Annotated in this window: 48 protein-coding genes (1 of these 48 cut by a window edge); 25 read left to right on the plus strand and 23 right to left on the minus strand. The window is 35.1% G+C overall.

What is annotated here, in order from left to right:
* From LUA90_RS08055 to LUA90_RS08080, 6 genes are all read left to right on the plus strand, one after another.
* Positions 1 to 653 carry the 3' end of an outer membrane beta-barrel family protein gene (locus LUA90_RS08055; RefSeq protein ID WP_231459074.1) on the plus strand. Its footprint begins 1,798 nt before the window's first position, so 653 of the gene's 2,451 nt are visible here — the last part of the coding sequence; the start codon falls outside the window, past its left edge; its stop codon occupies positions 651 to 653.
* 19 nt (positions 654 to 672) lie between these two features.
* Entirely contained in the window at positions 673 to 942 is a 270-nt protein-coding gene (locus LUA90_RS08060; protein WP_231459075.1) for a hypothetical protein, read from the plus strand.
* A 249-nt stretch (positions 943 to 1,191) separates the two neighbouring features.
* Complete coding sequence (locus tag LUA90_RS08065) at positions 1,192 to 1,848, plus strand: GDSL-type esterase/lipase family protein (protein ID WP_231459076.1); 657 nt, start codon at positions 1,192 to 1,194, stop codon at positions 1,846 to 1,848.
* Positions 1,849 to 1,961: 113 nt separating this feature from the next.
* Positions 1,962 to 4,289 (plus strand): TonB-dependent receptor, encoded by a 2,328-nt coding sequence (locus LUA90_RS08070; protein ID WP_231490695.1) that lies wholly within the window; start codon positions 1,962 to 1,964, stop codon positions 4,287 to 4,289.
* A 4-nt stretch (positions 4,290 to 4,293) separates the two neighbouring features.
* Positions 4,294 to 5,085: a DUF4249 domain-containing protein gene (locus tag LUA90_RS08075; protein ID WP_231459078.1), complete on the plus strand. Its 792-nt coding sequence runs from the start codon at positions 4,294 to 4,296 to the stop codon at positions 5,083 to 5,085.
* 41 nt (positions 5,086 to 5,126) lie between these two features.
* Positions 5,127 to 6,086 carry a D-glycerate dehydrogenase gene (locus tag LUA90_RS08080; RefSeq protein WP_231459079.1) on the plus strand — a complete coding sequence of 320 codons (960 nt, stop codon included), beginning with the start codon at positions 5,127 to 5,129 and terminating at the stop codon, positions 6,084 to 6,086.
* A gap of 116 nt (positions 6,087 to 6,202) precedes the next feature.
* On the opposite strand, the gene LUA90_RS08085 is transcribed toward LUA90_RS08080, so the two are convergent.
* The 6 genes from LUA90_RS08085 to mutL form a co-directional block, all read right to left on the minus strand.
* Positions 6,203 to 8,932 carry a carboxypeptidase regulatory-like domain-containing protein gene (locus tag LUA90_RS08085; protein WP_231490696.1) on the minus strand — a complete coding sequence of 910 codons (2,730 nt, stop codon included), beginning with the start codon at positions 8,930 to 8,932 and terminating at the stop codon, positions 6,203 to 6,205.
* Between the two features lie 140 nt (positions 8,933 to 9,072).
* Positions 9,073 to 9,705 carry a nitroreductase family protein gene (locus tag LUA90_RS08090; RefSeq protein WP_231459081.1) on the minus strand — a complete coding sequence of 211 codons (633 nt, stop codon included), beginning with the start codon at positions 9,703 to 9,705 and terminating at the stop codon, positions 9,073 to 9,075.
* 124 nt (positions 9,706 to 9,829) lie between these two features.
* Positions 9,830 to 10,954 carry an endonuclease/exonuclease/phosphatase family protein gene (locus LUA90_RS08095; protein ID WP_231459082.1) on the minus strand — a complete coding sequence of 375 codons (1,125 nt, stop codon included), beginning with the start codon at positions 10,952 to 10,954 and terminating at the stop codon, positions 9,830 to 9,832.
* Positions 10,954 to 11,808 carry a rhomboid family intramembrane serine protease gene (locus LUA90_RS08100; RefSeq protein WP_231459083.1) on the minus strand — a complete coding sequence of 285 codons (855 nt, stop codon included), beginning with the start codon at positions 11,806 to 11,808 and terminating at the stop codon, positions 10,954 to 10,956. Before LUA90_RS08100 ends, LUA90_RS08095 begins: the two co-directional genes overlap by 1 nt.
* Positions 11,801 to 12,499, minus strand: a complete 699-nt coding sequence (locus tag LUA90_RS08105; RefSeq protein ID WP_231490697.1) for a rhomboid family intramembrane serine protease — start codon at positions 12,497 to 12,499, stop codon at positions 11,801 to 11,803. Before LUA90_RS08105 ends, LUA90_RS08100 begins: the two co-directional genes overlap by 8 nt.
* 91 nt (positions 12,500 to 12,590) lie before the next feature.
* Entirely contained in the window at positions 12,591 to 14,426 is a 1,836-nt protein-coding gene (gene mutL / locus LUA90_RS08110) for a DNA mismatch repair endonuclease MutL (RefSeq protein WP_231459085.1), read from the minus strand.
* Positions 14,427 to 15,036: 610 nt separating this feature from the next.
* On the opposite strand from mutL, the gene LUA90_RS08115 reads away from it, so the two are divergent.
* Both LUA90_RS08115 and LUA90_RS08120 read left to right on the plus strand, forming a co-directional pair.
* Positions 15,037 to 16,671, plus strand: coding sequence for an amidohydrolase (locus LUA90_RS08115; RefSeq protein WP_231459086.1), 1,635 nt, complete (start codon positions 15,037 to 15,039; stop codon positions 16,669 to 16,671).
* Positions 16,658 to 18,475: a serine hydrolase gene (locus LUA90_RS08120; RefSeq protein WP_231459087.1), complete on the plus strand. Its 1,818-nt coding sequence runs from the start codon at positions 16,658 to 16,660 to the stop codon at positions 18,473 to 18,475. Before LUA90_RS08115 ends, LUA90_RS08120 begins: the two co-directional genes overlap by 14 nt.
* Before the next feature lie 87 nt (positions 18,476 to 18,562).
* On the opposite strand, the gene LUA90_RS08125 is transcribed toward LUA90_RS08120, so the two are convergent.
* The 4 genes from LUA90_RS08125 to LUA90_RS08140 all read right to left on the minus strand — a co-directional run bounded on the left by LUA90_RS08125 (position 18,563) and on the right by LUA90_RS08140 (position 21,714).
* Entirely contained in the window at positions 18,563 to 19,162 is a 600-nt protein-coding gene (locus LUA90_RS08125; protein WP_231459088.1) for a lipopolysaccharide assembly protein LapB, read from the minus strand.
* Positions 19,163 to 19,215: 53 nt separating this feature from the next.
* The gene (locus LUA90_RS08130; protein WP_231490698.1) at positions 19,216 to 19,935 is read right to left on the minus strand and encodes a sterol desaturase family protein; all 720 of its coding nucleotides are present in this window, start codon (positions 19,933 to 19,935) and stop codon (positions 19,216 to 19,218) included.
* 67 nt (positions 19,936 to 20,002) lie between these two features.
* On the minus strand, positions 20,003 to 20,599 hold the full coding sequence (locus LUA90_RS08135; protein WP_231459090.1) for a Crp/Fnr family transcriptional regulator: 597 nt from the start codon (positions 20,597 to 20,599) through the stop codon (positions 20,003 to 20,005).
* A 152-nt stretch (positions 20,600 to 20,751) separates the two neighbouring features.
* The gene (locus LUA90_RS08140) at positions 20,752 to 21,714 is read right to left on the minus strand and encodes an isopenicillin N synthase family oxygenase (protein WP_231459091.1); all 963 of its coding nucleotides are present in this window, start codon (positions 21,712 to 21,714) and stop codon (positions 20,752 to 20,754) included.
* A 243-nt stretch (positions 21,715 to 21,957) separates the two neighbouring features.
* Between LUA90_RS08140 and msrA the strand changes: the two genes are divergently transcribed.
* The 5 genes from msrA (at position 21,958) to LUA90_RS08165 (ending at position 27,531) form a co-directional block, all read left to right on the plus strand.
* Entirely contained in the window at positions 21,958 to 22,557 is a 600-nt protein-coding gene (gene msrA, locus LUA90_RS08145; RefSeq protein WP_231459092.1) for a peptide-methionine (S)-S-oxide reductase MsrA, read from the plus strand.
* 466 nt (positions 22,558 to 23,023) lie between these two features.
* Positions 23,024 to 24,484 carry a cysteine--tRNA ligase gene (gene cysS / locus LUA90_RS08150; protein WP_231490699.1) on the plus strand — a complete coding sequence of 487 codons (1,461 nt, stop codon included), beginning with the start codon at positions 23,024 to 23,026 and terminating at the stop codon, positions 24,482 to 24,484.
* Positions 24,485 to 24,534: 50 nt separating this feature from the next.
* A complete protein-coding gene (locus tag LUA90_RS08155; protein ID WP_231459094.1) occupies positions 24,535 to 25,518 on the plus strand; it encodes a M28 family peptidase in 984 nt (327 codons plus the stop codon).
* Between the two features lie 170 nt (positions 25,519 to 25,688).
* Positions 25,689 to 26,549 (plus strand): nuclear transport factor 2 family protein, encoded by an 861-nt coding sequence (locus LUA90_RS08160; protein ID WP_231490700.1) that lies wholly within the window; start codon positions 25,689 to 25,691, stop codon positions 26,547 to 26,549.
* Positions 26,550 to 26,646: 97 nt separating this feature from the next.
* Positions 26,647 to 27,531 (plus strand): glycerophosphodiester phosphodiesterase family protein, encoded by an 885-nt coding sequence (locus LUA90_RS08165; protein ID WP_231490701.1) that lies wholly within the window; start codon positions 26,647 to 26,649, stop codon positions 27,529 to 27,531.
* Positions 27,532 to 27,736: 205 nt separating this feature from the next.
* Here LUA90_RS08165 and LUA90_RS08170 read toward each other — a convergent pair whose 3' ends face one another.
* From LUA90_RS08170 to LUA90_RS08185, 4 genes are all read right to left on the minus strand, one after another.
* Positions 27,737 to 27,934, minus strand: coding sequence for a hypothetical protein (locus tag LUA90_RS08170; protein WP_231459097.1), 198 nt, complete (start codon positions 27,932 to 27,934; stop codon positions 27,737 to 27,739).
* Between the two features lie 199 nt (positions 27,935 to 28,133).
* Positions 28,134 to 29,096 (minus strand): MoxR family ATPase, encoded by a 963-nt coding sequence (locus tag LUA90_RS08175; RefSeq protein WP_231459098.1) that lies wholly within the window; start codon positions 29,094 to 29,096, stop codon positions 28,134 to 28,136.
* Positions 29,097 to 29,101: 5 nt separating this feature from the next.
* Positions 29,102 to 30,469 (minus strand): peptidylprolyl isomerase, encoded by a 1,368-nt coding sequence (locus LUA90_RS08180; protein WP_231459099.1) that lies wholly within the window; start codon positions 30,467 to 30,469, stop codon positions 29,102 to 29,104.
* 61 nt (positions 30,470 to 30,530) lie between these two features.
* Positions 30,531 to 31,118, minus strand: coding sequence for a hypothetical protein (locus LUA90_RS08185; RefSeq protein WP_231459100.1), 588 nt, complete (start codon positions 31,116 to 31,118; stop codon positions 30,531 to 30,533).
* Between the two features lie 104 nt (positions 31,119 to 31,222).
* On the opposite strand from LUA90_RS08185, the gene LUA90_RS08190 reads away from it, so the two are divergent.
* Entirely contained in the window at positions 31,223 to 31,879 is a 657-nt protein-coding gene (locus LUA90_RS08190) for a hypothetical protein (RefSeq protein WP_231459101.1), read from the plus strand.
* 12 nt (positions 31,880 to 31,891) lie between these two features.
* Positions 31,892 to 32,464 (plus strand): non-canonical purine NTP diphosphatase, encoded by a 573-nt coding sequence (locus LUA90_RS08195; RefSeq protein WP_231459102.1) that lies wholly within the window; start codon positions 31,892 to 31,894, stop codon positions 32,462 to 32,464.
* Position 32,465: 1 nt separating this feature from the next.
* On the opposite strand, the gene LUA90_RS08200 is transcribed toward LUA90_RS08195, so the two are convergent.
* Positions 32,466 to 34,715, minus strand: a complete 2,250-nt coding sequence (locus LUA90_RS08200) for an OstA-like protein (protein ID WP_231459103.1) — start codon at positions 34,713 to 34,715, stop codon at positions 32,466 to 32,468.
* A gap of 64 nt (positions 34,716 to 34,779) precedes the next feature.
* Here LUA90_RS08200 and tilS point away from each other — a divergent pair, with 64 nt between their 5' ends.
* The 5 genes from tilS (at position 34,780) to LUA90_RS08225 (ending at position 39,247) form a co-directional block, all read left to right on the plus strand.
* Positions 34,780 to 36,111, plus strand: a complete 1,332-nt coding sequence (gene tilS / locus LUA90_RS08205) for a tRNA lysidine(34) synthetase TilS (protein WP_231459104.1) — start codon at positions 34,780 to 34,782, stop codon at positions 36,109 to 36,111.
* 1 nt (position 36,112) lies between these two features.
* Positions 36,113 to 36,598 carry a hypothetical protein gene (locus LUA90_RS08210; RefSeq protein WP_231459105.1) on the plus strand — a complete coding sequence of 162 codons (486 nt, stop codon included), beginning with the start codon at positions 36,113 to 36,115 and terminating at the stop codon, positions 36,596 to 36,598.
* Positions 36,599 to 36,740: 142 nt separating this feature from the next.
* Complete coding sequence (locus LUA90_RS08215; protein ID WP_231459106.1) at positions 36,741 to 37,205, plus strand: hypothetical protein; 465 nt, start codon at positions 36,741 to 36,743, stop codon at positions 37,203 to 37,205.
* A gap of 79 nt (positions 37,206 to 37,284) precedes the next feature.
* Positions 37,285 to 37,635, plus strand: coding sequence for a GxxExxY protein (locus LUA90_RS08220; RefSeq protein WP_255717629.1), 351 nt, complete (start codon positions 37,285 to 37,287; stop codon positions 37,633 to 37,635).
* A gap of 115 nt (positions 37,636 to 37,750) precedes the next feature.
* Positions 37,751 to 39,247 (plus strand): NAD(P)H-hydrate dehydratase, encoded by a 1,497-nt coding sequence (locus LUA90_RS08225; protein ID WP_231459108.1) that lies wholly within the window; start codon positions 37,751 to 37,753, stop codon positions 39,245 to 39,247.
* Positions 39,248 to 39,321: 74 nt separating this feature from the next.
* On the opposite strand, the gene LUA90_RS08230 is transcribed toward LUA90_RS08225, so the two are convergent.
* The 3 genes from LUA90_RS08230 to lipA all read right to left on the minus strand — a co-directional run bounded on the left by LUA90_RS08230 (position 39,322) and on the right by lipA (position 41,747).
* Complete coding sequence (locus tag LUA90_RS08230; RefSeq protein WP_231459109.1) at positions 39,322 to 40,173, minus strand: anti-sigma factor domain-containing protein; 852 nt, start codon at positions 40,171 to 40,173, stop codon at positions 39,322 to 39,324.
* Between the two features lie 2 nt (positions 40,174 to 40,175).
* A complete protein-coding gene (locus tag LUA90_RS08235; protein WP_231459110.1) occupies positions 40,176 to 40,727 on the minus strand; it encodes an RNA polymerase sigma factor in 552 nt (183 codons plus the stop codon).
* Between the two features lie 126 nt (positions 40,728 to 40,853).
* Positions 40,854 to 41,747, minus strand: coding sequence for a lipoyl synthase (gene lipA, locus LUA90_RS08240; RefSeq protein WP_231459111.1), 894 nt, complete (start codon positions 41,745 to 41,747; stop codon positions 40,854 to 40,856).
* A 472-nt stretch (positions 41,748 to 42,219) separates the two neighbouring features.
* Between lipA and LUA90_RS08245 the strand changes: the two genes are divergently transcribed.
* Positions 42,220 to 43,722 (plus strand): malate:quinone oxidoreductase, encoded by a 1,503-nt coding sequence (locus LUA90_RS08245; RefSeq protein WP_231459112.1) that lies wholly within the window; start codon positions 42,220 to 42,222, stop codon positions 43,720 to 43,722.
* A gap of 147 nt (positions 43,723 to 43,869) precedes the next feature.
* Here LUA90_RS08245 and ytxJ read toward each other — a convergent pair whose 3' ends face one another.
* The 3 genes from ytxJ to ribH all read right to left on the minus strand — a co-directional run bounded on the left by ytxJ (position 43,870) and on the right by ribH (position 44,940).
* Positions 43,870 to 44,202, minus strand: a complete 333-nt coding sequence (gene ytxJ / locus LUA90_RS08250) for a bacillithiol system redox-active protein YtxJ (protein WP_231459113.1) — start codon at positions 44,200 to 44,202, stop codon at positions 43,870 to 43,872.
* Between the two features lie 83 nt (positions 44,203 to 44,285).
* The gene (locus LUA90_RS19475) at positions 44,286 to 44,408 is read right to left on the minus strand and encodes a hypothetical protein (RefSeq protein WP_255713363.1); all 123 of its coding nucleotides are present in this window, start codon (positions 44,406 to 44,408) and stop codon (positions 44,286 to 44,288) included.
* A gap of 40 nt (positions 44,409 to 44,448) precedes the next feature.
* Entirely contained in the window at positions 44,449 to 44,940 is a 492-nt protein-coding gene (gene ribH / locus LUA90_RS08255; RefSeq protein ID WP_231459114.1) for a 6,7-dimethyl-8-ribityllumazine synthase, read from the minus strand.
* Positions 44,941 to 45,169: 229 nt separating this feature from the next.
* Here ribH and LUA90_RS08260 point away from each other — a divergent pair, with 229 nt between their 5' ends.
* Complete coding sequence (locus LUA90_RS08260) at positions 45,170 to 51,568, plus strand: alpha-2-macroglobulin (protein ID WP_231490703.1); 6,399 nt, start codon at positions 45,170 to 45,172, stop codon at positions 51,566 to 51,568.
* Here LUA90_RS08260 and LUA90_RS08265 read toward each other — a convergent pair whose 3' ends face one another.
* Together LUA90_RS08265 and LUA90_RS08270 are read right to left on the minus strand one after the other, a co-directional pair.
* Entirely contained in the window at positions 51,569 to 52,240 is a 672-nt protein-coding gene (locus LUA90_RS08265; protein ID WP_231459116.1) for a LytTR family DNA-binding domain-containing protein, read from the minus strand. It lies immediately after the preceding gene.
* 466 nt (positions 52,241 to 52,706) lie between these two features.
* A complete protein-coding gene (locus LUA90_RS08270; RefSeq protein ID WP_231459118.1) occupies positions 52,707 to 54,212 on the minus strand; it encodes a sensor histidine kinase in 1,506 nt (501 codons plus the stop codon).
* Between the two features lie 205 nt (positions 54,213 to 54,417).
* Here LUA90_RS08270 and LUA90_RS08275 point away from each other — a divergent pair, with 205 nt between their 5' ends.
* From LUA90_RS08275 to LUA90_RS08285, 3 genes are all read left to right on the plus strand, one after another.
* Positions 54,418 to 54,765, plus strand: a complete 348-nt coding sequence (locus LUA90_RS08275; protein ID WP_231459120.1) for a Spx/MgsR family RNA polymerase-binding regulatory protein — start codon at positions 54,418 to 54,420, stop codon at positions 54,763 to 54,765.
* 68 nt (positions 54,766 to 54,833) lie between these two features.
* Positions 54,834 to 55,583: a carboxypeptidase-like regulatory domain-containing protein gene (locus tag LUA90_RS08280; RefSeq protein ID WP_231459121.1), complete on the plus strand. Its 750-nt coding sequence runs from the start codon at positions 54,834 to 54,836 to the stop codon at positions 55,581 to 55,583.
* 96 nt (positions 55,584 to 55,679) lie between these two features.
* Entirely contained in the window at positions 55,680 to 57,665 is a 1,986-nt protein-coding gene (locus LUA90_RS08285; RefSeq protein WP_231459123.1) for a M1 family metallopeptidase, read from the plus strand.
* Positions 57,666 to 57,671: the final 6 nt, after the last annotated feature.

A 57,671-nucleotide genomic window follows, 5' to 3' on the forward strand; every position in this document is an offset into this window, starting at 1 on the left:
ATTTTGAAGTTTCTTACAGTTTTAAGCAGTTATCGTTTTCTTTAAATTATGCTGATACGAGAGACATGATAACGCAGATTAGTCAGCAGGATGAAGTAACGAGAATAGTAAATGTTATCCGTCAGAACTTAGGTAGAGCGCAAAACTATTCTGCAGGAGTATATTTTCCTTTAAAGGTGGTTAAATGGTGGAATATGCAAAATAATGCAAGTGTTTACTATAATAAGTTTGAAGATGGAAATTTAGAAGGCGCACCCTTTCTATCCTCAAAAGTTGCTTACAACTTTAATACAAATCAACAATTTACATTGCCAAATAACTTCAGTGCCGAAATTAGCTTTTGGTATAGTTCGCCAAGGGTTTCTGGTGTAGAGCAAACCACAATTGCTCAGTATGCTTTAAATGCAGGTATCCAGAAAACATTGATGAATAAAAAATTGAAGTTGAGGTTAAATATGGATGATATTTTTGCAACCAATAGATGGGAAGGAAAGTTGGATTATCAAAACGTAAACCTTCGCGTTTCTAATAGATATACTAGCAGAAGAGCAAATTTTAGTCTGAGCTATAACTTCGGCAACCAGAATGTTAAATCGGTTAGAAATAGAAATACCGCAACTGATGACATTAAAGGTAGAGCTGGAGGCAACTAATTTTAAAATAATTACAGATATGAAAACATTAATTTATAGCCTTAGTTGCCTTTTAATAGTGCTAACCTTTGGCTGCAGAAATCATAACTCGAAGTTGAATTTAAAAACGAGCGATACAAACACAGAATTTAGTTACGAAGCGCTTTATCCGGAAAGTAAAACGGATAAGCTCGAAGCTTATCTTCAGAAGGAAATTAATAATGATTTGCCTTTAGACCAATTGGTAGATGCAACGGTTAGCCTAACCTCAGGCGCTAAATTCCATTTAAAAGCCAGTGAGGGAAGTTGAAGATTGGATTTAACAAAGTAGATAGTACGCCTGAAAGTTATATAAAAGTGAAAAAGTTTACTGAGGGTATTGGTGAAATTTTGAAGGATTAGTATGGTATGCTCGTCATTGCGAGGCACAGCCTGCCCCGACAATTAGGCCACATTTTTTGGTAACGAGCATTTTCAGCAACGCTTAAATTACAAGGCAAACTTGATAAATACAATTGGATTTTCAACCTTGCAGGTTCAAAACTAAAACCTGTATTGCATGAAAAAGTACTTCATTTTAATAATCTTTGCTCAAATAGTTTTCTTTACCTCTTTTGCGCAAAATAAACCACCATTTTGGGATGATGTACAAACCATAAAAAAGTACGACCAAATGTTTAAACCACCGGTAAATCCGGTACTGTTTGTTGGAAGTTCTTCAATTAGAAAATGGGATGATTTAACGCAGGTTTTTGCAAAATATAATGCGTTGAACAGAGGCATTGGTGGGGCGGTTGTTAATGATATTACTCGTTATCTTAATGATATTGTTTTCCCTTACAATCCTCGCCAGATTATAATTTATGTTGGCGAAAACGATATTGTAAACGATAATGTTACCGCTGATACGGTTCTAAACAGAACCGTTAATCTTTACAAAGCCATTAGAGCTAAATTGCCAAACGTACCAATTGCTTACATTTCTATAAAACCTAGTCCGAGTAGAGATAAATTTCGTGATAAAGCTATTGGTGCAAACGCATTAATTAAAAATTTTTTAGCAAGCGAAAAAAATACAGCATATATAGACATTTTTCCATCGATGCTAAAAGATGGTAAAGGCAGAACGGAGTTGTACGTGAGCGATATGCTGCACATGAATGCCGATGGTTACGCCATTTGGAGGAAAGCGGTAAAACCTTATCTCAAAAAGTAATCGAGATAATTTGGGCAAAATTAAAAGATTATTAATTTCAATAATAATCAACATCAACTAAAGGCGCTTGTATTTCGTACATTTGGAATTCCTTCTTTATTGAAATTTCCGGTATGCGTATAAAACTTTATTTGCTGTTTTCCCTTTTCATATTCGTTAATCAGTTTGCTTTTGCACAGCGTAAATTCAACATTAGTGGTACAATTCGCGATGCTGCAACCGGCGAAACCTTAATTGGTGCAACTGTAAAATTAAGTGGCAAAACCACCGCCGGAACTTTAACAAATAATTATGGTTATTTTGCATTAACCCAGCCCGAGGGCGAATATGAGGTAATTATCAGCTACGCTGGATACCAATCTATTTTAAAAACCATTAGTTTAACAAAGGATACAAAGCTTAATGAGGAACTTAAATCTGCAAATGATTTAGCCGAAGTAACCGTTAGTGCTGCTAACCGTAAAAATGAAAATGTAAAAAGCGCACAAATGGGGCTTGAAAGAATTGATATGAAATCACTCAATTCTATTCCGGTTTTATTGGGCGAAAAAGATGTTTTAAAAACGATTCAACTGTTGCCTGGTGTAAAATCTGGCGGCGAAGGTAACACAGGCTTTTATGTACGCGGGGGTGCGGCAGACCAAAATCTTATCATATTAGATGAAGCAGTTGTGTACAATTCATCGCATTTATTGGGTTTCTTTTCAACCTTTAATGCCGATGCAATTAAGGATGTGAGTTTATATAAAGGCGGAATGCCTGCCCAATATGGCGGTCGTTTATCATCAGTTTTGGATGTTAAAATGGATGATGGTAATAACAAAGAATTTAAATTTCAGGGCGGCATTGGCTTAATTGCTTCGAGGTTAAAAGCCGAGGGTCCAATAGTAAAAGATAAAGGCTCATTTATGGTAAGTTTTCGTAGAACTTATATCGATTTATTTTTAAGGGCTTCTCCCGATTCGGCAATTAATGGAAGTACCTTGAACTTTTACGACATCAATGCCAAAGCCAATTATAAAATAGACGATAAAAATACAATTTACCTATCGGGATATTTTGGAAAGGACAATATTGGCGTTAAAGATTTGTTCGAAAATAATTGGGGTAACGTAACCACAACCTTAAGGCTTAATCACATCTTTAGCGATAGGCTATTTTCCAATACATCTTTAATTTATAACAATTATAACTACACCGTTCGCTTGCTTAATGATGTAACTAATTTTAAGGCAACGTCTTTGGTTCGCGATTTTAACTTTAAACAGGATTTTCAATATTTTAGCAATAAGCATTTGCTGCGGTTTGGTTTAAATGCTACGCATCATCGTATTTCACCCATTGATATCGAAAGCACAGCAGCTCAATCGCAGGTAAACTCTTTAAAACAAGAGAAACGTTACGGTTTAGAAACTGCCCTGTATGTTTCTGATGAATGGGCAGTTAGTGAAAAATTAAATTTTTTATATGGACTTCGCCTGGCGGCTTTTTCATTACTTGGACCGGGTAATTTTAGCAATTACGATACAAAAGGAAATATTTTAAATACGGAAAATATTGCCAGCGGAAAATTTTATAAGAACTACCTTAATTTAGAGCCAAGGTTTTCGTTAAGCTATCTTTTTAATGATGAAAATTCGGTGAAGGCATCATACAACCGCAACACTCAAAACATTCATATTTTAACCAATGCAACCTCAAGTTCGCCAACCGACCAATACGTTCTAAGCAGCAATAATATTAAACCAGAAATTGCCGACCAGTTTTCGATGGGTTATTTTAAAAATTTTGAAGAAAATAATTACGAATTCTCTGGCGAAATTTATTATAAATGGATGCAAAACCAGATTGATTATAAAAACGCTGCACAACTTTTAGCCAATTCAAATATAGAATCTGAACTCTTATACGGCACTGGCCGAGCTTACGGCTTAGAATTATTTTTTAAAAAGAAATTCGGGAAGCTAAACGGATGGGTAGGTTATACCTTATCTCGTACTGAAAGAAAATTTGCTGAATTAAATAACGGTAATTATTTCCCTGCAAGGCAGGATAGAACCCACGATGTTTCTTTGGTTGGTATTTACAACATGAACAAGCGATGGACATTCTCTTCGAGTTTTATTTACAGCACCGGAAATGCAGTTACTTTCCCGGCAGGAAAATATACAGTTAATGGCCAAACGGTTTATTATTATACAGAACGAAATGCCGGCAGAATGCCTTACAACATGCGTTTAGATGTAAGCGCAACCTTGGAAGGCAAAAAAACCGGACGTTTCCAATCGAGCTGGAATTTTGGAATTTATAATGTGTTGGCACGAAAAAATCCATATTCAATTGAATTTATTAACGATCCAAACAATCCGGGTAGAACAGTTGCAGAGCAAACTTCACTATTTGGTTTAATCCCGTCGGTAACCTGGAACTTTAAATTTTAAGAAAATGAAAAATATTATTCTATACATTTTTCTTGGTTTGATTTTTACATCATGTAAGAAGATTATTGATGTTGATACAAATAATGCGGCACCTCAGATTGTGATTGAAGGAAATATTTCTAATCGATTGATAGCACAGCAGATTCGCATTAGTAAAACGGTTGGTTATGATGATTTAAGTAATTATCCCGCTGTGCGTGGGGCTAAAGTTACTGTGAATGATAGTCGCGGAAATACTTACAATTTTACTGAGAGTTTGCCTGGTTTATATGTTTTTGCCATGCGTGGTATACCCGGCATAACTTACACGCTACAGGTTGATGTAGATGGCAAGAGCTATTCGGCAATTTCAAAAATGCCGGCAGTTGTACCGTTGGATTCTATCGGTGTGGTAAAAAACACATTTTTTGGTAATGAGAACATAAATGTTGCGGCTTATGTTAGCGACCCGGTTAATGTAGAAAATTTTTATAGGTTTAATCTTTACGTTAATGATAACCTATCGGATAGAATTTATGTAAATAATGATAGATTAACAAATGGCAATAAACTGCGTTTGCAGCTATTTTACGATGGTCCAAATGATGAGGATTTAAAAAAAGGTGATAAGGTTGCTGTTGATATGGAATGTATCGATTCTAACATTTTTGATTATTGGTACGCATTGAATCAGCAAACCGGTCGTGGCCCAAACCAAGGAACTACGCCTGCAAACCCAACATCTAACCTATCAAATGGAGCGCTGGGTTATTTTAGTGCACATACTTATCAAAGGCTGGCGATTACTGTGCCATAATATGGAGTAAAACATCCTTCGCAATTACATGTTATACTTAAATGAAAGTTTTTATAACGGGCAATATTGCTAAAAGCGGAATTAAATTATTAGAGGATGAAGGCATTACCATTACTAAATGGGAACAGGATAGACAAATAACTGCTGCCGAATTAATTGCAAAATGCCAGGATGTTGATGCTTTGGTAAGTGTTGGACCAAATAAAATTAATAAAGAACTTTTAACAGCTTGTAAGCATTTAAAAGTTATTGCGTTACACTCTGTAGGTTTTGATAATGTAGATGTTAAAGCCGCTAAAGAACTTAATATCCCGGTAGGAAATACCCCGGGTGTTTTAAGTGGCGCCACAGCTGACACTGCATTTTTATTGATGTTAATGGTTTCCAGAAAAGCATTGTACCTGCATAAAAAAATTATAAAAGGGCAATGGCAAAATTACGAACCGACACCCGAACTAGGCATAGAGCTGAATGGAAAAACACTCGGTATTTTTGGTATGGGCAACATAGGTTTGGAAATGGCAAAGAAATGTGTAGGAGCCTACCAGATGAAAATTATTTATCACAATAGAAATAGAAGACCTGAAGATGAGGCTGAGGTAAATGCTAAATACGTTTCTTTTGAAGAATTGCTTGAACAAAGTGATGTTATCTCTGTACATACAGCATTAACTGAAGAAACTAAAGGCAAATTTAATCTGGAAGTTTTTAATAAAATGAAACCGGGTTCTATCTTTATTAATACTGCTAGAGGTGGAATCCATAACGAGGAAGATTTGATTAAGGCAATAGAAGATAAAATAATTTGGGGTGCGGGTTTAGATGTAACTAACCCTGAACCGATGGATAAAAATAATCCACTCTTAAATATGGAAAGCGTTGCGGTTTTACCTCATATTGGCTCTGCAACTGAAGAAACGAGAAATGCAATGGCAAACTTGGTAGCTAAAAATATTATTGCAGGTTTAAAGGGATTGGATTTACCACATCAGGTTAAGTAATTTATATTTTATAAATTTTGTCATGTTGAGATTTTCGAAACACTTTTCTTAATAAACGATTTCGTTATGCTCAGCTTGGCTAGGCACCTTAATGTTGGTTAAGTATCCAAATTTTTCTACTTCACCGTATATCTAAAAATAGATCTACCAACATTGCCATTTTCATCAATACCTTCTACAACAACTTTATATTGGCCTTTTCCATCAGCATTATAAAAATCGAATGATGATGTTCCTGTTGCTTTATCAGTTATTACTTTCGGATTCCAATAAATGGTTGTGCGTAAATCGTTGCGGTTTAAATTTGCTGGCACATCGTATTTAGGCATATAAAATTGGCGCTCTTTATCATAGCCTTGTGGAGAAAAAGTAACCTCATAGTTTTTAGGCAACATATCAAGCAACTGGCTTTTAGAAATTTTAGTGCCTTTTGGTGCTTTTTTCTGGTTAATTACCAGTACCCCATTAATGTTATTAGCTCTGTTTACTAATCCTAATTCATCACGCAAAAATATTTCTACAGATTCTATAGTCGACGTTTGAATCGTATTCAGTTGGTTTACATCTACAAGCATACCATTAATAAAAACTCCCATTGGGATTTTTTTACCCTGATTGTAATCTCTCGAAACATAAAAATTATTATCAACATAGGTAACGCCGGTGGCCATTGTTTGCAAACAATTAATTAACAATGCACAACCTGTTAATCTATCACCGGCAATTTCATGGTCGGCCATTTGCCCTAAGCCAGAAAGTGCAGGGTAATCTTTATGACTAACCTTTGGCACGGCAGTGCCTTTAATGGTTACATCTTTTAAGGTATGCAGATACGAATACTGCTTTTTACTATTATCAAGATAGCTTGTTAATGTGCTATCAATATTTAAAACTTCATCAGGTACACTAAAATTTTTGCTTACTGATGGCGCAGGTGTACCATTTAACGAAATGGCCATATTTTTATAATTCACATTATATTTTGCTGTAATGGTAACTTTTGATGAATCGTTAAGTACCAGATTACTGAATTTAAAGTTGCCAACCGGATCAGTAACTCCTTCAAGATTAAAGCGTTTATCAGGTATCGTTAATAATAATTGTCCTTTTCTTACCGGAATACCGTTACCCATTCTTAAAATTCCAGAAACTTCTATGCCTTGCTCTGGTGGTATTGTAATTTTTGGAAGTTTATTCGCAATAATATCTGTGTATGAATAACTTCTATAGCCTTGTGTGAGTAGCAATGCATCTAAATCTGATAACTTTTTTGCATCTGTTCCATTAAAATAATAATTGGGTTTTTCGATGTAACCTTTTAAATCGCTGCTTAATAATAGCGAAGTTAAAATTGTAGTCGCACCGTCTTCATTTAATGGTACTTTGGTTTCATCAACAACAGAAACAGATAAATTACCTTCAACAGGCGCACCATCTTTTTTTGCGCTAACATTTATTTTAACTTTCTTTTTTGGGCCATAAGTTGCGGCCGGACTAGTAACTGCTAACGATAAGCTATTCTTATTCTGTACAAAAATTAAGCGTTCACTTAAAGGTTTTCCATTCTCTGAAAATAGGGTAAACTGTGCAATCCCCATTGGGAATTTGCTTTTTGGAATCGTGGTTGTATATTCTTTATTCGATAGGGCCGTTTGTGCTCCGTAACAAACTACACCTTTACTTTGCGCTATTACATAGAACAACTTTCCCTGGTTCGCCTGAAAGAAAGCATCGTTTGCAGCAATTTTTATAGAAACATTGTCTGCATCGGCTGTGCCGGATTTAATCGTAATACCGCTGGCTAAAACTTTCGGCAAATTAATATTTTGGGTTGTTCCATCAGCATATATAACTGCTGCTTTGTATGTTTTATCTGTTTCTGGTGTGAAGGTAAAGCTGCCCATACCTAAATGTTGAGCTGTAAAAGTTGCAACTTGTTTACCATCAACATCGCTGATTGTTCCTTTTGCATTAATGCCTAATCCATCGGTTTTTATGGCTTTAAATGCAACCTTATTATCAATACCAGCAATCAGATTTCCGCCTTCAGCAAAAAACTGCATGTCTTTATTTACAATTGCATTTTTCAGCAGAAAATTATTTGTAACAACATCTTTCTCAGTTGTGTTTATTGATGTAATTAATTCGCCATTCTGTAATTGATATTCTGCTTTCTGTGCTGCGGTCATGCTGATGGTCAAAAATCCGTTTGCATCTGTCGTGCCTCTGCCTTTGGCAATACTGGTATAGCTGGTAACTACCTGCCAGGTTACATTTTTATTGGCATAAGGTTTATTGTTCAAGTCTTTAAATTGAACCCTCGCATCAATTTTTTCCTGTTTATCAGTAGATAAATTTTTGTAAGAAATATGGGTTTTTACTTCTTTATCAATAGCCTCACCAACAAAAAAAGTTTTATTAAAATATGCCGGGTCGCTGGCGTTTAACATCCACAATGTGTAAGCCCTAACATGATAATTTCCTTGTTTGTAATTTTCCATAGATAAAGGGAAATTGCCAGAAGCAACGCCGCCAACCAAAGGAAGCTTTAGTGTTTGAATTAAAGAATCTTTTTGATTGATTACATCAACATAAACGATTTTACTAATTCCTGTTAAAAAATTTTGATTTTCGGTTACATAAGCTTTGAACCAAACTGTATCTGCAACTGCGTAGTAGGGTTTATCGAAATGCAAATACACTTTCTCAGTAGGGAAGTCATTTAAAACTTTATTGGTTTTTGATATGATGGTATTAATACTAATGGTATCAGTTTGTGCAAAAGAAGAAAGGTTTAGCACAGCTAAAAAAGAAAGTAATATGATTAGAATTCTGAAAATCTTCATGAACAGGATATAGTTTACTAAGGATGTAAATATATCTATTTAAACATAGAGCGCATAACTTGCCATAATGTTTAACATTTTTTTACAATAAAAAAGCCGGTTTTACATTAGCAAAACCGGCTCAAATTATTTCAGATAAATTATTTGTATTCAATTACAAATTCGTTCATCGGTGTACGTACTTTTTTCAATTTGGCTAACCAGTCGTTTGCCTCGTCTCTGTAACCTAGTGGTAATAAAGTTACACTACGTAAGCCTTTTTCGTTTAAACCTAAAAGCTCATCTAAAGCTGCCGAATCAAAACCTTCCATTGGTGTAGCATCAACTTTTAATAAAGCTGCTTCAGCAATTGCAACGCCAAAACCAATGTAAGCCTGGCGGGCTGCATGGTCAAAGTTTTCTTCTGCGGGTAAAGATAATCTCGATGCTTTTAATTGGTTTTTATAGGCATCTGTTGTGTTTTCCGGTAAACCGCGTTCTGAATTCATACGCGAAAATACTTCATCAATACCTTCTTCTGTATAATTTGAGAAAGCTGCGAAAACTAATAAATGAGATGAATCTATCACCTGAGATTGGTTGTAAGCAATTGGTGCAATTTTCTCTTTTAACTCTTGATTTGCTATAACCAAAATCCTGAATGGTTGTAATCCTGATGATGTTGGTGCTAGGTGGGCAGCTGCAACAATTTTATCAACTTTTTCTTGATCAACTGGTTCCCCGTTCATTTTTTTAACTGCGTAACGCCAGTTTAAAGCTTCTAATAAACTCATATTTTGCTAATTTTTTTGATTCTAAATTTATATGAGCAAATATCAAAAATACACAGCCATATTTTTGTTGATCTATGGTAATAAACTCATCTTTTTAGTGATGAATAATCTCTAAAAAGTAATATTATTCAGATTTGCTTTCAGAAAATTTTAGGTCAATTCTAACCGGAAAATGGTCTGATAGAAGGGCTTTTTCGATTTTATAATTTAGCACATCCAAATCCTGAGAAGTTGCAATGTAATCTATCTGGAAGTTTGGAAATTTTCCGTTATAGGTTTTTCCAAATCCTGATCCTTTTTCTTCAAAAGAATTTTTTAAACCCTTAGTGATTTTTTTTACTGCGTAAGATGCTGGTGTATCGTTAAAATCGCCGGCAATTAAATAGGGCGTTTTGCAGTTGGCCATTTCAGCCTTCATAATATCAACCTGCTCGCTTCTTTTTACAAAGGCACGTTTCAGCATTTTTAAAATCCTTTTTGATGCATAAACCTTTCCCCGAGTTTTTTTGGTTAGTTCATCCAGAAACTGATAATCTTGTGGCTGGAAACTAATAGATTGGAAATGGACATTATAAATTCTGATGGTTTTTCCTTTAACATCTAAATCTGTGTAAATGCTCATGTTATCTCCATAACCTTGAAAGCGGATACTATCTTGATGTTTGATTGGATATTTAGAGAAAATTGCCAATCCAAAACCTTCATATTCATTTTCAGAAGCAGGCTGAAAATAATAATACTTGGTATTGAGCATAGATTTTAGGCTATCGATTGTATTAAAATTCCCACTTCTTCGTGTGTAGAATTCCTGAAAACAAACCACATCCGGATTTTGGTTTTTTACAACCTGCAGCATTTTCTCTTTAGCAGGAATGGTATTATCTTCTCCAAAAAATTTAAAGCTGTGAACGTTGTAAGTCATTATTCTTAAAGAACCAACTTCCTTTTCCGAACTACCTTCATCGCCCCCGAAACCAAATGTTGCATGTAAGGTATTGTAACCAATTGCGATAATGATTAAGATGATTATCGAGAAACTCCATTTTTTTCTAATTATCCACCAGATAACAAACAGAAGCGACACGAATAACGAGTATGGATAGGCTAAGGCGAAATAGGCAAATAAAAAGTTCGACCGTGGATCGATATTTCCGGCAATTGTTCCAAGTATCAATGAAATTGCCACAACAATACATATTGGCAGGAGTATTTTATCTAAAAACGTATATTTCGTGTTGGATGTTGGCATTAATCTTTACTCGCTTTAAATAATTTTTCTTTTTCCGTTGCTGTTAATTTATCATAACCTGATTTTGATATCTTATCCAATATCTCATCTACCTCTTTTTGAGAAACGCCTTTAAATTCAGGTTTTTTTATTGGTTGGTCGTTTTTTACAACCCTAAGTTTAGGTTTTTTTTCAAAAATTTTGCTCCAATCGTTACCACTTTGCAGGCTTTTAATAAAAACAAAACCTAAAATAGCGCCTCCAATATGCGCAAAACTGCCGCCTGCATTTGCAGAGCCCAAACTTAATACATCTAAAACGATGTAAACGATTGCAAGGTATTTAATTTTTACCTCGCCAAAAAACATTAAGAAAATCCCATAATTGGGTATTAGCGTTGCCGTTGCGGTAATAATTGCCATAACTGCAGCCGACGAGCCAATAACAGATGCGCCCGCTAAGTTATCTTTAAAAACAGGAATAAGATTTAAGCCCAAAAGATAAACTAAAGCACCAGCAAACCCTCCGGCCCAATAAATGAAATGAAATTGACGGGCTTTTAAAAAGTTCATAAATATTTGTCCGAACCAGAATAAACCCATCATATTAAAAAGAATATGGAAAAAATCGGCATGGAAAAACATGTAGGTTACAATCGTGTAGAACCTGGTTGGTAGCATAGAGAAGGCAGCCGGTAATGCCAGGTATGTTCTAACCAATTCATAAGCATTATTGCCGCTTCCGCTTAAAAAAAATACTAATCCGATTAAAGCGGTTGCAACGAAGATAATTACATTAATGCCTATGTATAAAGAAACCGGATTTCCTGAGCGGAATACCTTATAACTTAAATCTTTAAAGATGCTATTATTCATAGTACGTGTAAAAAGTGTCTTTATCTTTCCAGATTTTTATTAGAATAAAGCCAATAAGTGCGCCACCCAAGTGTGCATAATGGGCAATTGAATCGCCTTGAATTTGTGCTATACCTAATGATAATTCGATTAAAATGTAAATCGGAATAATGTATTTGGCCTTTACCGGAACGGGAATGAATAAAATTAACAATTCGGCATTTGGATATAACATACCGAAAGCAACTAATAAGCCAAAAATTGCACCCGAAGCACCAACCATTTGACTGCCATAAACACCTTGTAATGTAGCAATAGCTTCGTTAGTCAATACTTTTTCTTGCCATCCATTAGGTAAAGTAACCTGACCTAAAACAGAATGAACTTCGTATGCCTGCACGGCCATTTGTAACGCCAAAGCGCCCAAACCGGTTATAAAATAAAATATTAAAAATTTCTTTGCACCCCATCTAGATTCGAGCAAACTACCAAAAGAATATAGCGCAAACATGTTAAAAAAGATGTGCCCAATACCACCATGCATAAACATATACGTAATGGGTTGCCAAAATCTAAAATTTGGAGAATCGAAATAGTAAACTGCCAACATATTACCAAGATTTAAACTTGGGAGTAAATAAGTGGCAACAAAAAGTATGATATTAATAATCAGCAGGTTTTTTACTACTGGTGGTATATATATGTTATTCATTTATTAGTTCGTTTTTCGTTAGCCGTTTTTCGGCTTTTTGCCCTATTCGTGGTACTTGCTACTCGATACTCAATACTTGCTACTTCAATCCTTACTTCTCAAACTTCTTATCTAATTCGGCTAAAGTGATGGTTTGAATTACCGGTTTTCCGCTAATGCTAAAGTTAGGGGTTTTGCAGGCAAAAAGTTCATCAATAAGCGTATTCATTTCTTCCTGACTTAAAGCTGTACCTGCTTTTATTGCGCTATTCTTTGCTAAACTTCTCGCTAAGCTATCGCGTTTGTTTAATTTTAAATCTTGTTGGGAGTTTTTAAATCCTTCAATCAGCTGTTCAAACAATTGAGTTTCGTTAATGTTTGAACTTCCTAAATCAACCGGAATACCCTCTACAACCAGGGTGTTTTTGCCAAACTCACGTACGTCAAAACCTAAACTTTTAATATCATCCAGCAAGCTTTTTGCAAGCTCAAAATCATTTGCATTAAGCGTAATGGTTTGCGGAAATAAGCTTTGCTGCGATGCACCCTTTCTATCATCCAGATGAATCAAAAATCGTTCGTATAAAATACGCTCGTGCGCCATTTGCTGGTCTATAACCATTAAACCCGATTTAATTTGCGAAACAATATAACGGTTATGCAATTGCATATATTGTTTTTTCTGGGTTTCGAAATTGGTTTCTTCGGTATAGAATGAAGTTTGTTCTATAACAGGTTGCTCGGTAATTTCGTAAAGCGAACCCCAGTTTTTTGCACTTGGCTTGGCTTCATAATTTCTTGGTGAAGAAGAATAACCCGAAGATGATGAAGCATCACTCGCAAATGGATTAAAATTTGGATTAAAGCTGATGCTTGGTGGTACAATATCTTCAACCGCTTTCGGCGAAATCATATTGCTAAAACCTGTTTCCTGGTCAAAATCTAAAGTTGGCGAAATATTATACCTGCCAATTGAACGTTTTACTGCCGATTTCAAAATCGCATAAATAGATTTTTCATCCAGATATTTAATTTCGGTTTTGGTAGGATGAACGTTTACATCGATTTTCGAAGGATCGATTTCAATAAATAAAACGTAAAGCGGATAGCTATCATCGGGTAGTAAATCTTCAAAAGCAGAACTTACCGCATGGTTTAAATAAGCATCCTTTATAAAGCGATTGTTTACAAAGAAAAACTGCTCTCCACGGGTTTTCTTCGCAAAGGCAGGCTTGCCAATAAATCCTTTTAAGTTAATAATTGTCGTTTCTTCCTCAACAGGAACCAATCGCTCGTTATAATTATTACCAAAAAGATGTATAATGCGTTGTTTTAGATTGCCTTTTGGCAAATTGAAAATTTCTGTTCCATCATGATGTAAACTGAAAAATATACCTGGATGCGCCAGGGCCACTCGTTGAAATTCATCAATTATATGGCGCATTTCTACCGGATTACTTTTAAGAAAATTTCTTCTGGCTGGCGTATTAAAAAATAAGTTTTTAATTGAGATTTGTGTGCCTGGAGGTGTTGCAACAGGTTCTTGCGAAATAACTTGCGCACCTTCTATGCTGATGCAAGTTCCAATTTCATCATCATGCCTGCGGGTTTTCATCTCCACCTGAGCAATTGCCGCAATAGAAGCCATTGCTTCGCCACGGAAACCCATAGTACGGATGGCAAATAAATCTTCGGCCTTTTTTACTTTTGAGGTAGCATGGCGTTCAAAACACATTCTGGCATCCGTAACGCTCATCCCGCTACCGTTATCTATGATTTGGATAAGCGCTTTTCCTGCATCTTTTATCACCAGTTGAATTTTATCTGCTCCGGCATCAATAGAATTTTCGAGCAACTCTTTTACCGCCGAAGCTGGGCGTTGTACAACTTCTCCGGCAGCAATTTGATTGGCAACAGCATCTGGTAACAGGTGAATAATATCAGTCATGTATTAAGGCAATGTGAATCTGCTAAATTATGCAAAATATGCTTAGGGAATGTGTTTTGTTTAAAACTCAACAGATAAATGACGAGTGATAGAAGACATAAATTAATATCTGATATTATTTGCACTTAACATTTCATGCTTCCATCAAATAGCTAACAATAAATAATTTTTTCATAATTATCTTAATGCTTGCTTAAAAATGCTCCAACATTTTATTTTTTTTTGAAGCTCAAAACCTGTGGTTCTTTTGTAAGCTGGTTCCCGCCAATACTGCAATCTTTTGGGCTAAGTAATTGCAAATTTTTTAGCTGTTGCTACCAAAAGTATTTACGTTTATGTCGGGGCTATTAACTTTATTTATCTGCTACTATTTAGTTTTTTGTGCCACAACTTTGTATCTAAACCCGATAGCGCCGATTAGCCCGAAGTGAGGAACGAGCAAGGCTAAAAGGCAATAGCGGGACAACTGCCCGCCATAGAAAACCGAACACCTCATTTTCAAAATAAGCGTATGCAGTATAAGGCTTTAAAAACCATTTGGCGGAATTAAGGAGATACTATCATTTTCTTTACAAACACTTCTGCCTACATTTTCTCTATCTTTATCTTCATGAAATCATTTATCTATGCATTAATTTCTGCTGCATTATTATCATCCTGCGGAAAAAAAGAGCAAGCCGATGTTGTTGTTTTTAACGCAAAGGTTTATACTGTTAACTCAAAATTTGATACCGCTCAGGCTTTTGCTGTAAAAGACGGAAAAATATTGGCAGTGGGTTCCAATGAAGAGATTGAGAAGCAGTTTGAGGGAAAAGACAATGTAGATGCCTCTGGCAAAACAATTTATCCGGGTTTTATTGATGCTCACGCACACTTTTTTGGTTATGGGCAAAGTTTGCAAACTGCTGATTTACGTGAAACAAAATCATGGGATGAAGTGCTGCAACGTTTAGTTGCCTTTGCTAAAACACATCCCGAAGGTTGGCTAATTGGTAATGGTTGGGACCAAAATGACTGGACTAACAAAGCTTTTCCTACAAATGAAAGATTAACCAAGCTCTTTCCAAATCGTCCGGTTTTATTGAGCCGTATTGATGGGCATGCAGCAATTGTAAATCAAAAAGCTTTTGATGATGCTGGAATAAAAGGTGAGCAAAAATTAGTAGGTGGCGATATGCTTACTGAAAATGGAAAGCTTACCGGCGTATTAATAGACAATGCGGTGGGTTTGGTAGAAAGTAAAATCCCATCGCCGGATGCAAAACTTGCTGAAAAGATTTTTACCGATGCCCAAACTAACTGCTTTGCTGCAGGCTTAACCACGATAGATGATTGCGGATTGCCTTTTGAAGCGGTAGATTTTATAGAGAAACTGCAAAAAGAGAATAAGTTGAAAATGCGTTTGTATGTAATGCTAGCTGATGCACCTGCCAATTATGATTATTTATTTAAACGCGGAGCAATTAAAACAGATAGGTTAAATGTACGCTCGTTTAAGGTTTATGCTGATGGCGCTTTGGGCTCTCGTGGAGCAAGTTTACTGAAGCCTTACACCGATATGCCAAACAAATCGGGTTTTTTATTGAGTAATCCAAAACACTTTGAAGAGGTAGCGCAGAAAATCGCTTCGCATAATTTCCAAATGTGTACACATGCCATTGGCGATTCTGCAAATCGGGTAATACTTAAAATTTACAATAATATCTTAAAAGGTAAAAATGATAAACGCTGGCGCATAGAGCATGCACAAGTGGTTAATGCGAGTGATTTTAATTTATTTGGTAGTGCCAGTATTGTTCCATCTGTTCAGCCTACACACGCCACTTCAGATATGTATTGGGCAGGCGACAGGCTTGGCAAAGAGCGGTTAAAAGGCGCTTATGCTTATAAGCAATTACTTGAGCAAAACGGCTGGATTCCTTTAGGAACAGATTTTCCGGTAGAAAACATTAATCCGTTATTAACGTTTTATGCTGCAACGGTAAGGGCAGATGCAAAAGGATTCCCCAAGGGTGGTTTCCAAACCGAAAATGCCTTAACGCCCGAGCAGGCATTACGTGGTATGACCATTTGGGCGGCAAAAGCTAATTTTGAAGAAAACGAAAAAGGAAGCATTGAAAAAGGTAAGTTTGCCGATTTTATAATTTTGGATAATGATATCTTAAAATCATCACCAGAAAATATTTTAAAAACCAAAGTATTAAAAACCTACCTAAACGGAGAAAAAGTATATGAAGCGAAGTAAATTATTCATTCTTGCAGCAGCATCGGCATTTAATATATTGTGTTTAGCCGCTTGTGCGCAAGAACATGTTCAAAATGAAAAGAAATTATCAATAGCAAATTCAATAAATAAAACCACCGTTTTATTAAACAATCAGGATAATCTAATTCCGCTAAAAGCGCTTGAAAAAAAGAATATTGCTTCTGTTAGCTTGGGTTTTAGCTATAGCAATGTTTTTGATAGCCTGGCAAATAAGTACGATAAAATAACTTCTTTCACTGCTGATGCCTATAAAGACAGCGTTAATTTGAATGATTTGGAAGATGAATTGAAATATTTTAATACGGTGCTTATTTCTATAGATGATAAAAATGTTGCTAACGTAAAATACATCAACTTTATTAACAGTATAAGTAAGGGTAAAACTGTAATTATTTCTTTATTTGGCAATGGAACGGTGTTAAGATCTTTCGATGCATTAAATGCCCCAATCGTTTGGACTGCCCAAAATACCGCCGATGCGGCAGCAATTGTACCTCAGTATATTTTTGGTGGTATTGCCGCATCAAATAAACTTACAACTGCCTTTTCACCTAAATATGCTGTGGGCGCTGGCTTTACCACTGCGGTAACACGTTTAAAATATACCGTTCCGGAAGATGCCGGCCTAAACTCAAATAGTTTAAAAGAAATTGATGCCATAGCTGCAGAGGCAATTAGTCAGAAAGCAGCACCTGGTATGGTGGTGTTGGTTGCAAAAGATGGAAAGGTGATTTTCAATAAAGCCTACGGAACGCATACTTACGATACTAATGTGCCAGATAAAGTTACCGATATATTTGATTTGGCTTCGGTTACGAAAGTTACAGCCACAACGCCTTCGGTAATGCGTTTGTTTGAAGAAAATAAATTGAAACTGGATACAAATATTGGCGCTTACATTCCTAAAGCCAGAACAACGCCAATGAATAATATCAAACTGCGTGAGGTTATGCTTCATCAGGCAGGATTTATCCCATATATTCCATTTCATAATTTCGTTAAGGAAGGCGATTATAGCCGCGATTCTTCAGCGGCTTATCCAACAAAAGTTGCAGATAATTATTTCATCAAAAAAGGCTTTTTTAAAGATTTTATGTGGCCGAAAATGCTGAACTCGCCGATTAAAACCCGCGGGCAGTATGTTTACAGCGATATCAGTATGTATGTGATGAAAGATATTGTAGAACACATCAGCGAAGAGCCCTTAAATCAATATGCATACGAGAATTTTTACAAACCGCTTGGTATGCAAACAGCAGGTTTCCTGCCGAGAAATCGTTTCCCAGCCGAACAAATTATTCCAACGGAAGATGATAAATATTTCAGAAAAACATTATTGGTAGGCTATGTGCATGATCAGGGTGCAGCATTGGCGGGTGGCGTTTCTGGTCACGCAGGTTTATTTTCGAGTGCTAACGATTTAGCAATTATTTATCAAATGCTTTTGAATAAAGGAACTTACGGCGGCACAGAATATTTCAAACCATCAACCGTAGATATGTTTACATCGAAGCAATCGCCTGTTAGTCGCCGCGGATTAGGTTTCGATCGTTGGGATCCGGATTCAACTAAACATTATCCATCAGAATTAGCCTCACCACAAACTTATGGGCATACAGGTTACACCGGAACATGTGTTTGGGTAGATCCATCGCGTGGCTTGGTTTACGTATTTCTATCAAACCGGGTTAATCCAACAGTTAGTGAAAAGCTTGGTAACCTAAAAATCAGAGGTAGGATTCAGGATGTTGTAAATAAAGCAATAGATGAGTCAAAAAAATAGAATAGTATGATATTGCGTCATTGCGAGGCACGAAGCAATCTTTTTAGTTAGAAATTTCTTCGTGCCTAGTAATGACGATTTTAAAAATTACTCATCATCTAACAATGTAATGCATCCTTCCTCCAATTGTTTAATTCTGCTATCGAAAGTTTTTAATGCTTCTGTATTTTTTGTAGATTGATAAAGGAAGTTGATTTTACTCTTTGTTGTTTCATCTGGGTCGCAGGCATAAGATTTTTCTAAATATGCTGCAGTTTTATTAGATAATTTTAGATAATTTTCTGTAAGTTTTTTATGCGTGGCCATATCTTTTGCAAGGGCTGCCTCATTTATTTTCTTAGCCATTTCCTGACAATCTTTAAAATAATAACTGCCTAAAGCAAGGTAAGGTACATAATAACCAGGCGTTAATAGTATACTCTTTTCGTAATAAGGAATAGCTAAATTCATCTGATTGGTTTCTTCATACAATCGGCCTAAATGATAGGTTGCATTGGCAATTTGTTTTTCTTTCAATTCAGATGCACGTTTCAGTAAGTCTGAAGCAACAGTAATCGCTTTGGCTTTTTCGTCATTTGTCATTCGGAGCAAAGTGTATTCTTCATACAAATCATCGATTTTGGTTTGAGAGAAGGCGGAGCTTATGCCGATGGATAGCAGAAAGCATATTAGATAGTTCTTTTTCATAGGATAAAATTAACAACTGAATATATGAATAATGTTGAATGATAGAAATCATATTAATTTTTATGCACATCTTTAAATTTTATCATATCCAAAAGTCGTTGTTCTTTTTCATCATCAAACCCGCATGATGTTTTAAATTCTTTTGGGTTTTCATAAGTTCCGAATAGCATATCCCACCAAACAATATCGCCATAATTATTACTATGTTTTTCATATTCATGATGGATGCGATGCATTTCAGGTCTTTGAAAAATGTAGCCAATCCATTGTGGGGTTTTAACGTTTGTATGATAGAAAAATTCCCCTAAAGCTGTACATAGTGTATAGATTGCCCCGGCTTCTGGGTTTAAGCCTAAAAATGTATAGACTAATAAACTTCCAATAATCGAATTAACAGTCATTTCTAAAGGATGCTTGTAAAACGATGTTATTACTTCTAGTCGCTGCGGACTATGATGTATTTGGTGAAAACCCAGCCAAAGAAAATCAAAAGTATGCCTCCATCTATGCCACCAATAAAAAATAAATGTTGCAATAAAATAGGCAATAATTCCTCCTAACCAATTGGGTACATAATTAGATAAATGAAATAATGAGATTGATGAAAGCCATTTTTCCCAGGTGAAACCAGCTAATACAACAACACAAAGCTGAATAAAATTTACACCTAAAACCCTGATGGTCCAGGTTGATACATTTGGTAATTTCCAGCCTGGTTTGATTCTTTCTAAAAGAAAACAAAAGCCAAATACGATAAAGATTATAACCAACATAGATTTAAGATTTATAAATCAAATCTATAAATGTTACAATGGTCAGTTTTTGATAAAAGTCAAAAAATCATTTTCGCTTTCTAATTCTGCTTAACGTTTCTTGAGAAATCCCTAAATAGGAAGCAATGTGTCCTAGTGAAACCCTTTGTAAAAGCTGTGGGTAACGAGAAACTAAATGCTCGTAGCGTTCTTTCGCACTTAACATTCTTAAATCATTAGCCTGAATTTCATTACGCATGTGGTAAAGCTCAGTAAGTTTGCGACCAGAAAAATTAAATTCCATGTGGTTTAAATACATTTCATCTAATTTGTCTTTTTTTACCGCAATAAGTTTGCATTCTTCAAGCGTTTCGATGTATTCAAAACTTGGCTTGCCTGTGTAAAAACTATAAACAGATATCAGTAACTCATTTTCAAATAAAAACCAGGTATTGATTTCTTTACCTTCTTTGTTTAAGTAGTAAATTCTTGCAGCGCCTTTAATGATAAAATATATCGTGTTGCTACGTTCTCCCACACTTAAAAGTTTAACTTTTTTCTTAACTTCGATAAGTTCGCTGTTTTTGATAATCGCTGTTTTTATTTCTTCTTTTAAAGGATAAATCGCATTGAAAAGGGTAAATAGATTTTCATAATCACCATTATTTGAATTTTTTTCTTGCATAAAACTGGTTTTACGGAATTTTATTTAATGGGTGATGAACAATCAAATATAATCATCGCTAAAAAAAAACATCAACTTTCGCTGATGCTTTGTGTTTTAAATAAAGGTTGCCACGTTTGATGAAAAATCAAAAACTCGCAATAACGGTTCGTTTATTTCTTCAATCCAATTTCTCTTAATCTTTCATCAAGATATTCTCCTGCAGTCATATCGCTATATGCTTTCGGGTGTTCAGCATCAATAGTTGATGGTAAGCTGGTCAAATCCATATCGCTACGCGGATGCAAGAAAAATGGCACAGAAAAGCGTGATGTTTTCATTAATTCGCGGGGCGGATTAACTACTCTGTGCGTTGTTGATTTTAATTTATTATTTGTCAAACGCTGTAACATATCGCCAACGTTTACAACGATATCTGTATGGTGTGCTTTTATAGGCAACCACTCATTGCTGCGGGTTAAAACTTCTAAACCATCGGCACTAGCGCCAATTAATAAGGTAATTAAGTTAATGTCTTCATGCGCACCTGCACGTACAGCATCGTCTGGAATCGTTTCAGGGTTTTCAATCGGGAAGTAATGTATGCCTCTTAAAATAGAATTTCCGTTATGAACATGCTTATCGAAATAATCAATTGGTAATTCTAAATAAGTTGCAATAGCACGTAGTAAATGCGTTCCATTTTCTTCAAGTTTTTTATAAATTGAACCTGTTACTTTATTAAATTCTGATAATTCCTCTAAAACTTCATTATCTGGGTATTCATTTTTAACCGGGTCGCCATCTGTAACCTCTTGTCCGATTTGCCAAAACTCTTTTAAGTCTGGCGTTTTCGCACCTTTAGCCGTTTCTTTACCTGCACTTGTGTAACCACGTTGACCGGCCAATTCCGGTTTCTCATACTTGCGTTTTATTTCCAAAGGCAAGGCGAAAGCAGCTTTAATATTTTCGTAAAGTTTATCTATTAATTCCTGACTTAAACCATGGTTGGTTATGGTTACAAAACCAGAATCGTTAAAAGCTCTGCCAAGTTCATCAGAGAATTTTTTTCGCTCTTCTTCGGTTCCGTTTATATACGAACCTAAGTCTAAACATGGAATATAAGGTGTTGACATAATTTTATATTTAATTGTTGTACGAATTTAATAAGAATTGTTAATAAGTGTAATTTACTTAAATTAAACTATTACAAATTATTGATATATAGATTTTTAAGTTATTAACAGTCAATTCTGAATCCACAAAAATTAGTTTGTCATGCAAAATCCATTATTAAAACAATAGAAACTTAAAATGTTTTTATTTCGTAATATAGGTTAGTAATTGATAATGTTGGTTGCTTAAAAACACACAAAAACATGAAAAAAATAATTTTAATTCTACTAACAGTGCTTCTTATTGGGACCGCAAATGCACAAGGCAAAAAAGGCGAGCAGGCTACCTTTGGAATGGGCTGTTTCTGGTGTACGGAAGCTATCTTTCAGAAAATAAAAGGAGTTACTTCTGTAAAATCTGGTTATGAAGGCGGTAAAATTGCCAATCCAACCTATGAAGAGGTTTGTACTGGTTTAACCGGGCATGCCGAAGTTTTGCAGATTACTTATAATCCTTTGCAAATCAGTTATACTGAATTATTAGAAGTTTTTTGGAAAAGCCACGACCCGACTACTTTAAACCGCCAGGGTGCAGATAGCGGAACTCAATATCGTTCGGTTATTTTTTACCATAATGCAGAACAAAAAGCATTGGCCGATAAGTTTAAAGATGAGTTAAACAAAACGAATGCTTTTGGCAAAAAAGTGGTAACGGCTATTGAACAAGCTAAGCCATTTTATGTAGCAGAGAGCTATCATCAAAATTACTATAAAAACAACGGCGACCAGGCTTACTGTAGATTAGTGATTTTACCGAAACTAGAGAAGTTAGAAAAGGTTTTTAAATCCAAATTGAAAAACTAAGTACGTTTTATTCCTTATACAATAAGCTCAAATCGGACACCCAGTTTGAGCTTTTTTTGTTTGGGGATAACTATAATCCTTAAATTTTATGTTCAAAGTTCTTTCCGCTCCACTGCGCAGCAGCCGAGGTTGCGGAGATTATCGTCATGTCGACCGAAGTGGAGAAATCTTTGAATAAAAATTATTCTTGGTTAAAAGATCTCTCCGTTGCGCTACGCTCCAGTCGAGACGACGGTTAATATTTGAATTTCTTTTAGTTATTTAGACCTGATTGAAATGTAAAGCCCGGAGTGTAGAGAGGACTTCCCCACCTACGGTAGGCGGGCAATGTAAAGCAAGACTAACATTAATTGAAATACTAGCTTGCTCTTCAAATAAAAAGCTTTTTGATTTATACATTGTCAATAAAGTGTTTTGGCAATTAAACAATTCCGAACTTTCCATTGGTAAATATTACATTTGCAATATGAATAATGGCTTACAGCTTTACAACACGCTTTCTCGAAAAAAAGAAGAATTTATACCTTTAAATGCACCCAATGTTGGGATGTATGTTTGCGGTCCGACGGTTTACAGCGATGTGCACCTGGGTAACTGCCGCACGTTTATTTCTTTTGATTTAATTTTCAGATACCTAAAATACTCGGGCTACAAGGTTCGTTACGTACGAAATATTACAGATGCAGGGCATTTGGAGGGTGATAGGGATGAGGGCGATGATAAATTTGCAAAACGAGCTAAATTAGAGCAGTTGGAGCCAATGGAAATTGTGCAGAAATACACATTAGGTTTTCATGATGTACTACGCATGTTTAATACACTTCCGCCAAGTATTGAGCCTACTGCAACCGGGCATATTATTGAGCAAATTGAGATGATAAAAGTTATCATTGAAAATGGATACGCCTATGAAATTGGTGGAAATGTATATTTTGATGTTGAGAAATATAGCAAAGAATATAATTATACCATATTAACTAACCGTAACCTGGAAGATATGCTGAATAACACCCGCGAATTGGGTGGGCAAGATGAAAAAAGAGGTCGGTTGGATTTTGCTTTATGGATCAAGGCAAAGCCTGAAACTTTAATGCAATGGCAATCGCCATGGGGCATGGGTTTTCCGGGTTGGCATATAGAATGCTCGGCAATGAGTGCTAAATATCTGGGTGCCGAATTCGACATTCACGGTGGTGGTATGGATTTAGCCGCAACACACCATACAAATGAAATTGCACAATCTGAGGCTTGCAGTCACCATCAACCTGCACGTTTTTGGATGCATACCAATATGCTTACTGTTAATGGAACGCGTATGTCGAAATCGGCAGGCAACGGTTTCCTTCCTTTAGAGTTGTTTACCGGCAACCATCCTCTGTTAAGAAAAGGCTATAGCCCGATGACGGTTAAATTTTTTATGCTTCAGGCGCATTATCGCAGTACTTTGGATTTTTCAAATGATGCTTTGGATGCATCAGAAAAAGGTTTCAGAAGATTAATGGCTTCTGTGAGTTTGCTTGATAAACTTCAAACATCCGCAGAAAGCGATTTTGATGTTGATGCAATTAAAGAAAAATGCATTAACGCTATGAATGATGATTTTAACAGTCCGGTTTTAATTGCCGAATTGTTTGAGGCGGTAAGAATTATCAATACGATTTACGATGGTAAAGGCAAAATTTCGTTAACTGAGCTAGAGAAGTTAAAAGCGTTGATTAATGAATTTGTTTTTGAAATTTTAGGATTAAAGGATGAGGAATCTGATAATCTTGAACTGAATAGCGTTTTAGATATGGTGATTCAGCTCCGTAAGGAAGCAAAAGAAAATAAGGATTATGCCACATCTGATAAAATCAGAATTGGTTTGCAAGAATTGGGTATTCAGCTCAAAGATGGCAAAGAAGGTACAACCTGGAGTAAGGTTTAACTTTTCATTTAAGCTTTAATCTTTTCCCTTTCAGCTTTTAACTTATAACAATGAATAAAAAACTTTTAATACTATCCTTACTTACAATTTTTGCTTTTCAAGCCTGTAAAAACGAGAAAAAATCTTCAGAAGACAGCGAAACTACAACAACGGAAATTAAGTTGGTTTCACCAGATTTTAATGCTGATAGTGCCTTTGCATATACAAAAGCTCAGGTAGATTTCGGTCCGCGTATTCCTGGAACCAATGCCCACAAAAAATGTGCTATTTATCTGGTTAGTAAATTAAAATCATTTGGTGCAAAGGTAAATATTGAGGGCGAACCAACTAAAACTTATGATGGTAAAACCTTTCAGCTAAAAAACATTGTGGCAAGCTTTAATCCTGAAAATAAGAACAGGGTTTTGGTTACCGCCCATTGGGATGCTAGGCCATTTTCTGATCAAGATACCGACCCTGTAAATCATACAAAACCCTTCGATGCTGCAAATGATGCGGGTAGCGGAGTGGCTGTAATACTTGAAATGGCTCGCCAGATTCAACAAAAACAACCTAATGTTGGTGTAGATTTTGTGCTTTGGGATTTGGAAGACTACGGTAAAGCTAATGATGAAACACCTGATGAAATCACCTGGTGTTTGGGTTCGCAATATTGGGCTAAAAATGCGGTGAAAATGGGCTATAAAGCTATTTATGGTATCAATCTGGATATGGTAGGCGGCGGGAACGCTCAGTTTACTCAAGATGAAATATCCCGCCAATCTGCTCCTGAAGTTGTTAATAAAGTTTGGAATATCGGTAGTGAAATTGGTTATTCATCATACTTTGTAAGTATCCCAAGCGGAAAGTTAGTTGATGATCATTTCTGGGTTAATAAAGCCGGCGTTCCTTGCGTCGATATTATTCATTATAACGATAACAGTGGGTTTTACATTAATTGGCATACCCAATTGGATAACTTAGCCAACATTGATAAAAATACATTAAAGGCAACCGGACAAACGGTTTTGGAAACCATTTATCGTGAGAAATAGCAATGTTTAATTGTTAATTACTTTTAAATATGCAGCCAAAAGAAAATTTTATATTCGCTCTATCTAAACATAAAAACATAGTTGAAGTAGTCATGTGCGAAATTCTCAACACAGATATCCATACAAGGCGTATTTCTTTATAAAAACTAACAAATAATAAATATCTACAGATGAAACAAATCTTCTCAACCGCATTGGCTTCGCTTTTAGCTTTTGGTGCATTTGCACAAAAGAGCGATGGAACTACAAAATCTTTAGTTAATGCAGAAAAAGAATTCGCTAAATCGATAGCAAAAAATGGTGATAAAGAGTCGTATATAGAATACTCATCAGCAAACACATTAGTATTTAGACCGAACCCGGTAAATGCAAAAACTTTCTATGCGAGCCAATCTAAAGGCATGAATGAAGTAAATTGGGAGCCTAATTTGGCAAAGGTTTCTAAAAGTGGCGATTGGGGATTTACCACTGGAAACTATGCTGTTGGTACAACTGATAAAAAATATGGTCAGTATTTATCTATTTGGAAAGCAGAAGCTGGTAAATGGAAGCTAGCTATTGATTTAGGCACAGAGAGTAATAAACCACTGCAAAAAATTGCAGATAGATTTGTTGAACCAAAAGAGCGTGTGGCGCCTAAAACTTTCATAAACGAGAAAGAAATAAAGGCTGGTAAAGATGTTATTCTTACTACCGAGAAAACGCTTAATACCTTCCTTAAAACTCATGGTATTGGTGCTTTTGGAGGATTTTTAACTAATGATGCCCGTTTACTTTTTCCTGGTAATGAAGCCATTGAAGGCAAAGGCAAAATACTATCATTTTTTAATGGGATGATAAGTAAGATAAACCTTAAAACAACAGTAGTTGATAAGGCTGCTGGTAGCGATTTTGCTTATACTTATGGCGTTGCAACTATTGATTACAAAGCAGATTTACGTGAAAGCTTTAATTATGTTTTCATTTACGAAAAAGCTGCTGATGCAAGCTGGAACTTAATTGTTCAGGCTTTTGTACCAGCAGAAAGATAATTTATAATGTGAACCTTTAGAAGGGCTATCTGTAAAAAGAAAGCCCTTTTTTTATATGTAAAGCATTAGTTTTACGTTTATGATAAAAATAAATTTCATGATTAAAAAATTAATACTGTTTCCAATCTTCTTCTTATTTATTATTGATGCTTTTGCTCAAAAACAGAAGTTTGATGTTCAGGGTAAAGCCGGTGCAAGAGGCATTATGCCCGAAAACACAATACAGGGAATGCTTAAAGCCTTAGATTTAGGCGTTACTACAATAGAAATGGATGCAGTTATCTCAAAAGACAAACAGGTAATTTTATCTCAAGAGCCATATTTTAATTCCGAAATTTCTTTACAACCCAACGGAAAGGCCATTACCTTGAAGGATCAAAAGAATTTCAATATTTATAAAATGAATTATGAGGAGATAAAGAAATTTGATGTTGGCAGCAAAATTCATAACCGTTTTCCCGGGCAAATGAAATTTAAAGCTTACAAACCATCGCTTACAGAAACAATTGATGCCGTTGAAGCTTATGTTAAAGAAAATAAACTTTCAAAACCGATGTATAGCATCGAAACCAAAACCATAAAAAACGGTGATAATGAATTTCATCCTGAGCCGGCTGAATTTATTGAATTGATTATGGCTGTAGTTACGGAAAAAAAACTGACCAAAAGGGTTATTATCGAATCGTTTGATATGCGAACGCTTCAATATCTTCATGAAAAATATCCTAAAATTCAAACTTCTTTGTTAATTGATGAGAAAGAATCTTTTGAAGATTATATAAAAAAACTTGGATTTAAGCCGACAATATATAGTCCTTACTCTGTTTTAGTTGGTAAAGGATTGGTAGATAGATGCCACGCCATGGGCGTTAAAATTATACCCTGGACGGTTAATACCATTAAAGACATCAACTATTTCAAGAGTTTAGGTGTTGACGGTATCATTACCGATTTCCCTAATTTAATGAATCAAATTAAGTAACGAAAACTTTGATTCTTTTACGGTCATTGAAGCAAAAACAATTAATAAAATCGTCATTTCGAGTTGCGGAGCAATCTCCTGACAAAAGATTTCATTGTGCCTCGCAATGCTGGAATGATGCCTAAATTCACTTTAATAATGCCTAAAATAAATAAGGTTCTGATAAACTAATATCAGAACCTTCTTTGCTTCACTTAAAAAAATCTTAGTGATGAGGTTTTGCTTCTTCAGTATGTGCAGCTTCTGTTTTTTCATGGGAAGATGAAGTTCCTTCTTCTGCATGATGAAAAATAGGTCTGGTAAAAACCACGCAAAGGATTAAAACGATAATCCATACGGTTAATGGTAATGCCCAAATCCCTTTTGTTTGCTGAACTGGTGCGTGTGAGTCGTGAGCTGACATATCTAATATTTTTGATTTAAAATTTGCTTTTTAATGTGTGTAAAGATAACAACAATGTTCAAAAAAATAAATTTTAAGGACATTGTTTAATTAATCTTAAAATTGTTGCGGTAATCTTTTAATTATATGGAAGCTAAGTGATGTAGTTAATTTACCAAGGCTTACGATGCTGAAATAAATTCAGCATAACAATAAAGTTTTAGAGTAAATCGTTGATTATCTTCTCAATAGATAAACCTTCTGCTTCAGCACGATAATTACGAACAATTCGATGGCGCAGAATCGGTTCAGCAACCGCTTGAACATCCTCTATGTCTGGTGCATATTTACCGCTTATTGCAGCATGACATTTAGCGCCCAAAACCAAAAATTGCGATGCTCTGGGTCCAGCACCCCAACTTACATATTTATTTATCGCATCTGTTGCAAACTCCGTATTCGGGCGGCTTTTAGCGGCAAGTTTTACCGCGTATTCCAACACATTATCTGTTACAGGAATATCACGTATTAATTTTTGAAAATATTGTATATCATCAGCATGAATAATTTTTTGTAGCGGAGTGGTTTTGTTGCTGGTGGTGTTTCTTACAATATTCAACTCATCTGCAAATGCAGGATAATTAAGCTGAATGTTAAACATAAAGCGGTCTAATTGTGCTTCGGGTAATGGATAGGTTCCTTCTTGCTCAATAGGGTTTTGTGTTGCTAAAACGAAAAAAGGCTTTGGAAGGGAATGGGTTTGACCTGCTGCCGTTACCGATTTTTCTTGCATGGCCTCTAACAAAGCCGCCTGAGTTTTAGGTGGCGTTCTGTTAATTTCATCAGCAAGGATAATATTTGAAAAAACAGGCCCTTTTATAAATTTAAAGTGCCTGTCTTCGCCTAATATCTCTGCGCCAATAATATCGCTTGGCATTAAATCTGGTGTGAACTGAATTCTATTAAAATCTAAATCCAGCACCGAAGCTACCGTTTGTACAAGTAAAGTTTTGGCTAATCCGGGTACGCCAACCAGTAAACAATGTCCGTTACTAAAAATGGCGATTAACACAGATTTTATAATGTCATCTTGTCCAACAACAACCTTGCTAATTTCTGCTTTGATGGTATTGAAAGACTGATGAAGGGCATCTACAGCTTCTACTTCATTCCTGTATTGCATAGGCATTATTTTGTTTCTGTGCTAGTGCTCGATTTTGTCCAGATTTTTAATGAATCGCAAGTTTGAAAGTCTGGATCGATTTTAATGTAAGTGCTTTCTCTTCTTTTTTCAAACCATTCGCTCAATGTACGGTTGGTTTTATCATCTTGTGCTGCTGCCTTTATTTTTGGAAAATCCTGAACCAGGTTTGCTTTGTGTGGTGGAATTTTAGATTTAAGGTATAAAATTCTGTAACCTTGCTTACCATCAGCAGCTGTAAATAATTCTGGTTTAGAAATGCCACCAACTTTCATGGTATCAATTACCAAAAATACTGCAGGGTCTAATTTATCAATTGGGATAAATGTAGTTCTGCTCTGTACATTTTCTGCATTCAACATCATACCACCGTTATATTTTGTTTCTTTATTATCAGAATAAAGGTTCGCTGCGGCTGCAAAACTTAGTTTTTTTGCCATGATGTTGTTGTAGATACTATCTGCATGTAGTTTTGTACGGTCGATACTTGCCTGTGTACTTTTCGGCATAACTAAAATATGACGGGCATGCACCTGTTCGCCTCTTCGTTCTATAACCTGCAAAATATGAAATCCAAATTCTGTTTCAAAAACGGGCGACATTTCGCCTGCTTTAAGTTTGAAGGCCCATGAAGTAAATTCTTTTGCCATCTGGCTTCTATCAAAAAAACCTAAATCTCCACCATCACCAACTGAACCCGGATCTTCTGAATATGCTTTTGCTAAAGCACCAAAATCTTCACCACCTTTAATTCTCAAGCGTAAAGCTTCAATTTTATCATGAAATTTTTCTTTCTCTGCTTTTGTTAATTGAGGATGAAGAATAACCTCTCCAACTTCAACTTCTGTATTAAACTCAGGAAGTGTATCACCTAAAGATTTGTAATATTTCTCAACCTCTAATGGAGTTACATTGATGTTTTCGGTGATTTTAGATTGCATTTTTTGCGCAATCAACTCATCTTTAATAGATGGCCTCATCTCATCTTTGTATTGTAAAACAGATTTATTTAAAAACTGCTCTAAACGCTCCTGTCCGCCTGCACGATTAATGCTGTAACGCATACGTCTGTTTACTTCATCATCAACCTGGCTGTCATCAACCATAATCGAATCGATTTCAGCTTGCTGTTTAAGCAATTTCTGTATTAAGGTATTTTCTAAAATTTTGCATTTAATGTTCGGATCAGCCGCCTGGCCTTGATACAAAATTTGGGTGTATTGTTGATTAATATCCGATAGGAGAATAATATTATTTCCTACAACAGCAGCAACTTTATCTAAATTGTTCTTTTGAGCATAAGTGTTTAAAAACAAGCCCAACAACGCAGTTACTACTAAAAAAACTTTCTTCATTCTATTTATTGTATTTTGCAAATTTAATATTAATGCCCTTATTAATTGAATGTATTGCAATTTATAGCTTCGCTAATTTGCGCAGTTCATTCTCGTTAATTTTAACCTGATATTTCTGTTTAAGGTTATTGAGCCAATTTTCTTCTAATTTTTGCTGATAATCGGCAATTACATCACCTTTTATTTCGCTTAATGGTTTATTGTATTTCAGTTTATTTGTTTGATAAAACCCGGCAATTGCTTCATCATCATCTTGTGCTTTACTCCAGATTTTTTGTTCTGAGATATTAAACATCAGCACACCCTCGCGGTATTCATTTAGTAAAAAATCGTGTTCTTTACCCTTATTGTTAACTTTTTTATGTTCTGCTAATGCATTTTCGTAAGTTTTAACCTCTTCCTGAAAATTTTTGCTTTTATCTAAACCCATTTCCTTCGCATCTAAAACTTTAAGCTTAAAATTAATGTATAAGTTTAAATAGTTTGCAAGGGTATTATAGTCTGTATTAGCGCTTCCGTTGTGACTTTTTTTATAAGCCCACATAAATTCTTTACTGCTTATTGTTTTATTATTTATTGTAGCAACATTTTGAGCAATTGCAGCGTTTGTTACTACACAAAAAATAAGTAAGCAATATGCTTTTCTCACCCGGAGGATTCTATAAATTGTAATGGATAAAAGTAACAATTAGCGGAGCTATTATAAGATATTTAACTAATTTTAACAGATATTATTATACTGCAAAAATACGAATGGAAAACCAGCTTACCAACAATGCCAACGCTTTACGATTATTTTTTACTGATGATGTATTCTTAGTAGAGGATAATTCGGTAAAAATCTCGGCTGAAGCTAGTGACAACACCGTATTGAATGATTTGCCTACTACGGTAACGGAGTTGAAAAGCGTACCAACGGAAGGTAAAGAAACAACTTCTATATCCAATATTCAGTCAACATCAATTCCCGTTTATCAGGAAAACAGCGTAAAAACAGTAATTCTTGAAGAACCTTTAACACAGCCGAAGCCTTTCAAATTTTTAGGAGGCAATAAAAAGTCGGTGTTGATTTTGGTTAACGATAATGTTAATGATGTAAGTACAGAACAGGGTAGAGATTTGCTTAGAAAAATTGTTAAAGCGATTGATTTAGTAACGGCTGATTTTGCATTATTGAATTATGCAGCCTACCATAATACCGACTTTTCAGAACTTCAGCAATTTTTTAATCCGCAACTAATGTTATCATTTGGGGTTGATATCCATCAATTGAAACTAAATCTCGCCTGGAAAAATGAAATTATCCTTTATCAAAATACAAGAATGATTTTTGCACCGAACCTGCATGATTTGGATGCAGATTTACCAGCAAAGAAAATGCTTTGGGCAAATCTTCAACTTATAAAATAAATACTCTTTTTAATGAAAAAGCTCGTTTTCGCTACTAATAACGACCATAAAACAGAAGAAATTCGTGCTGCGTTGGCTGGTCAGTATGAGGTTTTGAATTTAAAAGATATTGGTTGCGAAACCGATATTCCGGAAACTGCTGATACTTTTGATGGTAATGCAACCTTAAAAAGTGGTTATGTTGTTGCGCATTACAATTTAGATTGTTTTGCTGATGATAGCGGTTTAGAAATTGAAGCTTTAAATAATGAGCCTGGTGTTTATTCTGCCCGCTACGCTGGGAGTAGAGATAGCGCTGAAAATATTCAATTGGTTTTGGCTAAATTACAAGGTTCTGAAAATAGAAAAGCCAGATTTAAAACGGTTATATCCTTAATGCAGGACGGACAAAATCATTTATTTGAGGGTGTGATTAATGGAACAATCAGAACAGAATTATCAGGTTCAAATGGTTTTGGTTACGACCCGATTTTTCAACCAGATGGCTATGAAATTACCTTTGCAGAGATGAACCTTGCTGAAAAAAACAGAATAAGTCACAGGGCAATTGCTTTGCAAAAAATGCTGACTTTCCTTAAATCTTAAATCAATAATTAATTCCTTTTGGTTTTACTGAAGTAGAATCCATTTTCGGTAAAATTGGTTTAATTTCATTTAGCAAAGAGTCTATTTTTGCAGTGTTTTTTGGTGCAATAATTTTGGGAATATCTTTAGAAACCGATGGCGAATTAACTTTTGGCGACACAGGCTTCTTTATTGCAGTTGATTTAGTAACCGGGGCTTTAGCTTTCGCTTTAGGTTTGCCAACAGAACCAATAGCATCTTTTTTAGACCGTGGTCTTTCTTTCGGTTTCCACGAAAATCCTTTTAAAACATGATCTTTAGCAATGGTATTTTCGGGGTTTAGTGCACCTTCTACACTGCTGATGTAGGTAATGTCATCAATATCGTTATTTTTAAAAGTGAACTTTATCCGGCTACTCAAAGTTTGGTTCATCTCTTTGTAAACCTTTGTGCTATCATCTTGTGTGTAATAAATACTTTCAGCATTTCCATCAACATATAAAGTTTTAAGTTTTCCTTCGGAAAAAAAGCCAGTCATGTATCGGCCTTTAATTTGATTAAACCGTAAAGAATCGATTGGAGTATTTACTAGAAAGGCATTCCTAAAAGCCTGCAAATTGTTTAATTTATTTTTCTTGAATTGAACATAAATGGTATCGCCAACCATTTGCGAACCTTCTGACCAAATAATAGGATTTACGAAACAGCGCAAAGTAGAATCGGCGCTGGTGTAAAATAAACTATCTGTTTTTGCCTGTATGTTGCTTTTGTAAATGCGAACGTTGTGGTAGGCTTTAATGGTTCTTGCCTGAACGGTATCTGCAGGGTTAATAACCGAATCTGGCTTTAAAATTTTAGCTGTAGTACTTTTTAAGTTTTTAGCTACAGCGTTTTTGTTAAGCAAACTATCTACTGTTGTTTTAGCTTTTGTATTTACATTAGGTGTTATAGCTTTCTCAAGCTTTAAACTATCCTTCAATTTTGTGGAAGATTTTGATAATGTTGAATCAATCTTGAGCTTTGAAGCTGCTATTTTTAAGCTATCTGGTTTGGGTATTTTATTACGGAGCGAATCCAGATTCAATTTTGTACTATCAAGCGTAGCTTTTTTTAATAGATCTGGCTTTATTGGCTCATTTTTATCACCACGTTTGTTCTTTTGCTTCTGGTCGTTTTTAGGCTCAGTCTTGTCTATATTTCGAGCTGGTGGCGGTAGTTTGCCTTTTTTTTCAGGTTTTTCGGCATCTCCGCCTTCTTCCTCATCTTCACCAACCTGGTTATCTGCTTTCACAGAAATCTTTGGAACAAGCTTCAAAGTTTTCTGTAATACCATTTGTGTTTCCAGGGTATCCGCTCCAAGTCTTAAAGTATCCGGGCGCTTTTTATCTTTTACTGTTATAGAATCACCAGAAATAATATCTACATAAGCGTTTTTGGTTACCAGTGTTCGTTGATCTATTTTATAGTAATAACCTAAATCGCCAAACATTTTGGTGCCGTCTTTTTTATCTGTAAAAACTATATTTTTTACCGCTTTACCATATCCTGCTTTACCAAAATAGTACAAACTATCACCTCTTAGCGATTTTGTGTCTTGTGTGTATAAATTCTTTTTACCGAAATAAGCATCTTCTGTTAAGGTGTTGTATGCGCCATTTTCAGTATATAAATTATCGTCTTTTCCTTTAATATTGGTCGGGCCATAAAAATAAGTCCATTTGGTATCTACGTTGTAGCGCATCGTATCAGACTTGATTGTACTTTGCGGGGTAACCACCAATACATTGTAGCGGAAATAAGCATCGCTGCTATTGTTAAAATAATATCCGTTTTTGCTGGTTAGCGTAACATCTTGTGTTTGAATTTTTCCGCCACTGGTATAAGTACCAATCTTTGCAACCATATCATAATCCAAAATATTGGTGGTAAGGGTAGATTTTGGATCAATCATTTTAACATTTCCGGTTAAATGCGCATGCTTTTTATTTCCATCATATTGCAGCTCATCCGAATAAATATCAGTTGTTAATTGTTGGATGTGAACATTTCTATAGGCTTCAAAATAATTGCGTTCGGTGTAAAAGATTGCGCTATCACAAGTTAGTGTTGCATTATCTTGCTGAAAAACAGGGTTTTTTAAGAAAATTGCATTCTTATCTCTAACGCCCGTTACGCTCGATGAGGAAATAATTTTTATAATAGAACCCTTTTTTTGTCCGAATAAAAACAAAGGACCAATTAAAAAGAAGAGAAAGACAAATATTTTTTGCACCCTACAAAGTTAGTTTTTTGTTTTGAACGTTCAGAAACCGATTAAAATTAAATATTTTTGATGAATGTTACCCTTAAAACAATTTCAGGAATTTATAAACCAGCATAAACTGTTTACAAGTGGTAATAAGATTTTGCTTGCCGTAAGCGGCGGTAAAGATTCGATATTAATGCTTCATTTATTCAAAGCTTTAGGCGTTAATATTGGTGTAGCCCATTGTAATTTTAATTTACGGGCAGATGAGGCAACTCGCGACGAACATTTTGTTAAAATGTTATCAGCTTCGCTAAATCTTTCTTTTCATTTAACGCAGTTTGATACAAAAAAATATGCTGCAGAACATAAAATTTCTACTCAAATGGCAGCGAGAGAACTCCGTTACCAATGGTTTGAAGAAATCCGTGTACAGCATGGTTATGATTATATCGCTTTAGCCCAACACCAAAACGACGCTGTTGAAACTGTGCTGATTAACTTGGTTAGAGGAACCGGAATTAGTGGCTTGCATGGTATTTTGCCCAAGCGGGATAAATTAATTCGGCCCCTTTTATTTCTCACCAGAGCCGAAATTAATGCTTTAGTTGATGAGCACGACATTAGCTTTGTAGAAGACAGCTCTAACTTAAGCACAAATTATACTCGGAATAAAATAAGGCTAGATGTAATTCCTCATCTTCAACAAATTAACCCAAACCTCGAGCACACATTTGAGCAAAATATAAACCGTTTTAGTCAGTTGGAAGAATTTTTGATTTTGAGTGTTAAACGGTTGTCGCTTCAAATCGTTCAGCATAAAAAAGATGGGATATATATTGCAATAAAAGATATAGATGCACTTGAGCCGCAAAACTTATTATTATTTGAATTGCTGAAACCATACCACTTTACAGATCAGGTTGTGGCTGATTTAATTAGCAATCTGCATAAGCAAAGCGGATTGAAATTTTTAAGCGCCACACATCAGGCAATAATTGACAGAGATTTTTTAATAATTTCAAAGCTTGATGATGGCTTTCATCAGCATAAAATGATTCATCAGCAAGAAACTGATTTTTACTTTGGCGATTATCATTTTAGCCTAAATTTTAGTAATGAAATCAATTTTATGACAGATAAGAGGGTAGTCTATGTAGATGCTCAAAATCTGGTTTTTCCAATGGTGATGAGAAACTGGCAAAATGGAGATAAGTTTATCCCGCTAGGAATGCAAAATTTTAAAAAGCTTAGCGACTTTTTTATCGATGAAAAAGTTCCATTGCATTTGAAAGGCAAAATTCCAATTTTAATAAACGGAAATGGTGATATTATTTGGATTGCAGGATTTAGACAGGATAACCGCTACAAATTAACTAAGGCAACAAAAAAAGTTGCTATATTCGAAGTCAAAATTAAATAAGTTGGAAAGCAGGTACGCATATATCGAAAAACAATATATTGGTCGTGATTATGTTCGCATATTCATCAGGCTAATAATGGCAGCATTTTGTTTTGCTGCTTACGTTTACGAACGCGACCGCGATAATACGCAAGATTTGTTTCTGGTAGTGGGTTTCGGGATAATAGGCGTTTCTATGCTTCTGCTTTTCCTCATCCAATATAAAATTATTGTTGATAATGGTAGCATGATTTTAGATGGTCTTTGGACTACCAAACGTGTTAAAATAGATTTAAACAGTATTGTGGATGTTCGTAAAACAACTTACAGTCGTTATTTTTTTAACAATCCCGTATATAACCTACATACAAAAGGCACCATTCGTTTCTACTCATCTGGTAAAGATGCAGTTGTATTAACAGACCGAGATGGTTTAGAGTATTTTATAGGAACTCAAAGGCCAAATGAGTTATTTTTGGTTATCAAAGATGAGATGAAAAACGCGTAGCAATTTTTCTGGGGATAATTTTCCTCAACCTAAACTGCAGGTTTGCTCAATTTTCCTCAAATCATTCCTGCAAGCTCTAAGATCCGGTGTATTTCCAGCGGCACACTTATTGGATATTGATTAGCAATCCAAACAGATTGTAATGAAAAAATTCCTATTTCTAGTGCTTCTTGTATCATGCTACAAAGTGTCACTTTCGCAAACTTATAAAGCGAATGTATCCCAGGATTCTGTTAAAAATCTCAACAACAGAATTGAACTGCTAAAAGCAAACATTAAAATTCTCGAACTGAAAGTTAAAGAATCAGAAGAAGAAGAAGAAGTTGAAAAATTACGACTTAAACTTTTAGAAGCTAATGGAAAAGCTAAAGCATCAGCAGAAGAAACTCATAGTTACTCAGATAAAACAGTAAGCAGCTCAACCATTGATATGAAATCGATGGATAAAATGTCGAAAAAAGTTAAAGGTGATGCTATTGAAGCAAGAAAAGCTTTAGAACGTTTTAACAAACAAGTTGAAAAGGTTGTAGAAATCCGTTCGCAAATACAAACGGAAGAGAGAAAAGTTGGTTACAGAAAGCCAACAATAGTTTTTAGCTATGATTAATTTAGATTCTCTACAATCCAACGACAACCAAGATATGCACAACAATTCGCAAACTGATATTAATTCTCGTAGCAAATTTATGGTACTAATTAATATCGCAATGAATATTCATAGACATTTAGGTAAAAGTTTAAATGCTGGTTTGTATAAATCAGCTTTCGAGAGTGAGCTCTCTGATAAAGGTATAAGCTTCGAAGCCAATAAAAAGTACGATGTAAATTATAATGGTGTTATCCTTAATTATAAATTCCACGTTGATTTTTTAGTAGAGAATGATTTTTTAGTTATCATAAAATCAACTAAACAAACTTTAGATTCAATTGAAACAAACGTATATGAAAAGCTAGTAACACCTAGACCAAAAACAGTGCTTATCATAAATTTTTACGAAGATTTACTTCAGTTTAAAAAGATTATAATAAACGAATAAGCTTTTTTGATTACTGATGAAGCATTTGTTTGTTAAAAATAAAATGCGCCTATTATTCAAAACCGAAACAAATAGCGCTTAAGTTTTATTATTGCTAAAACCATATATTCGTTTTATGCAAACTCTGCTTACTTCTTCACAAATGCGTGCTGCCGACGAATTTACAATTTCCAGCACACCAATAGCGTCAATTGACTTGATGGAAAATGCTGCGAGAGCATTTTGTAGATGTTTTTTAAAGGATGAGTTTAACATCAATAAAAAGATTGCCATTTTCTGCGGCAAAGGGAATAATGGAGGCGACGGCTTAGCTATAGCGCATATTTTATTGTTAAATGGTTACGAAAGTATTAAGGTATACATTGTTAACTTCAGCGATAAGGAAACTGCCGATTTCTCTATAAATCTACAGCGGTTTAATGAATCGGGTTGTAAAAAGGTTATCCTCAATAAGCCATCAGACCTAAAAAATATCTCATCAGATATAATAATCGACGCCATATTATGTTCTGGTTTAAATAGACCTTTATCAAAGGATTACCTTGAATTGGCAAAAAAAATAAATGCGTCTGCAAAGAAAGTTTATGCAGTAGATGTTCCGACAGGTTTTTTTGCAGAAGGAAATTTACCGGATAACTATGAGGGCATCAAAGCCTACAAAACCATCAGTTTCGAAAGACCAAAAATCAATTTCTTTTTTCCGGAAAGCTTGCAGGCAACACAAAAATTTGAAGTTGTTCCAATCGGACTAAATAATGATTATATCCAAAACCAGAACTCAGATTTTTTTCTAGTTGATTTGGATGATATCAAATCTAAAATAAAACCTCGTCAGCTTTTTAGCCATAAAGGTACTTATGGTCACGCTCTGATTATTGCAGGAGATACAAAAACCATGGGCGCCGCATTGCTTTCTTGTAAAGCTTGTTTGCATAGCGGAGCCGGTTTAACAACGGCTTGTATTCCAAATAATGGGTTAATTGCGTTAAATACCTTATTGCCCGAAGTTATGGCGATAGATCGCGATGAAATTTTTAAAACAGAAAATTTAAAGAAATTTTCGGCAATTGCAATTGGTCCGGGATTAGGAACTTCTGAAGAAGCTGAACGCATGCTCGAAAAGTTAATTACGGAAAATATATCGATGGTAATTGATGCCGATGCATTAAATATAATCTCTAAAAAACAAAATTTATTAGAGAAGTTACCACAAAATTCTATCTTAACGCCACATGTTAAAGAATTTGATAGACTTTTCGGAGCACATTCTAATTGGTGGGATAGGGTAGAAACGGCAAGAAAGCAAGCGCAAAAACTAAATGTTGTTATTGTATTAAAGAATCAATACACATTTATTTGTGCGCCAAATCAGAAAGTTTATGTAAATCCAACAGGTAACCCTGCAATGGCGCAAGGTGGTATGGGTGATGTATTAACGGGTATTATAGCCTCGCTTGTGGCTCAGAAATATTCGCCTATTGATGCATGCGTATTGGCCTGCTACCTACATGGAAACGCAGGAGATAGCCTAGCTGAAAATCAGGCAGTTGTTACTGCATCACAAATTGCGGAAAGAATTTCAATAGAATTAAATAATGTGCAGAACGTTTAACAATCTTCTTAATTTTATAAAACAAGAAAGGCATGATTTTTTAAAATCAGGCCTTTCTTAAATACTAAATATTTTTAAACGCCGCCCATTACGGTTAATTTTTCCATCGTTGGATTAACACTGCCGCCCATTGGCTCTAATGTTACTGCAAAGGCCTGTGCCTCTTGAATAGATTGCATTTTAATTATTGCATCTTTTGCTGTAGAATCAGATTTTCCAAAAACGCCTAAGCTTACAGGTTTTCCGTTTACCAGTGCCCAAAGTTGATACTCGTGTTCTGCATCAGCCTTTGGTAAATCCATAGCTAAATGATTAATTAAAACACTTTTATCTTTTTTATTCCAGTAAACATTCATTTTAGAATTCGGACTAATCGGTTGACCCTGCATTCTAATGGTTGCCCACTCTTTACTCTCAGCCATTTCAGCAATGTTGCTTAAGCCTTTGTTATCATATTCAAGCTGACTAACAACTCCTGCAAACTTCTGCTTATCCAGGTTCAAACTAGCAATTTGTGTATTTGCATCGCTTAACTTATTGTATGTAACAAAAAGCGCTGCTACACTAATAACCAATAACGCAACGCAGGCAACCAAAGCGTAGCGCAACGTTTTCACTTTGCCATCGCTTCCATCTAAACGAACAATTTTTGGTTCGTTAATGTAATTATCTGCAGTTTCAAAAACCTCTTCATAAATATTTAAACCCAGCTTATCAAAAAGTTTCTGTTCAACATCTATAGGAGGTTCTACAGCGTTATTTAGCGCATATTGCTCCATAGCTTGCTCAATCGAAGCAATCTCATCTCTAACCTCCTGGTATCGAGATGCTATTTCTTCAACCTGCAGCGTTTCTTCGGCCGATAAATCGCCTAAAACGTACAGCTCAAGTACTCCAGATTCTATATATGCTCTTAAATTTTCCACGCTTAATTAAAACTCCTTCTCAATTCTATAATGGCCAATCGGATTCTGGTTTTAACCGTTCCCAATGGCAAATTTAACTTTTCTGCGGCTTCCACATGTGTGAAACCATTGTAATAAACTAAATTAAGAACAACCTGTAAGTCTGGTTTTAAATTGTTTACAAGTTGCTTAACGCCAAGGGTATCAGGGTTAAATGTTACCTTATTTTGTTCATCAACGAAACTTACGTTATTTTCTATATCTTGGTTTTTCTGAGAATTTTTAAAATCTTTTGAACGAAGCTTATCGATAGAAAGGTTTCGGGCAATATTCATCATCCATGTAAATAGCCTTCCCTTTGTATTGTCGTAATGTGAAGCAGATTGCCAAATTTTTACAAAGGTTTCTTGTAAAACGTCTTCTGCTAATTCAGTATGGGTGATGATACGTGAAATTACCCCATATAGAGCAGAAGAATACATACTGTACAGAGTTTTTAACACTGCCGGATCTTTCGATTGCAATGCCAAAACTATTTCAGTCTCGGTTAAGGTAATTTTTTTTAATGCACTCACTTATGGTACGAATATACAACTCACAACAATAATTGCAAAAAAATGTTTTACAACAATATTCTGTATGGGAGTTCGATTTTGGCTAATAAATAAAACTTTCTATCTTTTGTGAATACCTATATCATTTTAAGCTATGCCTTCAATAGGAAAAAGGTGTTTTTCTGCGTGATAAGAAGAGCGAACTAACGGACCGCTTTCAACATATTTTAACCCTTTCGATAAACCAACTTCTTTGTACATCGCAAATGTATCAGGATGAATCCAATCAACCACCGGGTGGTGGTTTCTGGTTGGTTGCAAATATTGACCTAATGTTAAAATATGTACTCCATTAGCAACTAAATCATCCATAGCCTCAAAAATATCTTCATCTGTTTCTCCTAAGCCAAGCATAATTCCGGTTTTAGTACGTAAACCAAATTCTGAAATTCTTTTTAATGCTTCTAAACTTCTATCGTACTTAGCCTGGATACGCACTTGCTTGGTAAGGCGTTTAACCGTTTCCATATTATGCGAAACCACTTCAGGTCTTTCTTCTAAAAGACGATATAAATTATCCCATTGACCTTTAAAATCAGGTATTAAGGTTTCTAAAGTTGTAATTGGGCTTTCCCTGCGAATGGCCTGCAAAGTTTCTGCCCAGATAATAGAACCGCCATCTTTTAAATCATCACGGTCAACCGAAGTAATTACACAATGTTTAACACCCATTAATCTAACCGAATCGGCAATACGATTTGGCTCATCAACATCAACAGCTAATGGCCGGCCTGTAGCCACAGCACAAAAAGAGCAGCTACGGGTACAAATATTTCCTAAAATCATGAAAGTTGCCGTACCTGCACCCCAACATTCGCCCATGTTTGGGCAATTACCACTCTCGCAAATGGTATGAAGTTTATGTGTATCAACTAAGCTACGTACCTGAGCATATTCCTTACCAACAGGTAATTTAACACGCAACCAATCTGGTTTACGTTTAACTTCAGTTACAGCAGGTACTACCGGTAAATCAATCATAAGGCAAAGTTAAGCAATAGGATTGAAATCTTACACGCTTGAAATGTTGGAATGTTGTAATGTTTGTTTCATATTGTTGAGATAACAATTGCTAAAACTTAATATTGTTAAAAAAGATTTTGGAAAGGTGCTGTACAGCTTATGGCTTAGGTTCGGTCCGTCTTTCCGTTATATCCCCAAAGAAATTTGGGGGATGCCACTTCAATACGGTTTAGGTGGCTAAAACTGAAGCTAAATTTATAGCAAATCTCATGCGACAGAGAAATAATTAATGAAATGCTAAGTAATTAACTTATTCTTAATGAAGATTTAATAATTACACCATAAAATTTAACACTTCTGATTAAATTTTACTAAATAATTGAGCTCAATTTAGATAATAATACATTTTTCAGCAATTTTTTAGTTTTCATATGCGAAAATTCGTTTCATGCTTAAAATGATTTTAAATTTGCAACTCCTTTGATATAAGATGACAAAAAAGAAAAAGACAGTTGGTAAAACTGACGCAGATGTAATACTAATTGGCGCCGGAATAATGAGCGCAACCTTAGGCGTTTTATTAAAAGAATTAGAACCAAACCTAAGTATAGAAATTTACGAACGCCTTGATATTGCTGCAGCAGAAAGTTCTGATGCCTGGAATAATGCAGGTACTGGTCACTCTGCTTTTTGCGAATTAAACTACACGCCCGAAAAAAAAGACGGAACTGTTGAAACTAAAAAAGCGGTTCAAATTGCAGAGCATTTTGAAGTTTCTAAGCAGTTTTGGGCCTATTTAATTGAAAAGGGCCTTATCTCAAACCCAGAAAACTTTATCAAGAAAATTCCTCACATTAGCTTTGTTTGGGGTAAAAAGAATACCGAATATTTAAAGAAACGCTTCGATGCGCTAACCAAATACAATTTGTTTAGCGGTATGGAGTATACTGAAGATGCAGAGCAAATTAAAACCTGGGCACCATTAATTATTGATGGTCGCAAAAAAGGAGATAAGGTTGCCGCAACAAAAATGGATTTGGGAACGGATGTTAACTTCGGCTCGTTAACTAGAGATATGTTTAATTATTTAAAAGCACAGCCAAATGTTAGCCTCTATTTTAATCATGAAATCCGTGATTTAAAAAAGGATAAAGATGGAAACTGGATAATTAAAGTTAAAGATTTAGAGAGTGGAGATAAACGTAAACGCGTTGGTAAATTTGTATTTATTGGTGCGGGCGGCGGCTCACTTCCTTTATTAGAAAAATCTGATATTCCTGAAGGTAAAGGATTTGGTGGTTTTCCGGTTAGCGGACAATGGCTAAAATGTACCAATGAAGAAATTATTGCACAACACCATGCAAAGGTTTATGGGAAGGCTTCTGTTGGTGCACCACCAATGTCTGTACCGCATTTGGATACCAGAATGATAAATGGTAAACAAGCTTTATTATTTGGGCCGTATGCAGGTTTTTCTACTAAATTTTTAAAGAATGGTTCGTTTTTGGATTTACCAAAATCTATAAAATTTAACAACATTCGTCCGATGATTTCTGCTGGGCTACACAATATTGATTTAACGAAATATTTAATCGAACAAGTAAGGCAATCGCCAGAAGATAGGTTAAATGCTTTAAAAGAATATTTGCCAAAAGCAGAATTAAAAGATTGGGAATTAGAATATGCCGGTCAGCGTGTGCAGGTTATAAAAAAGGATGAAAAGCAAGGCGGAATATTAGAGTTTGGAACTGAAGTAGTAAGTGCTGCTGATGGATCTATCGCGGCGCTACTTGGTGCATCTCCCGGTGCTTCAACAGCTGTTTCAATTATGTTTGATTTATTAAGCCGTTGTTTTAAAGAGGATTTACAAACGGCAGAATGGCAAGCGAAAATTAAAGAAATAATTCCTACTTACGGGAAAGCTTTGGCTGATGATACGGAGCTTTGCAAATCAACCCGAAGCAGAACATCAAAAATTTTAAAAATAGAATAAAGAAAGCCACAGATTCGCAGATTTTTTAATATTAATCTGTAAATCTGTGACTTATTTTGGGTAAAAAAAACGATTACGTTCAAAATATCAAAGCCACAGATTCGCAGATTTTTTAATATTGACCTGTAAATCTGTGGCCATAATATTTTATGCTGCAATTACTTCAGCAACTTCTTCGGCAGAAATATCACTATGTGAAGCCTCTAAAACGCAATCGCCGTTTTTAATTAATAATATTTGTGGAGATTGATGCGTTACCTCAAAAATCTCAGCAATTTTATTAGAGATTTCTCTGTAAGCAATTAAATCTAAAAAGTACAATTTTGTATCAGCAGGAATAACATCCCAATCTAACTCAAAATTCTTTCTTGCCATCATGCTGATAGAACAGCGTGTACTGTGTTTGAAAATTAGACTAAAGCCTTCCGCACTTTTAATCTCATCAAGCTGTTCTATTGATGTTAAATTAACCCAAGCCATAATTTTTATTTAATTTTTTTATAGAGATAACACTTACAGTATGTTAATGTTCTGTAAGTAGCTTAAATGAAAATAGATATGTATTAATTTCTTCTGCGTTTACCTTCTGGATAAGAGCTATAAGCCGGGCAAAGTTTTGATGAACAAGACTCTAAAATGGTTATGGTGCAAAACACCGCCAATAAAAGGATGGCTATTTTTTTCATTTCGATAGTTAAGCTTTAAGTATCTAAGTTACTAATATTTTTAAATGTTTGCAGAAAAATCGGCCATTTTAATTGCTGTAATTGCGGCTTCATCACCTTTGTTGCCATGTTTACCACCGGCTCTATCTTGTGCCTGCTCCAAATTGTTTGTGGTTAAAACTCCAAAAATAACTGGTTTGCTATACTTAATACCAACATTAGTACAGCCTTGTGCTACTGCATCGCAAATAAAATCGAAGTGTTTAGTATCGCCCTGAATTACACAACCCAGGCAAATTACAGCATCCAAATCTGATTTTTTGCTTAACAAAATATCTGCAGCTCCGGTAAGTTCAAAACTTCCTGGTACTGGTAAGGAGATTATATTTTCTTCCTTAACACCGTTAGCTAAAAGGGTTTTAAGTGCACCGTTGTACAAAGCACCAGTAATTTCTGCGTTCCATTCGGCTACAACAATACCAAATTTATATTTTGCTCCACTCGGAACCGTTGTGTGAGAAAAATCAGAAAGATTTTTTAATTGACTTGACATGTGGCAAAGATACTGCTAAGCATGGAATGTTGAAAGAGCGTAATGTTTAAATGTTGTAAGTTTAATTTACAATTTTTTAAAACACGGTAAATGTTATTTATATGTTAATTGTATCTATAATCTAATTTATGATGTTTAAAAATATTTAGTTTCGTAATATGCATCTTAAAGTTTAAATAATTTTATGGAATCTGCTTTAGGTTACCATCTTATGTTTAAATACTGCACTATGAAAAAAACGCTCCACTCTTTATTTATTCTTCTTATATTTTCTCTTTTTTCTAATGTCGCTTTTGCTCAGCATAAGGATAAATACTATCATGATAATTTTAAATCCATAGATTCTTTAGCAATTATTGGAAAACCTAAAGATGCAGTTTCGATAATTGATAAAGTAAATAAAAGTGCCAGAGCACAGCGTAACACCGCTATGTTGATTAGGGCAACCATATATCGAATGTTATTTCAGGGCTATCTTAAAGAAGAAGCTATTTCTATAATTAATGCAGAGCTTAGGGAAGACATCGCTTCTGCAAAGCAACCAGAAAAAAGCATTCTTCAATCTTTACTTGCAGAAAGTTATTGGAGGTATTATGAGCAAAATCGATATAATATTATAAAACGCACTAATGTTGAGGCAAACGTAGGTAGTGATATTAAAACTTGGCCGATTGGAAAATTAATTGATGAAACGCTTAAAAATTACATGGCATCTGTATCTGAGGTTAAGATTTTGCAGGATACAAAAATTGATAGTTTAACAGCTTTGATGGTTGGAGACAGCTCAAGCAGATATTTACGACCAACCCTGTACGATGTGTTGGCACATAGAGCTTTGGATGTTCTAGTTAATACTCAAATTGAATTAACGAAGAATGATACATCAATCGATTTTAATAGTGCAAAATGGTTTGAAAAATATAATTCATTTTTAAATATTGAGATTTCAAATACAGATTCTACTTCGTTTTCTTCAAAGGCGCTGTCGATTTTTAAGAATCTACTTAGTTTTCATATTAAGCACCAAAATATTAGTGCGTTTGCCGATGTAGATGTTAAACGATTAAATTATATCTATTCAAGAAGTACGCTTGAGAATAAACTAAAGCTTTATAGTTCAGCTATTGATGAACTTGCCAACTACGCTAAATCAACAGATATTTATGGGGATGTTCTTTTTGAAAAAGCATCAAAAATGTATGATAATCGTAATCAACAAAATATAAAACAGCGACCTGATTTAAAGGAATTGGTTAAGATTGGAAATGATGTAATCCAGTTATATCCAAATAGTTTAGGTGCTAAAAACTTTGAAAAGCTAATTAATGATATTAAAGACAAGTCGTTAAATATTAGCGTACAACAGCTTTTCATTCCTGAAAAACCTGTGCAGTTATTTTTTAGCTACAAAAATGTAGAAGCCATATCAATTCAGCTTTATAAGGTTAGTCATAATCATAGAAATATTAATCTAGGAAGCCAAACTGATTACGAAAAATTTTCAGCCTCTAATAATGTGTTTAAAGAATGGATAGTTAATACACCTGAGAATGACGATTACTTGGGCCATACTTTAATTGATAAGCTCGATGGTTTAGCAAAAGGCTATTATGTAATCATTGCAAAAACTGTAGATAGTAATGCAATGCATAGTTTTATGCCATTTCAGGTAACCGATTTAGCCGTTACTGACCGCATTTCTGGTTTAATAAATCATGAATATTTTGTTTCGAACAGTTCTACTGGTGAAGCCACTGCCAATGCAATTATTAATGAAGAGAATCATGAATATGAAAAGGGTAAATACAGTTATAAGTATAAAGGAAGCTTGCGTACAGACAAGAATGGATTTGCAGAAAGCACACTAAATACATCTGTAAGCCGTATTGAGGTAATTAATGGAGCTGATTCTGTAACTGTCGATGTCGGTTCAAGAGCCTATAAGTATATGGATACAAAAAGGAGAGTTACTTTATTTACAGATAGACCTATTTACAGACCAGGGCAAACCGTTTTTTACAAAGGAATTTACTTTGAATTTGAAGATGATAAAAATCAACTTTTAAAGGAAGTTGATATCAGCATTAACTTTAATGATGTAAATGGCAAATCGCTAGAAAAAACATCAAAAATTACAAATGAATTTGGTACGTTTCAAGGTTCTTTCACAATTCCGTTAGGGAAATTAAACGGAAGAATGAATATAAGTACCAATTATGGCAGTATTGAGGTACAGGTAGAAGAATACAAAAGACCAAATTTTGAGGTTGTATTTGAACCTTTGAACCAAAAATATAAATTAAATGATTCTATTCGGTTAGAAGGAAAGGCAATTAGTTTTAGTGGCTATTCTGTTGGCGGCGCTAAAGTTAAATATGTTATTACCCGAAATATTCTTTCGGCCAATGATAGAATTAACGGCTATAATCCTAGCAAACAAATAGCAATAGGCAATACGCAAACAAGAGGCGATGGGTTATTTAATATCCAGTTTTTGGCTGCTGCCGAAAATAATAGTGATAGTTATTCTTACCAAATCATGGTTGACGTCACAGATTTGAATGGTGAAACACGCTCAAAATCGCAAACGCTTAATGTTGGCAAAACCGATGTGCTTTTAAATGTTTCTATCCCAAATGAGATTTTTCCAGCCGATTTAAAGGACAGCATTCCATTTGAAATTACGAATATAAATAGAACACCGATTAAGGGACAAGTTACTGCCGAATGGTATAAACTCCAATATCCGGGCAGAATTGTATATCAAAATACCTTAGGTAAAGCAGAAAATTACAGTTTATCTAAATCAGATTTTATAAAGTATTTTCCGTTTGATGAATATGAAAACGATGGAAATCCTGAGCGTTGGAGTGTAGAAAAATTAAGTTTTATTCAGAATGAAAAAGTAGAACGCGGCTTAGGAAATTTAAAAATAGATGGCAACAATTTAACCTCAGGCTATTACAAGGTTAAGTTTAAAGCTATAAATAGCAGTTTGGACTCTGTTATTGTAGAAAAAGTTGTACGTGTATATAAAAATTCGAGCGAGAAAATTTTACTAGCAAAGGAATGGCTTATTGCAGAAAAAAACACAATTGCTCCGCAAGAATCGGCAGTTTTTAGGCTTGCCAGTGTTTTGCAAAATACCCGGGCATATTACGAAGTTTACTATAAAGATTTAATTGTGAAAAAGGCATGGTTAAAGCTTAGCAATAAGCAAACTATAATCAATATTAAACCTGAACCTCAATTTATTGATGGTTTTGCAGTTCAATTTACCTTAATTGAAAATGGAAGGATTTCGCAATCTATGCAAGTAGTTAACATAGTTGATGCCGCCAAAGAAATCGATGTGAAATTTTTAAGCTTTAGAGATAAACTTCAGCCAGGCGAAACTGATACATGGAAGTTAAAAATCGCCAATAAAAAGGGCGAAGAGCAAATGGCTGAAATGGTTGTTTCGCTATACGATGCATCGCTGGATGATCTTAAAGCAATGAATTGGAATAAAATATCAACGCCAAAATATAATTACAACAATTACAATTGGAATTACAACCAAAATTATATCCAATATGCTAATCAAATTTGGTTTAGCGGTAATTATCATAGCTATTATAACATCACGGGAAGAAATTATGAATATTTGAATTTATATGGATTTTCATTTAATCAACACAGTTATAAAAACAACTATACGCTTTACCTAAAAAAAATAGAAGCTAATAAGAGAACGCATGTTAACGAAGCGGTAAAAAAGAAGCTTGCCTCATTAAAAGAAACAGGTTTGATTTATGGGATAGTTACAGATGATGAAGGATATGGTGTTGGCGGTGTTGTTATCAAAACTAAAACTAAAAATACAAAAACTGATGAGTACGGAATTTACAGTATTGCAGCTAAGCCTGGTGAAGAAATTGCAGCACTATTTATTGGTTATGATATTGAAACCGCAAAAGTTTCTACTGACAAAAGAATAAATTTTAAATTAAAATATGATAAAAAAGGGCTTAATGAAGTTGTTGTAGTTGGTTATGGAACACAAGCAAAAAAAGAAGTTACTGGTGCTGTAGCAAATGTAAGGAATGAATCTAGCGACCTAGTAAGGACTGTTCGAGTAAGAGGAACAAACACGGTTATGTATGATCAGGAAGGTATTCCAGGGGCTGAAAAACTAATGGAGGCAATTGCAGTTGATGATTACAAAGTTTACGATTTCGTTAGTATAGAAGGTTATGATCCGAAAACGGATACCTACATTATCAATGGTAAACCAGTAAAAAAGGCGAAGGTAGTTCCACGAACAAATTTTACTGAAACGGCATTTTTCTACCCTCAATTAAAAACTGATGAAGCCGGGGAAATTAATATTGAATTTACGATACCTCAATCCTTAACACGATTTAAAATGTTAGGGTTTGCGCATACCAAAGATTTTAAAACAACTACCATAACAAAAGAGCTTGTTACGCAAAAACAGCTTTCTATATCTGCAAATGCGCCTCGTTTTTTTCGCGAGGGCGATACTATTTTGTTTAGTACAAAACTCAATAATTTATCTGCAAATGCAATTGGTGGTTTAGCTATGTTAGAGTTAAGAGATGCAATTTCGGGTAAAGTTATTTCAATCTTCGAGAAAAAAAATTCTAATCAACAGCAATTTCAATTAGAAAATAGTGGTAATCAATCTTTAAAATGGTCATTGATTATTCCTTCAGGTGTTGGTGCAATTACTTATAAATTAACTGCTCAATCAGAAAATTATTCGGATGGCGAAGAAATGACCATTCCGGTATTGCCAAACTCGATAATGGTTATGGAGAGTATGCCAATAAATGTTAGGGGAGGCATTAGTAAAACTTTCACTATGGATAACCTGTTGCAATTTGCTAAATCAAAAACAATTAAAAACCATGCACTAATTTTTGAGTTTACCTCAAATCCAGTTTGGTATGCGGTACAAGCTTTGCCTTACTTAATGGAATATCCTTATGAATGTGCGGAACAAACTTTTAGCAGATTTTACGCTAATAGTTTCGCAACGGGTATCATCAATTCATCACCAAAAATTAAAGAAGTATTTCAATCGTGGCAGCAAACCAACAATGGTGAAGCATTGCTTTCTAATCTGGAGAAAAATCCTGAATTAAAATCGATTATGCTCGAGGAAACTCCATGGGTAAGAGCCGCAAATGATGAAACGGAAAGGAAAAAAAGATTGGCTATACTTTTCGATTTAAACAGAATGCGCTATGAACTAAATGCAAACTTTGATAAGCTAGAGAATATGCAGTTTAGTAATGGCGCTTTTCCGTGGTTTGCTGGCATGCGAGAAGATAGGTACATCACACAGCATATTGTTATGGGCTTGGCTCAATTAAAGCAACTCAAATTAGTTGATGATAAAAGCTTTCCAAAATTAAATCAGATGTTAACTAAATCTATCTCCTATCTTGATGAGCAATTAACTTCAGATTATCATAGTTATTTAAAAGATAAAAAAGGCGCAACTTATTTACCAATTCATTACTTATTTGCGAGAAGCTATGCAATTCAACCCAATACCAATCCTGAATTTGTAATGGCACACAAGTTTTACTTAACAAAAATAATTAACGATTGGAAATATTTAGAGCCATACCAATTGGCACAATCAGCGTTAATATTAGAGCGTAGTGGCAACCACGCCGAAGCTTTGAAAATTATTAATTTGTTAAAACAGACTGCACAGCAAAGCGATGAAATGGGGATGTATTGGGCAAAGAATCAAAATGGCTGGTGGTGGTATCAAAGTCCGGTAGAAACACAAGCTTTACTTATTGAAGCATTTGATGAAGTTGCTAAAGATTCAAAATCGGTAGAAGAAATGAAAATTTGGCTACTTAAAAATAAACAAACTAACGATTGGAAAACAACCAAAGCGACTGTTGCGGCAACTTATGCTTTATTATTTAGAGGTTATAACTTACTAAATGAAACTGCTGAGCCAGAAATTTTAATCGGAGGAAAAACGATTACAGACTTAGGAATTCCTGTGCCTATAAAAGAGGCAGGAACAGGTTATGAAAAAATAACCATAAAAGGGGCTGATGTTAAACCTGAAATGGCAAAAGTGCAAATCAAAAATAATAATAAAAGTATTGCATGGGGTGCTTATTATTGGCAATATTTTGAGCAGTTAGATAAGATTAAATCTGCCAGTACCGGAGTAAAAATTAATAAAGAATTGTTTTTACAAAAGCGTACAGATAAGGGTGATTTGCTAACACCTTTAACAGCTTCCAACGTTCTATCTACGGGAGATTTGGTTAAGGTAAGAATAGAAATTCGTTGCGATCGGGATATGGAATATATTCATTTGAAAGATATGCGTTCTTCAGGTTTTGAGCCTGTAAACGTAGTTTCTCAATATAAATATCAGGATGGTTTAGGTTATTACGAAAGCACTAAAGATGCATCAACTAATTTTTTTATTAGCTATTTAAGAAAGGGAACATACGTTTTTGAATATGCTTTGAGGGTTACGCATTCTGGAAATTTTTCTAACGGAATTACCACTTTACAAAGTATGTATGCTCCAGAATTTACAACACATTCTGCCGGTATAAGAGTTAACGTGAAGCCGTAATTACACCAACTGAATGTTGCCATAGGTTGCGCCAATCGGTATTGATTTTTCACCTATCCAAATTTGATTTTTATCGAATTTGGATACTTTATCTTTTGAAATGATAAAAGCCCGGTGACAGCGAATAAAGTTTTTTGGCAGTAAATCGGCTAAATCGTTTATGGTAATTCTTGAGCTGATAAGTTTATCTCTTAGCTGAATTTGTGTATAATTACCAGAAGCTTCGATGTATAGGATATCACTTAAAGCTACCTTAATCTGCTCGTAACCATCTTTCACAAATATGTATTCTGGTTTTTCTTCGGCTTTATTGTTACGAAGGTTAAACAGCTCATGAGCTTTATTGCAGGCTTTTAAAAATCTCGATAGCGAAAAGGGTTTTAATAAATAATCAACCGCATCGAGTTCAAAACTTTGCACTGCATGCTCCGTATAAGCAGTTGTAAATACTACCATTGGCGGATTGCTCAGGCTTTTCAGAAAATCAATTCCGCTAATATCGGGCATTTTGATATCCAGAAAAATTAAATCTACCCTGTTATGCTGCAAATATGTAATCGCTTCAAAAGCATTAGTAAAAACGGCACTAAGCTCAACAAATGGCACTTTCGAAGCATGCGAGCGGATTATATCAAGCGCTATTGGTTCATCATCTATTGCAATGGCAATCATTTTTAAAGATACTATTAGATTTAATTTTTTTAAACTTCTATCCCCTTAAATTATTTTTTGAAGCACAAAGTCTTGTAATTCTTGGCAATTCTGTCCCGCCAATACTACAATCTTTTGGTTAATGTTTTCGCTGTAAATAATTAGTGCTCCCAAAAGTATTTTCGTTTTTGTCGGGGCTATTTAACAAAGTTATTAGCGCTTTTGTAATTGTAGCACCTAGCTTAATTTTATAAATCTGCAACACCAACCTCTGTCCATTTCGACTGAAGTGGAGAAATCTTCACTCAATTTTAAAACCTCAGCACATTAAATTTTTTAAGCACGTAGCGAAAACATTAATAGTTTTACCAGCCTGAGTAAGTTAAACCCGACAATAGCGAGCACGGAGTGTAACGGAGTAAAGCAAATGGCGGGGCTTTCGTCCGCCATTTACACTACCATACATTTTCAAAAAAAATGATAGATCTTAATCTAGCTGCAAGGTTAAATGCACAAAAAACTCTTTTGCACTTTCGCGAATAATTAACTCATGTTTCCCGTGGTAAAGCAGGGTTAACCTTTGTTTTACGTTTTCCAGGCCGATGCCACTTTTAAGTTTTTCCGGGTCGGTATCGGCCTTGTGGTAAATGCTATTGTTAACATCGAAAAATAAAGTGCGCTCTTTAGTTTGCAGCGTAATTTTTATATGAGAGGGTTGTTGTAAACTTATACCATGTTTAAAGGCGTTCTCTACAAAAGGAATTAAAAGCATGGGTGTAATTTCCAGATTATTCAACTGTTCGTCGATATGAGTTTCAATTCTAATATCAGCAGAGCGAGAAGTTCGAAGTTTTTGCAAATCGATATAATTGTTTAAATATTCAACTTCGCGGGTTAATGAAATTTTATCCTGCATGTTTTCGTGCAACATAAAACGCATCATATCTCCAAGTTTTTGAATGCCTTCGCCGGTTCTATCGGCATTTTCTTGTAATGCGGTTCCGTAAAGGGTATTTAGTGCATTAAATAAAAAATGTGGGTTAATTTGCGATTGCAGGAAACTCAGGTTGGCATTAGATTTACCCAATTTTGTACGGAGGCTTGCCACCTCACTTTGTGTAGAAGTTCTTTGTTTGTAAACAAACCACGATAGCGGTACGGTTACAATAAGTTGTGTTGACAAATGGAATATGAATACTATAAAAAACATTTCTGCCCGCATAATAAAAATGGTTGAAATTAAGCCGAGCGGAACGGCTAATAATATAGAAATGAAGAATACCTGCCAAAAGTAAACCTTAAATTTTTTGCCTTGCTCAAAGTTTTGTGGCAGTAATTTGTAAATGGAATATATAAATATGCCTATGGTGGAGAAGATGACAAGGCTCCAGCAAATGCTAATTTCTATTCCGGCTCTTGTTGTTATCCAAAGTAACAGCCCAACAAACCAAAATGCTAATCCGAAACCTACATCTAATTTAACTTGCGTTCGCTCATCGGCATCGCGGTATTTATTTTCTCTGATGTAAAGTATAAACTCCTTTACTAATCCATACGCTGCAATAATAACTATAGACCATAAACTGTATAAAAATCCTTCGTAAAATAGCCTATTGTACCCATCCTGCAATTCATTGTACTCTACCAGAATGTATGCTTTGGTATAGGTATTACAAATGCTTATCACTAAGCCACCAATCAGGAATAATCCGGCAAGGAAAAAGCTGTTTGCTAATATGTTATGTTTTTTAATGAAAGAAGGAATAATGCAAAAGTTTATGGCAAGAAAGTTTGCATACAGAACAGAAAACCTAAAAAGCTCGGGTATCAGGTAATTTGTGATGTGCGAATAGGTTAAGTTAGCGCCCCGAAAATAGTAGTAATTATGGTTGTGATCTCTGCTTCCTGCATTGGTGATAACTAGTATTACGATAAGGATGTAAAAGCAGGTGGAAATCCAAAATTCAATTTTGTGTAAATCTTTAATAGCCATGTTTTTGTTTTTGATGGAGCAATTTTAGCAACACCGCTGCAATATATTTTTAAAATGTGATGGATTAGCGAAAAAATGTGATGAACTAAAGTTGATTTCCGCTAGCCGCAGATTAAAAGAATATTTATCTTATACTTTCATTCAAATTCAATCATTCAATATTTGTTTAATCATCCTTACATTTGAGCATCAAATAAAAATAGACATGATAGTATACGGCATTCCAAATTGTAACACGGTTAAAAAATCTCTGGATTGGTTAAAGGAACATAAAATTGATTTCGAATTTCACGATTTTAAGAAAAAAGGCATTACAAAGGAAAAGCTAAACACCTGGTGTAACAATTTTGGATGGGAAACCGTGCTGAACAGGAAAGGTTTGACCTGGAAAAAATTACTAAAGGAAGAACAACAAGCAATTGATAATCAGGTAAAGGCAATAGATTATTTGGTAGAAAACACCAGTGCTATTAAACGCCCAATTATTGAGAAAGATGGCAAAGCCATTCTAATTTCTTTTGATGAAAACCTTTACGCTGAAACACTTAGTTAAAACCGTTGTTTTAATGTTAAAGATTGTTAAATAGGATTTTAACATTTAAAACTAATATATTTTTGGATATGTATAAGCTGATCATTTTTATTTTCCTTGCCCTTCCGTTTGCATCGTTTAGCCAAACTGTTAGTACCGGTACAATTTACGATTATTCTAAAAAATCATTAACAGTTCCGGGCGTTACCATTAGAAACTTAAATAACAAGAAAGTGGTTAGTGCCAACGCTGCCGGGAAATTTACAGTACCAGCCAAAGTTGGCGATTTGCTCGAATTTTCTTTTGTAGGTTATACAACAGATACACTTTACCTTACCAACTTATTGCCAAAAACCATTTATATGGTTGTGCGCTCAAATAACTTAAATGATGTAAACATTAATGGTGTAAAAATTAATAAAGAAGTTTTGTCGAAAGATCCAATGGCAGAAAAATACACTTTAATGGGTACTGGTGGTAATTTATACCGTAAAAAAATGACGGATAAGGTTGGTGGATTAAGTTTAAATCTTGGTCATGGTAAATACAAACGCCAGCAGCGATTAGAAGCCGAACTTGAACAAAAGGAGAGTTATAATGCAGAAATAGACCGAAACTTTACTGAAAAAACTATAAAAGAATTAACTAAACTGGATGGCGAAGAATTAAAAAACTTTATGATTATTTATCGCCCATCTACATTAAAAATTCAGGAACAAAGGCCTTTTAATTATCCATATTACATCGCTCAGGCTTATCAAGCTTGGTTAAAATTATCTCCGAAGGAAAAAAAACTACAAGATTTGCCAAACTTGAAGAAAGTAGATAACCAAATGTAGCATTCTGTGGTTTAGGATGTTGTAAAGTAACATTATAGGCACAAGAAAACATAATAACGCCGATTGCTTATATTTGCCGCCTATAAAAATTTCAACATGACTAAAAAACTGAATAAACTTATAACTTTAAGCTTATCATGTTGTGCATTTGCTTTTTCTGCATTTGCTCAACAAGCGCCCAAAACTACGCCTGCTGCAACAAATTATAGTCCGGCAGAGGCATTCGGACCACTGTTTTACACGCAAAACGGAAACGAATTTCGTTCTGCAATTGGTGTACCAGGGCCAAAATATTGGCAAAACAGAGTTGATTACAACATTACAGCCAGCCTTAACGAAGCAACCAGTACGGTAACGGGTAGTGTAACCATCACTTATAAAAACAACAGTCCCGATAAATTGCCATATCTGTGGTTACAATTAGATCAAAATACCTTTAAACAAACTTCCCGTGGTTATGCGGTAACGCCTGCAAGAAGTCGTTACGGTGCGCAAGGCGAAAGTTTTAATGGCGGTTACAAAATCGAAAACATCAGTGTTTCTCAAAAATCGGCAGCAGTAAAATTTACTTCTTTGGTAGAAGATACCCGTATGCAAATCCGTTTAGACCAACCTATGGCTGCAAATGGTGATTTAATTACGGTTAAAATGGATTACTCTTACGTTGTGCCTAAAGAAGGTTCAGACAGAACCGGGCATTTAACTACTCAAAATGGAGAAATTTTTGCAATCGCACAATGGTTTCCACGCATGTGTGTGTACGATGATGTAATTGGCTGGAATACATTGCCTTATTGGGGCGGTGGCGAGTTTTATTGCGAATATGGCGATATCACTTTTGCAATTACTGCACCGGCTAATCATATCGTAATGGGTTCTGGAGAGCTTTTAAATCCACAGGAAGTATTTACGGCAGAGCAATTAAAAAGATGGAACGCAGCAAAAGCGAGCGATAAAACTGTTCACATTCGTTCTGCTGAAGAAGTTAATGATCCTAAATCCCGCCCTGCGAAAGATAAGTTAACCTGGAAATTTAAAATCTTAAACGCCAGAGATGCTGCTTGGGCTTCGTCAAAAGCATTTGTTTTGGATGCCGCACGAATAAATTTTCCAAGCGGAAGAAAAGGATTGGCAGTTTCTGCACAACCTATCGAAAGCAATGGTAACGATAGCTATGGCAGAGGCGTAGAATACGTAAAATCTACCATAGAGCATTACTCTACAAAATGGTTCGAATATCCTTATCCAATGGCGGTAAATGTTGCGACCAACATTGGTGGTATGGAATATCCGGGCATTGTATTCTGTGGTTGGAAGGCTAAAAATGGCTCGGCATGGGGCGTAATCGATCACGAATTTGGCCATACCTGGTTCCCGATGATTGTTGGTTCAAATGAGCGTAAATACGGTTGGATGGATGAAGGTTTTAACACTTTCATCAATGGTATTTCTTCTAAAAACTTTAATAATGGCGAATATAAATCGCGTGTTACAGATATGAATAATATCGGTAAACGTGTTATTGGTAACCCGGTTTTGGAAAATATTATGCTTATGCCCGATGGAATGGCAGAACGTAACATTGGTGTAAACCTTTACAGCAAACCAGGTTGGGGTTTAGATATTTTAAGAGAGCAGATTTTAGGCGAAGATCGTTTTGATTATGCTTTCCGCCAGTACATTAAAAACTGGGCATACAAACACCCAACACCGTTCGACTTTTTTCGCTCAATGGAGAACGGTGCAGGCGAAGATTTAGCATGGTTCTGGAGAAGCTGGTTTTTAAATAACTGGAAAATGGACCAAGCCATAAGTGATGTTCAAGCAGTTAAAACTGATGGAAAAATAACAAGTTACAACATCAAAGTTGATAACCTTGAGAAAATGCCAATGCCTATTATCCTTCAGGTAAAAACTAAGAGCGGTAAAACCGATATAATAAAAGTTCCGGTTGATGTTTGGATGAAAAACACAAGCTGGTTAGTTCGCTATCCAACAACCGAAGAGGTAGTTTCGGTAATTTTAGACCCTAACAAAGTATTGCCAGATTCAAATCCGGATAACAACAGTTGGACAAACTAAACTACA

Source organism: Pedobacter sp. Leaf170 (assembly GCF_920984665.1).
GTDB lineage: Bacteria > Bacteroidota > Bacteroidia > Sphingobacteriales > Sphingobacteriaceae > Pedobacter.

Bases quoted from the DNA above. Each gene is read 5' to 3' on its own strand.
- LUA90_RS08060 (WP_231459075.1), top strand. From the start codon at position 673: ATGAAAACATTAATTTATAGCCTTAGTTGCCTTTTAATAGTGCTAACC.
- LUA90_RS08065 (WP_231459076.1), top strand. From the start codon at position 1,192: ATGAAAAAGTACTTCATTTTAATAATCTTTGCTCAAATAGTTTTCTTT.
- LUA90_RS08070 (WP_231490695.1), top strand. From the start codon at position 1,962: ATGCGTATAAAACTTTATTTGCTGTTTTCCCTTTTCATATTCGTTAAT.
- LUA90_RS08075 (WP_231459078.1), top strand. From the start codon at position 4,294: ATGAAAAATATTATTCTATACATTTTTCTTGGTTTGATTTTTACATCA.
- LUA90_RS08080 (WP_231459079.1), top strand. From the start codon at position 5,127: ATGAAAGTTTTTATAACGGGCAATATTGCTAAAAGCGGAATTAAATTA.
- LUA90_RS08085 (WP_231490696.1), bottom strand. From the start codon at position 8,932: ATGAAGATTTTCAGAATTCTAATCATATTACTTTCTTTTTTAGCTGTG.
- LUA90_RS08090 (WP_231459081.1), bottom strand. From the start codon at position 9,705: ATGAGTTTATTAGAAGCTTTAAACTGGCGTTACGCAGTTAAAAAAATG.
- LUA90_RS08095 (WP_231459082.1), bottom strand. From the start codon at position 10,954: ATGCCAACATCCAACACGAAATATACGTTTTTAGATAAAATACTCCTG.
- LUA90_RS08100 (WP_231459083.1), bottom strand. From the start codon at position 11,808: ATGAATAATAGCATCTTTAAAGATTTAAGTTATAAGGTATTCCGCTCA.
- LUA90_RS08105 (WP_231490697.1), bottom strand. From the start codon at position 12,499: ATGAATAACATATATATACCACCAGTAGTAAAAAACCTGCTGATTATT.
- mutL (WP_231459085.1), bottom strand. From the start codon at position 14,426: ATGACTGATATTATTCACCTGTTACCAGATGCTGTTGCCAATCAAATT.
- LUA90_RS08115 (WP_231459086.1), top strand. From the start codon at position 15,037: ATGAAATCATTTATCTATGCATTAATTTCTGCTGCATTATTATCATCC.
- LUA90_RS08120 (WP_231459087.1), top strand. From the start codon at position 16,658: ATGAAGCGAAGTAAATTATTCATTCTTGCAGCAGCATCGGCATTTAAT.
- LUA90_RS08125 (WP_231459088.1), bottom strand. From the start codon at position 19,162: ATGAAAAAGAACTATCTAATATGCTTTCTGCTATCCATCGGCATAAGC.
- LUA90_RS08130 (WP_231490698.1), bottom strand. From the start codon at position 19,935: ATGTTGGTTATAATCTTTATCGTATTTGGCTTTTGTTTTCTTTTAGAA.
- LUA90_RS08135 (WP_231459090.1), bottom strand. From the start codon at position 20,599: ATGCAAGAAAAAAATTCAAATAATGGTGATTATGAAAATCTATTTACC.
- LUA90_RS08140 (WP_231459091.1), bottom strand. From the start codon at position 21,714: ATGTCAACACCTTATATTCCATGTTTAGACTTAGGTTCGTATATAAAC.
- msrA (WP_231459092.1), top strand. From the start codon at position 21,958: ATGAAAAAAATAATTTTAATTCTACTAACAGTGCTTCTTATTGGGACC.
- cysS (WP_231490699.1), top strand. From the start codon at position 23,024: ATGAATAATGGCTTACAGCTTTACAACACGCTTTCTCGAAAAAAAGAA.
- LUA90_RS08155 (WP_231459094.1), top strand. From the start codon at position 24,535: ATGAATAAAAAACTTTTAATACTATCCTTACTTACAATTTTTGCTTTT.
- LUA90_RS08160 (WP_231490700.1), top strand. From the start codon at position 25,689: ATGAAACAAATCTTCTCAACCGCATTGGCTTCGCTTTTAGCTTTTGGT.
- LUA90_RS08165 (WP_231490701.1), top strand. From the start codon at position 26,647: ATGATTAAAAAATTAATACTGTTTCCAATCTTCTTCTTATTTATTATT.
- LUA90_RS08170 (WP_231459097.1), bottom strand. From the start codon at position 27,934: ATGTCAGCTCACGACTCACACGCACCAGTTCAGCAAACAAAAGGGATT.
- LUA90_RS08175 (WP_231459098.1), bottom strand. From the start codon at position 29,096: ATGCAATACAGGAATGAAGTAGAAGCTGTAGATGCCCTTCATCAGTCT.
- LUA90_RS08180 (WP_231459099.1), bottom strand. From the start codon at position 30,469: ATGAAGAAAGTTTTTTTAGTAGTAACTGCGTTGTTGGGCTTGTTTTTA.
- LUA90_RS08190 (WP_231459101.1), top strand. From the start codon at position 31,223: ATGGAAAACCAGCTTACCAACAATGCCAACGCTTTACGATTATTTTTT.
- LUA90_RS08195 (WP_231459102.1), top strand. From the start codon at position 31,892: ATGAAAAAGCTCGTTTTCGCTACTAATAACGACCATAAAACAGAAGAA.
- tilS (WP_231459104.1), top strand. From the start codon at position 34,780: ATGTTACCCTTAAAACAATTTCAGGAATTTATAAACCAGCATAAACTG.
- LUA90_RS08215 (WP_231459106.1), top strand. From the start codon at position 36,741: ATGAAAAAATTCCTATTTCTAGTGCTTCTTGTATCATGCTACAAAGTG.
- LUA90_RS08220 (WP_255717629.1), top strand. From the start codon at position 37,285: ATGGTACTAATTAATATCGCAATGAATATTCATAGACATTTAGGTAAA.
- LUA90_RS08225 (WP_231459108.1), top strand. From the start codon at position 37,751: ATGCAAACTCTGCTTACTTCTTCACAAATGCGTGCTGCCGACGAATTT.
- lipA (WP_231459111.1), bottom strand. From the start codon at position 41,747: ATGATTGATTTACCGGTAGTACCTGCTGTAACTGAAGTTAAACGTAAA.
- LUA90_RS08245 (WP_231459112.1), top strand. From the start codon at position 42,220: ATGACAAAAAAGAAAAAGACAGTTGGTAAAACTGACGCAGATGTAATA.
- ytxJ (WP_231459113.1), bottom strand. From the start codon at position 44,202: ATGGCTTGGGTTAATTTAACATCAATAGAACAGCTTGATGAGATTAAA.
- LUA90_RS19475 (WP_255713363.1), bottom strand. From the start codon at position 44,408: ATGAAAAAAATAGCCATCCTTTTATTGGCGGTGTTTTGCACCATAACC.
- ribH (WP_231459114.1), bottom strand. From the start codon at position 44,940: ATGTCAAGTCAATTAAAAAATCTTTCTGATTTTTCTCACACAACGGTT.
- LUA90_RS08260 (WP_231490703.1), top strand. From the start codon at position 45,170: ATGAAAAAAACGCTCCACTCTTTATTTATTCTTCTTATATTTTCTCTT.
- LUA90_RS08265 (WP_231459116.1), bottom strand. From the start codon at position 52,240: ATGATTGCCATTGCAATAGATGATGAACCAATAGCGCTTGATATAATC.
- LUA90_RS08270 (WP_231459118.1), bottom strand. From the start codon at position 54,212: ATGGCTATTAAAGATTTACACAAAATTGAATTTTGGATTTCCACCTGC.
- LUA90_RS08275 (WP_231459120.1), top strand. From the start codon at position 54,418: ATGATAGTATACGGCATTCCAAATTGTAACACGGTTAAAAAATCTCTG.
- LUA90_RS08280 (WP_231459121.1), top strand. From the start codon at position 54,834: ATGTATAAGCTGATCATTTTTATTTTCCTTGCCCTTCCGTTTGCATCG.
- LUA90_RS08285 (WP_231459123.1), top strand. From the start codon at position 55,680: ATGACTAAAAAACTGAATAAACTTATAACTTTAAGCTTATCATGTTGT.